This window comes from Nostoc sp. (assembly GCF_036917555.1).
In the GTDB taxonomy this organism is placed as follows: Bacteria; Cyanobacteriota; Cyanobacteriia; order Cyanobacteriales; family Nostocaceae; genus Nostoc.
Genome location: NZ_JBALDD010000022.1, coordinates 1 through 57671, shown reverse-complemented (window position 1 = coordinate 57671; position 57671 = coordinate 1). Strand labels below are relative to the sequence as shown.

Sequence of the window (57671 nt, the reverse complement as noted above, 5' to 3'; positions counted from 1 at the left end):
AAGTCAGCGGCGTAATAAGGTTCACTCAGCGGTTGCTTTGTGACAAGGTTGATAATCCCACCCGGTTCAGCTTGACCGAAAAGGACTGAAGCTGGTCCCTTGAGTACTTCAACCCGTTCCAAGTTTGCTATTTCTGATAATGTGAAGAAGTCGCTATCGCGGAATCCATTTCTAAAATTTCCATCCTGCTCAAAACCACGAATGACATAGCGAGCAGCTCCTGTACCCCCATAGTTGCCTGCTTGTGTCACGCCGCTGACGTTTTGCACTGCATCCTGTAGCCGCACTGCTTTTTGGTCTTGTAACACCTGTCGGGGCACTATTTGAATTGAGGCAGGAATGTCACGCAGGGGTGTATCGGTTTTGGTGGCAGTAGAGGCATTTGGTACACGGTATCCATCCTGTTCGCCCGTCACCACTAACTCAATCGGTTCATTACCACTAGCTGATGGTTGAGTTGGTTGTGTCTGCAACCCTGGCTGCTGTTCTGGCGTTGTTGTTGGCTGTTGAGCAGTGGAAGCACTAGGAGTCACCCCAAAAACTAAACCTTCTTTTGTACTATCAAACAACTCCACCGCAGGCGCAAAAGCTTCCCCAGTCACGGTTACTCGCAATGTGTTCGCATTTACATTTGCAACTGTAATTAATGCAATTCCAGCTACTGGCTTTGATTGTCTAAAATCCCCACTTCTTAGTTGCAACTTGGCGTTAGGGATATCTGCAATATAGGAATTACCCTCAGTTTTCGGGAAAACTTGTAATTTGAGAGAATTAGCTGTGACTAAAATTAACTCTATTCCTTTATTAGTAGAATTAACCTTCACATCCGTAACTAATACCACATCTGTAGTTGCTTGACTAACTTCGGGAAATTTATTTTGTCTAGGTACTCTCCACAAATATGAAGCATTAGTTTTAGGAAGCTGTAGCTGATTCAATGTTTGAATTTCTTGGAAAACTTCACCTGAGCGCACTAAAGTTTTTTTGACTAACGGTTGTTCAGAATATGCTGGATTGGCTAAAGTTAGATAAACAACAGATATTAACCAGCAAACAGCAGGATACGGTAGTTTAGTAAACATTTTTACACACACCCCTTAAGGAATACTAAGTATTTAAATTGAGATCAAGTATAATTTTCCTTACAGTCCATAGCTCTCAATTGCTACTAACTAAGTTGGTAAAAAAATATTTATACCAACCTAATTATTGTAAAAATATATAACTTTTCAGTGTTTGCGTCTTATTCGAGCCGGAATTTTTTTTATTCCATCCGGAATTTTTATCTTTGACAGGACTTAGGACTTACCCCAAACTTCTTACGAAAAGCATTACTAAATGAAGGTAAGCTAGCATAACCTACTGTTCTGGCTACTTCTGTGACATTCATATTTCTTTCAATAAGCAGCTTATAAGCTAGTTCCATTCGGCAGTGATGCAGATAGCCAAACACCGTAGTCCCAAAAACCTGCTTAAAGCCTTGCTTCATTGTGCAATCATTTAAACCTACTTGTCGTGCTAGTTCAATAAGAGATGGTGGGTTGTCTAAATGTTTTAACAGAATTTCTCTAACATTGTAGATGCAGTCAATATCTGATGGCTTGAGTTTATTAATTTGGAAGCAACCTTGGTTTATTTGTAGCTCTTGATCGACTAGCATTGCTACCAGTTCGCAAATCTTACCTTCAAGATAAATTTGTTTAATAAAACCTTGGTAGGGACATTGAAGAATTTGCTGCACTGCTATTTGCATTGCAGGAGTTTGAGTTCCATAGCGTTCATAAGTCGGTTGATCCCAACGTCTAATAAGATGTTCTAATTCTCTTGGAAGTTTACCAGATGTATTTTCTGTAAAGTAGCGAAATGCATTTGGATGTATGTGAACAGCTACTTCTACTATTCGCTGTGATTTAGGCTCAAATACATTACACTCAGATGCCATCCCACTACTACTCAAAAAGTATTCTCCGGTCTTGAACTCAAGGTTTTTAAATTCGCTCTCTACCAAAATAAAAAATCGAAATTCTAATGGATGTTTTCGCCCATGACATTTTAAAATTAATGATTTGGGCTGCTGATAGTTGGAAATGTCTAAAGATATGCTATCTCGTAGCTGAATCTGTCGCCAATACCCTTCTCCAAATTGATACTTTCTGGTGATGTCAAAATTATCTGAACTATCATTATTCTGAATTACTTCTGCTTGGTATAGTAGTTTTAAGTAATCTGCTTGCGAGAGTATTAATGTCATTGTAATGGTAAGCTACTATGAAGTATTTAAAGAGTCAAAATAAGAAAGACTTGGCTCATCGAGTAGATTCGGTTGTTTATAAAGATGTTATTTACGAATTTTCCGAGCAAGAATTGCTACCACACACTAGACATGAAGGATCGTGATAAGAATGTCGTTTAGCAAATTCCATTCGCATTAAGTCGATTGTCAGCAGTTGTGACAATAGGGGTTCACTAAACTTAGTAATCAGCTTTATTACCTCTAATGCACTAAGACAAGCTAGTGTCCCAGAAACAGCACCGAGAACCGAGAACCCACGCCGATTCCAATCCGGCTTTTCTGGGAATAAGCATGATAGACAAGGAGTAACACCAGGAATAATCGTCGTCAGGTAAGCTTCCATTCCGTCCATTGCAGCTTCCACCATTGGTTTTTGCCAGCGCACGCAAGCTTGGTTGAGTAAGTTCCGCTCTGTGAAATTGTGGGCGCAATCAACAGTTACATCAGCAGATTGCACTAAAGAATCTACATTCTCTTTTGTAACGTAATCATGAACTGCTTCCACCTGAATATCAGGATTAATAGCTTGCAGAGTTTCTTTGGCTTTAATTACTCTTGGCTTACCTACCCAATCATTTGTCATCAGAACCTGACGATTCATATCATCTAGCCGTAAGTCACCACCCCGAACTAGAATTAGCCGCCCAACACCTGCTACTGCTAAATAAAGTGCTGATGTACCGCCTAATCCTCCTACACCTGTAACCAAAACTGTTGCAGACTTCAAGCGCTTTTGTGCTGCCTCTCCAAAATTGGGAAGCATCATTTGGCGGTGATAGCGTTCTAACTCATTGGGTGTTAAGTTCATCGCTTTTTATCTCTTTATCAGTCGTAAAATTTACCACCTAGTTGGTAGCAAGTATTGTAGTTGTCTATACACTTTTCTAATTTTTTACCTGTAAAGTTGGTATTTATTCCAGGCACTATTAAGGGAGCTATGTGCCCAATGAAATAAACCCCACGGCTTTGCTGCGGGGTCTTTTAGGTATTATTGCTTTCTAATGGGATACACAGGAATGGCTGATGCAGGCTTTATAGTGCGCGATACGACTTGGTGATTCTCAAAGAATACTTGGAACAACCACCAGTACAGCAATTGATCAATATCTTGGGACATCAGAAGCGTGCGATCGCAATCTTATGCAGACATTTGGTGATATTGCTTTGTAAGCTGAAGCTTGCCATGCCAACTTCCATTCAAATAAAATGCGATCGTCTGCAAAAATGGTAATGATCAATTTAACCAAATTCTACGTTAACCTTTATGATGACGATAGCAACAAGCAAAAATCGTACCTGTTAAGTCAATGAAATGGATCTTAACAACTGCTCTGATTTTGAGCAGCACTACCCAATATTCAGCACAAGTAACAGATCAAACTAAACAACCAATTACTAATAAACAGCCTGCACAACCAGTTAAAACACCTGTTTTACCTCAACAACCTACTTCTCGACCAGTTTTTATTTTGCCAAAAGCACCTGCTCCATTAAGTCCTGTATCTGGGCGGAGAGCAGGAATGGGTAGTCGAGATAATTGCCCTGCAGTTTCAATCCCGCTCACTGCCTTAATACCATTTCAAGAGGAACAAAAGGTTGGCAAACAGACAAACAAATCAATTATCGGGACTGTAGAGGGACTAACCACTTTAGAACGGCCTACATTTTGGTTTTACATCCCCTACACTAAGGATTTGTCTAACTTAAGTGCTGAATTTAGCTTACAGGATAGCGCCGAAAATAATGTTTATAGAAATGCGATCGCCCTACCTTCAAAGCCAAGTATCATTGGTATTTCTCTTCCTAGTACTGCTTCATTAGAAGTAGATAAGGCATATCGCTGGTATTTAAAAGTACGTTGTAATCAAGAGACAGCAAGCATTCCTGTATATGTAGAAGGCGACATTAAAAGAATCAATTTAGATGAGCGTGTTATGCAACAATTAGAAGCCGTAAATGAGCCTCAACAAAAAATTATAATCTATGCTGAAAAAGGGATTTGGTTTGACGCTTTAAATATGCTTGCACAAATATGCATTTCTAATTCTAATGATGCATCTATTGAAAAAGATTGGCAAAGTTTATTGCAATCAATCAATTTGGATAATCTTGCGAGCATGCCTTTAATAAAATTACCAACCCGTTAATAATTTTATATCCAATAAAGTATCTATAAGCCCATCTTTCTACAACCAATTACCAACTATAACATAGGGTGCCCAGTACATCGGACGGTTATATTCAGGAGCTTCAAGTAATTTTAATTGAGCAAAGCGTAAAGCTTCTGCCGTAGTTTTACCAGTCACTAACTGGCGGTAAAATTCCTCAATAAATAAAACTGTAGAGTTATCGCCAATTTGCCATAGGGAGGCTAAAGTACTCCGCGCACCAGCACGCAGGGCAACTCCTGCTAATCCCAATGCAGCTCGGTTATCTCCTGCTGCTGTTTCGCAAGCACTTAAAACAAGTAATTCAACCGGTTGTGTTAGTTTTTGCTCTCTACTTTTAAGCAAACTATCTAATTCACTCACATTGATGCGTCCATCAGCTGCTAAGATAAAAGTGTCTTTTGCTTTAGAGCTAAATTGCCCGTGAGTTGCCAAGTGAACAACTCTAAAAGCTTGAGCGTTGATAGTTTTCGCTAAATTTGTACTGGTAAAATTTTTATCCAATAATGTAGTTGTCGATACGCCTGATTTCTGAATTAATTTCAGTTCAATCTTAACGTTGGGAAGTGGTGCAAACTTTTCATTTTTGGGTGGTTGTGATAGTCCTCCAACCAGGGCATTTAATTTTTTGTGTGCTAAAGGTTGGGGAGTAAATAGTTGCAGTCCGGGACTAATAGCTATAGAGTATTTTTGGACTAAATACTCTTTGCCATCATACAATGCAGACATCGATATATTTTGCAGCAACCCATCTGGAATAAAGACTAGAGTATTAACTTTACTATTTTTGAGGTCTGTTTCAACTGGTTTAATTAACCAGTTATAAAGCTGTAGAGAAACTGCTTGAAATTGCAGATTAGCATCAGGTTCGACTATTGTCTCTCGTATTTTTGTAATAACTTGCTCAATTTGCTGACGTTTGACTTTAGAAGTTTTATGCATCAATGTTTGATTGGGAAGTTTGATAATAATTTCTAAATAATTATCTAGAATAATCGGGTAAAAAATAGCAGTATTCGGGTTGTCGCGGTCTACTACTTTGTCCAATACTACAAATTGGTTACTCAAGCAAGCTTCTCGGAAAAAATTGTCGAGTTCTGCGACTTGCAAGGCTTCCATTCGCTGACGTGCTTTATCTAAATCTGGTTTTCCTTGCCCTTTCTCTTGTAAAATCAACTCTACAGACTGCCGATAAAGAGGTTCTATGCGATCGCGAAAATTGAACTGTACCTCTCGATTAACCGCAACTAAATCGCTGCGAAGAGACTGAAGAGTTGTTACAGCAACGTCATAAGCAGATATGGCTGCTGCGATATTTCCCTGTGCTTTGAGCAAACGTCCTAACTGCCACTCAAGGCGATAAGCTATATCTGAAGCATTAATTTTTTGAGCCGTAAACAACGCTTGCTGCGTCAAATCCTGTGCTTCTTGCCATTGAAAGTTATGTTCGTAAACTTCTCCCAAGCTGCCCAGTGCATAAGATTCGGCACGTTCATCACCGATTATTTTGGCTTGGTGAACGCTAGTTGCCAGAATCTCTGCAATGTCTTTTCTGTTACCAATTGTGGTTAAATTCTGAGCAAAATTGATCCGTGCATAAATACCGGCTTGATTGGTAGGCAGATTGGGGACTTGAGATTGGATTATGGGTATTAATGACTTTGCTTCAGTGATGCGTTTGTTTTCGACCAGCAAACTTAGCTGGTTAATCAGGGCTTGAACTTTGGCCAGAGGGTTTGGTGCAATTTTGGCAGCGTTTTCATAATGAGCGATCGCATCTTTAATATTACTTAACGACCTAGCAGTATTACCGAGACTAAATTCCGTCAAACTAATTTCTAGAGGTAGTTGCAGACGTTGAGCGATTTCTAAGCTTTGTTGTAAGTTTGTCTGGGATGACTCTAGTTCGCCTAATTGTTGTAAAACATTACCAAGCGATCGCAAAGCTATTACTTTTACAAGAGAATCAGGTTGAGCTTGTAACTGTTTGGATACTTCCTCTAATATATTCAAGCTCCGGCGGTAAAAACCAGCAACTCGTAGGGCTTGTGCTTGGTTAATCCGGCTGCGCGTTACTCCAGCAGTATTACCTAATTTCTTCCAGATTTGCTCTACTTGTTGTGATGTTTTTATAGATGCATTAGTTTGTCCTAGTGCTAGTTGCAATTCGCCCTGAATATTGAGAGTTTGTGCCAGAATTTCTAACAATTCAGATTTTGGATTCTTAACATTTAACTTTTGATTTATCTCATCCCAGCCAAGTAAATTTAAGCTATTGTCAATAGTTGCATAAGCTTCTTTCCACGAGCCGAGTTTCTGGTATACAAGAGAGAGGTTAGTCAGCGCTGCGGCTTGTGCGAGGTTATTGCTTTCTCGTTGATAGGTACGGACAGCTTGTTGTAAAATAATTACGGCTTCAGTAAAGCGCCCAGTCTGATAAAGTGCTTCTCCTTGTTCAAGAAGTTGCTGTGGTGTTGTGGCTGCGGGTTTATTGGTTTGGATGTGAAACCCGTTTGGTGAATTCGTCTTTTGTTGTTTAGCGAATGTGCTAGGGATAATAATCAGAAAAACAGCAAAGGTAAATAGGAGTACGGGAGTTACCGCAAATCTAACTACTCGCTTTGACACTTGAAGTTTTGCCATATTTGACATCTCCCTGAGATATAGGACAGGAAGCAGGTGTTTGCCAAGGGCTGTGGGGGTTGAGTTGAGGAACTTGTGCTACTAGTTCTATGTTTCCATTACGATTAATTACCCAGCCAGAAGCTTCCACAATTGGAATTGTAGCAGCAATGGGAGTAGTTGAAACTGCTGTTGATTTTGGCACAGGCGTTGTATTTGCCAAGTTTTCTGACTTTGGTCTTAATTTCACCCACGCAGACACAGTACTTGAATCTTGTAATAGTTCAGTGGGATTCATGGGTAGTCCGCCGCGTCCTGTTACGACAAATGTATTTTGGAATTGCCGAGTTCCAGGAGTGCAGGCGGTGGAAATTTGGTTAGAAGCATCAACTAGATTAATTGGGAGTTCGACTAAACCGTTACTAGGGTCTACATCAGGTGCGTTGATTTGCACATTGCCGCTTAAATCAGGAGTTGCACCTTTTGCACTAATATCACTTGTGTTTGACGAAGGCTCTTTTCTAGACTGGATGCCAAAGATACCAGCAGCATTTCTGATAGTGACATTCCCGCCACGGAACTGAGCAGAATCTGCTTTAATGTCGCTATTTTCTTGGGGGACGGCGACGATAAAGCCATTTTTGGCATCAATTTTGATGTTACCAGCAGTGATATCATTACCACTGGCGTTAGTGGTAATACTGCTACCACGACGCAGTAATAATAAAGGTGAATTGAGAAAGATATTTCCCCCACCTCCTTGAGTATCGGCGTTAATTTTGGCGCTGTTGTCCAGCAAAATAGAGTTAGCATCTACAGTTAGGTTGCCAGCTTTCCCGGAATTTGTGCTGTTGACTGTAACTTGTGCCCCATCCCGTGCTACTAACTTTCCTGTACTCAAAGTTAAGTCTCCGCCATTGCCAGCGCCTGTAGTTTCAGCAGATATAATTGAGCCATCGCCAGTGAGGGTAATAGATTCAGGGGCAGTTATTCTTAAGGTTCCACCTTGACCGCTACTACTGGTAGATGCTGATATCTGCGCTCCTTTTTGGAAATTTACTTTTAAGTTTTGCTCATTACCAAAAGGTTGCAAAATAAGTTTACCAGCATTACCTGTACCGCTTGTTTGGGCGAACAGACCGCTATTGGAGCCAGATAGTTGGATTTCTGGGACATTCACCGTGATGTCACCCGCTTGTCCACCGCTATTGGAAGCGGTAGATGTAAATAGTCCAGAGCTTCCGGAGACACCCACGAAATCAGAGGCGTTAATTTCAATCTTACCTGCATTCCCTTGTCCACTGGTATCGGTTTGAATTTTAGCGCCATTGGTTAAAGATAGAGAACCAGTTCTGATGTTGATATCACCACCTTTGCCGACTGCTTCTCTTGTGACTAGGCTGTCAATGAACCCATTGTTAAGCGAAACCGAATCCTTTGCAATTATGTTGACGCTGCCTGCATCTCCTCGATTTTCTGTGCGAGCAACCAATCTAGCACCATTTCTCACCGCGAGGGATTGACTATCGATTGTGATGTTACCCGCATTACCCACTCCCCTATCCGCAGCCACAAGGGTATATGCATCACTGCCTCTACCATCAAACTCGACGTTATTACCAGCTTTGATCGTTATACTGCCCGCATCCCCCTCTCCAAAAGTGGCGGACACCAGTTGACCGATCTGGTCTTTGGCAACACTTGAAGGGATACCCGTCACCCGGACAGACCCATCTGTGGTGATGCGAATATTACCTGCTCTACCACTACCTCCTTTTTCCAACCTGCTAAGTGCAAACCCACCATCAAATAAAACTAAATCGCGGGCTTTGATGTTAATATCGCCTGCCCGACCTCTTCCACCGGGAGTAATGCTAGAATTAAGTTCAGAATTATTAGCAACGGTGAGCGTCCCAGTGTCAATGCTAATGCCACCACTGTTGCCTGCATCCGCTTGTCCATAGATACTGGTAGAAAGTTGAGCGCCATTGGTTACAGATACAGAATCAGCGCTAATTTGAATATTTCCACCTTTTCCAACTCCAGTCTGTTGTACGTTGCTGAAAGCACCGCTGCGGAAGGGTATGAAAGCACCGTTGGGGGAGATAATAGCAACAGCCCCATCAAAGGAAACCTTCTCACGTGCATTAATTACCACATTCCCTGCATCCCCTTGTCCACTAGTGTTGGCAGAAAGTTGAGCGCCATTCCTCAAGAAGACCGATCCTGCTGTAGCTGTGATGTTGATATCACCACCGTTGCCTGTGGAGTTAGTCTCTGTGCTTGTAGATGCCGCACTAATATCATCAAATGAGACGGTATCGCGGGCAAATATATTTACACTGCCTGCATCCCCTTGTCCCCTAGTGCTGGCAGAAAGTTGAGCGCGATTCCTCAAGAAGACCGACCCTGCTGTAGCTGTGATGTTGATATCACCGCCCTTGAGTGTTCCATAGTTCTCGCTGTTAATCTCGCCGCCATTAACCAAAATTGTTCCTGTGTCACTGTTGATGGTGATATCCCCGCTTATGCCAAACTTACCACCATCTGACCTCATTCCTGTGGTAGTAATATCACCCTCCGCTTGAAGCGTAATCTTGCCGCCATTGCCAGAGTTGATTAGAAAAGTATTTGCGTTGAGTTTACCCGTAGTAATACTGCCGTTTTTAGCTTCAAGGCTGATGTTGCCTCCATTTCCCGCATTGCCAAAATCAGAATCTGAGGAAGAGTCTAAATTGCCAATGTCAATGTTACCGTTGTTGGTTTCAAAGTTAATTAGACCCCCATTACCCGCACTGCCAAAATCAGAATCTGAGGAAGAGTCCAAAACGCTGATGGTAATGCCGTTAGCAGCTTTTAGGCTAATCGCGCCCCCATTTCCTGTACTGCCAGATGTAGAGTACGAGTAAGAGTAAAAACCAGCACTGTTAATACTGCCGTTTTTAGCTTCAAGGCTGATGTTGCCTCCATTTCCCGCATTGCCAGAATTAGAACGCGAGTAAGAGAACAACTTATTAGTAGTAATGTTGCCGTTGGTGGCTTTTAAGCTAATGTCACCTCCATTATTCGCGCCATTAATTGTAACCAAGTCTTGTTCATTGGTTTTTATTGCCCCAGCACTGTTAATAGCGATCGCGCCCCCATTAGTTATAATTTCTTGAGTACTCACATCCCCGGATGCTGTCGTTAAGCTAACTATCCCCCCAGCCCCATTAAACTGCTCTAAGCGCAGATTTCCACCTAGCGTAATTCCCTCTGGCACAGTTCCACTACTAAACGCAGGTACTGAACCAGAATTGATACCTCCATAAACTAGAGTATTCTGCCCAGAACGCATAATTAACGCTGTACTCTTGCTTATGGAGGTATCTTGTCCAACAACTAAACCGTCAGTATCAGGTCTAGTAATATTTATATCACTCCCAAAGCGAATATTACCCTTGCTTTCAACTAACAAAGATGCTCCTGTATAGTTACCTGCAACATCCACATCGCCATTACTGCTGATTATTGGGTCATAAAGGCTCACAAAGTTTGCCAATCCACCCGATACACTCCTAAGCGAAAAATTCCCACCACTGGCAAAACGAGCATCACCAGAAATCATTCCATCACTGATTAAGCTGAAATCGCCCCCACTCATAAACGATGTCAGCGTTGGATGATTGAGAGCTAAAATGTCAATTCCTTGATTTCCCTCAATTGTGAGATTACTACCTGCTTGAGCTAAAAACGGAGTCGTCACACTGTCTCGCACTTGCACTGTATCAGTAGCTTGCAGTGTTAAATTTCTTCCTGCTTTTAGCTGTCCCTGCAAATCAAGTTTGTCAGCTACTAATGTCAAGTCTTGCGGAGGTGCTAAATTTCCGGTATTAATAATAGTCGCCCCTGACTGACTTGCTCCATATTGCAACCCTGGTGTAATATTTACCGTCAATAATGGCGGTGCTTGGGGATTAGTAGCACTGAAGGTACTGCCATTAGGAAACTTGAAACTGCTTGCTGTAGTTGCAGAAAAGGAGCCGCCAATATTTAATCGGGCATTTTTTCCAAAAATAATGCCATTGGGATTAAGTAGGAATAAGTTTGCTTTACCGTTAGCACGAATTAAGCCATCAATATTAGAAATTGATTTACCTGTTACTCGTGTCAGGATGTTCTGAATATCCAGTGCATTATTGAACAAAGCTGTTGAGCCATTGGGAATAGAGAACTCCTGAAAGCTGTGGAACAGATTGCCTCCTCTTGTGGTTCCACCTTCAATAACTCTGGTATTACCCTCTAATGTGACGTTGGAATTATTTGGCAGAGTGCCGTCTGGGGTGATTTGGGCAACTGAGATATTTGCATATAAGGCGATCGCACTCCCAATCGCAATTCCTAGACCTTGTAACCAGTCCAAACGCACAGTTTTAAAAGACATTGCAATCTCTTATAGAAAAGGAAATTTAGTTTGGAAGCCTTAATTGAGTATAGGTGTCAGGACAATCAACTTATGCATAAGAGAGGATATTACCAAATTGGCACTACTAAATCAAGTGAATAAAATCATGTGACTGCTACCAATTAAAAATTAGAAGGTCAAACTAGCCCAAAACGCCTGATTTCTAACAGTGAATAAAATTATGTCACTGCTACCTATTAAGAATCAGGAAGGTTAGCAAGCCGGAAATAACTCTGATTCCCAACAGTGAATAAAATCATGTCACTGCTACCTATTAAGAATCAGAAGGGTTAATAAACCAGCGATTACCTTCAGTTCAAGTTCCAATTTGAAATTCCGGAGAAAAACAATGTCTAACATCAACAACCACGGAGTAAGTATGAACAACATTGAACTTAGTCCACTTTTTCAAGATCTGACATCTGAGCAGGGTGCTGCTATTCAGGGTGGAGCAGCAATAGAATTTTATGAAGATATAAACTTTGGAAAAACTACCTCAGGTGTCGTTACTAATGATTTGCCTTACGTCGGTGATTTTTGGAACGATAAAATATCGTCAGTTAAAGTCTACTCCGGTCAATGGCAGTTTTGGACAGATGCCAACTATTCTGGTTACGTTTTGACATTAGACCCAGGTGAATATCCGTCATTCGCACCAAACACAAACGATGTCTTTTCGTCAATCAAAGCAACGATTCGATAATTCAGTTCTAGTCCTCTAGTCAGTGGGGCGAGGCATACTTCGCCCCTACTTTTTTTAGATATCAACTGGACTCAGATATGAAATACCAAATCGTGCTCCAACACAGTGAAGAAGACTGCGGTGCTGCCTGCCTTGCCACAGTTGCCAAACACTACGGACGCACCTTTGCCGTCAGCCGCGTGTGAGAAGCAGTGGGCACAGGTTCGCGGGGAACAACACTACTAGGTTTGAGACGAGACGGGGAGCAGAAACTCTGGGATTCCATGCTCGTCAAGTCCAAGCTACCGCACAACCTTATTTTTCTTTGCCTAGAGTAATAAAAGAGCGTTGGAGGGAGAATTTTTTGCACTAAATTTAAATCCATTAGCGAACGAATCTCATACTATTGGTAGATGTGGCAAAAAAAGAATCGATTAAAAATCAGATTGGGTTAAGAAATCAGCAATTACCTTCATTTAAAACCCCAATTTAGAATTCGAGAGAGAAAAATGTATAACATCAATAAGCATGGAGTAGATATGAAGAATGATGTACTTTTTCAAGAACTCATCTGTGAAAAGGCTGCTACTATTCAAGGTGGTTCCGCATTAGAACTTTATCAGGATATCGATTTTCAGGGCCCAATCATTCTTACAGATAGTAGTTCTCCTTATGTAGGTAACCTGAATAATGACCAAGTATCCTCAATTGTAGTTAACGAGGGAATTTGGACATTCTATGCAGATGCCAACTTCCAGGGCACGACAATTACTCTCGGTCGTGGAACATATTCTGATGCTAGAACCCTTAATATTGGTAACGACACAATCTCATCTTTCTCGCGTATAGCGTAGAGTGAGATTGACTGCAACTTTTATAGGTATTTTGTCTAGATAGCAAAACTGCCTCAAAGTATGATTTTTTGAAGCAGTCATGGCAGTATTCATTCTGGAAATTGCTTGCTTGTCACTGCTAACAATTAAAAATCACAAGGCAAAGCTAAAAAAACTCTGATTCTTAACAGTGCATAAACTTATGTCATTGCTACCAATTAACAATCAGAAGAAAGAAAACAACTTTACCTTCAGAGGATGTTTGAAAAGTCTTCTTATCGGGATCAAAAGTTCTAGATCCCCCCTAACCCACGCCACGTGCTTCTCCCTTGGCGCTAGCCTCTCCCTTTGGGAGAAGGGGAGACGCTGCGCGTAGCTTGCTTCCCCGCAGGGGTACAAGTCGGGAAACCGCAAGGGCGCAGTCTCAAAGTCTCCCCAAGTGGAGCAATTGGCGTGGGTTAGGGAGGATCTAAAAGTGTCTAAAGTGACAGCGAAACACTTTTCAAACAACCTCTCAGTTCAAAGCCCAATCTAAAACTCACGAGAAAACAATGTCTAACATCAACAACTACGGAGTAGATATGAGCAATAAATCTTTAGCAGAATTGAGCTTCAGCGCAGTGAAGGAACTTAGCGATGAGGTTGCTGCTACTTGTGGTGGAGGTAGTGCAAGTATATACCGGGATATTAACTATAAGGGAGGAGGCATAAAGTATTATAACGGTGATTCCAACCTCGTTGATAACAATTTCAACGACGAAACCTCATCTATTATTATTACAGGGAATGAAAGATGGAAGTTTTATAGAGACATAAACTTTACCGGTCCGTCTGTAACTTTGGGACCAGGACGATACTCGTTTGTTCCTAATGTTGGTATTCCAAACGACTGGATTAGTTCTCTCACACGCCTATAGTTCTCTCAGACGCCTAGCATAGATTTGACTTCTGTGCATCCGTTCTAGAAACTTTGCTTAGATAGTAAAATAGCCTCAGACTAGTCATCCATTTCTGAGGCATTTTACTATCTCAGACCTCTGTTAAAACTTCCCTCATCCCCTCTCTAACTTGCAACAGAGATGCCGCAGGTGGAGTATGAGTTTTTGCACCCATCATCCGAACTTTATATTACTTAATCGTCTATATTGCGTCAAAGGCATTGTCGTGTAAGTGTCAGGACAATGAACTTATGCACAAGTGAGGATATTAAAAAATTAGCGTTACTGAATCAAATGAATAAAATCATGTCACTGCTACCAATTAAGAATCAGAAGGTTTTGACTTCCCTATAACCTTATCTAGTGATTTTTGTCTAGAGTTCAAAGCTGCCTCAGAATATAGATTCCTGAGGCAGTTGAATAAGTGTATTGATCTGTGTTGCCCCTACGGCATCAAAAACTTCAGTAATTTAACTATGAAATACCAGGTTGTTCTCCAACACAGCGAAGAAGATTGCGGTGCTGCAAGCCTAGCCACAGTTTGCAAATTTTACGGACGCACCTTTGCCCTCAACCGCGTGCGAGAAGCAGTCGGCACAGGTTCGCGGGGAACCACCTTGTTAGGTTTGAGACGGGGAGCAGAAACTCTGGGATTCCATGCTCGTCAAGTCCAAGCCACCGCACAACTACTAGAGAAATTAAATGAAGTTCCCTTGCCCGCAATCATTCACTGGAAAGGCTACCACTGGGTAGTATTTTACGGGCTAAAAGGGAAAAAATGTATTATTTCTGACCCCGGAGTTGGTATCCGTTATCTTACCCTAAAAGAGTTAATGGCGGGTTGGAGTGATGGCGTAATGCTGCTGCTGATGCCAGATGACAGCCGCTTCTATCAGCAATCAGAAGATCAAATTGGCGGTTTTGGGCGCTTTATTGCCCGGATATTACCCTATCGTAACCTTTTGATTCAGGCGATCGCCATCAACTTTGCGATCGGGCTATTGTCCCTCGCCTCCCCTTTAATGATGCAACTCCTCACCGATGACGTGCTAGTACGAGGAGATACCCAACTGCTAACAACAGTAGCAATTGGCGTCATTGCTATGAACCTAATTCAAAGTGCCATAGGTTTAGTACAAGCTCACCTGATTGGTCATTTTGGTCAACGGTTGCAATACGGGCTAATTCTAGAATACGGCCGAAAACTGTTGCGCTTACCCCTATCATATTTTGAAGCACGTCGCAGTGGGGAAGTCGTTAGCCGGATTGCTGATGTTCATACCATCAATAATCTCGTTTCTCAAATTGTCCTTGGTTTACCCAGTCAATTTTTTGTGGCTATGGTTTCCTTGGGTTTCATGCTTTTCTATAGTTGGGAACTTACTCTAGCTTCCGTCACTTCTTTTATCATCGTCACTCTTGTCAACCTGCTTTTTCTTCCCGCCTTACGCCAGAAAACCCGCAGCCTCATCGTCAAAGGTACGGAAAATCAAGGCTTTTTAGTCGAAACCTTTCGCGGTGTTCAAGTCCTCAAAACTACCCAAGCAACTCCTCAAGCTTGGCAAGAGTATCAGACAAATTTTGGCCGCATTGCTAACTTAGGCTGGACTACGATGAAGTTGGGGCTTTACAGCAGCACAGTCACAAGTATTCTTTCCAAATTGACGAGTATTGGCATACTCTGGTTAGGTTCTAGTTTGGTGATTAATCAGACATTATCCATCGGTCAACTGCTGGCGTACAGTGGTATGAGTGGCAGCTTTCTGGGGTTTTTAACGTCAGTAGTCGGGCTAATCGATCAATTTATCACTGCTCAAATTGTCGTTCAACGCTTGACAGAAGTTATAGATGCTACCCCAGAAGATGAAAATGACTTTAAAAAACCTTGGGCAGAAATTTCTGGCAATGCAGATATTACTTGTTCTCAAGTTAACTTTCACCATGCTGGTAGAACTGACCTGTTAGAAAATTTTTCTTTAACTATCCCTGGTGGTAAAGTAATAGCCTTAATCGGTCAATCGGGCTGTGGCAAAAGCTCCCTTGGCAAATTAATTACTGGTTTATATGATGTCCAATCTGGTAATATCCGTTATGGTTTATACAATCAGCAAGACTTATCTTTAGAATGTTTGCGACAGCAAGTCGTGTTAGTTCCCCAAGAACCTCATTTTTGGAGTCGTTCAATTGTGGAAAATTTTCACTTCAGTTATCCCAACATTAATTTTGAGCAGATAGTCAAAGCTTGTCAAATTGCTGGTGCAGATGAATTTATTAGTAAATTACCTGATAAATATCAAACTGTTTTAGGCGAATTTGGTGCAAATCTTTCTGGAGGACAAAGGCAGAGATTAGCTATAGCTAGAGCAATTGTTACTGACCCACCTGTATTAATTTTAGATGAATCTACAGGCGCTCTTGACCCAGTAAGTGAAACTAAAGTTTTGGATAGATTACTTGCTCACCGTCAAGGCAAAACTACAATTATGATTAGCCACCGTCCTCAAGTTATCAAACGGGCTGATTGGATTGTATTGCTTGAAGATGGACGCTTAAAAATTCAAGGGACTCCAGATGAATTACGTCATATTCCTGGAGAGCATTTAAGCTTTCTTGATGAGATTTATCCTGATAAAAATGGTTTAAAATCTTCGTTAGTTATTCAAAATTAGTTAATAGTTATTAAATGTTTTGCATCTACTCATTATATAATCTTTTTACAGAACTAAATCTTCAGTAAAAAGACTATATTATCTTGCAAACTGAGTGAACTAAAGTGACGCCATTGTAGAGTATTAGAGGTTTTTAATTTTTGTAAATATTGAATTTTTTTTGTGCTTATTTAGTAATATGGAAACATAGCTCATGACAGTAGAACGAAAAGTTTTTTAAGTTGATGAAATAATGCGAGTTTTAACCGATGTTTCTGGGGCTGACCAGAGCGATCGCTAATAGCAAAAAAGCCCATCCACAACCCGATTGCTCAAAAAGCAGATTCTGGGAGGATTTCAACAAATGGTGTTTTTTAGCTCAAATAATCGGCTGGTAAGTCTTTTAAAAAACTTTTCAGTCTACTGCTGGAGTTATGCAATGCCAAAAAAAGAAGTATTCACACTTAATTAGGAGAAAAAAATGAAAGAGAACTGCTTTGAAGCAATTTCTAGCATCAAGGAACTTAATGATGAAGATGCTGCTACCTGTAGTGGTGGTGTGGCCTATACTGGGAGCAACAACCCAGATGTAATTTTGTATAGAGATATAGACTTCAACAACACTAATCTGAATGTTAATGCATCAGTAGGTGATGGTCTTCGCTTCGTTGGTGATAATTTCAACGATCTAACCTCATCTATTGCCATTATTCGGGGTACATGGGCGTTCTATAGAGACATCAACTTTACGACGTATCAGACCACTCTTGGACCAGGACTATACTCTAGTCCCCCAAGCGGTATTGCAAACGACAGTCTAAGTTCCCTCTTTCGTGTAGCATAGATTTAATATGATGTCCGGGTAATTAACCATAATACCCGGAATCCCACCCTGCAAAAGCTGCGCTTTAGCTCCCCTCCCCCCGCTTGCAGCTATCCATTAGTCACATCTTTCTTTACAATCTTGAAACGCCTGTTTTGTAAGCATCTTGAACAATGAGGTGTCAGACATACTTGACAAATTAGCTCTTAATATTCTCGCTAAAATTAGGTTTTTATTGAGAATAAACGAGGAACTAATCAGGGTTATAAAAAACGTGAGTTAATACTCTCGCAAATGTTAAGAAAGATCCCGGTAATGGATAGCCGCTTGTGGGGAGGGGTTGGCAAAGGAACTCCAGAAGAATTACGTCATATTCCTAGAGAGCATTTAAGCTTTATTCATGATATTTATCCTTCTAAGAATAGTTTGAAATCTTCTTTGGCTATTCAGAATTAGTTAATGGTTATTGATAATTTTTTATCTACTCAACACTGATGATTAGTAACTCTCAAAAAAATTTTTTACCCTTAGTTCAAGATAACGAGTTTCTCCCACCAATTAGCCGTTGGACTACATTTGGCGGACTATTTATCCTATTTGCCTTGTCGTTAGCTGTTCCTGTGGCTGCAGTTGTTAAATATAAAGTTACGGTCAAAGGGCAAGCGGTTGTCCGTCCTGCGGGTGAATTGCCAATTGTACAGGCGGCAACAGAAGGACAGGTAATGCATATTTACGTCAAAGAAAATCAAACGCTGCAAAAAGGAGATAGAATTGCTACTATTGATGACTCTCGATTGCAAACCAAAAAAAACCAGCTGCAAACCAATATTCAACAAGCTAGGTTACAACTAATTCAAACCGTTCCGCAAATTAATGCAATCGATAGTCAAATTCGAGCCGAAAGCGATCGCACTAATCGGACTATCGCCTCTGCTAAAGCTGAATTGCAGGGACGCGATCGCGATCATCAAGACAAAAAAATTACCAGTATCAGTGAACTTCAAGAAGCATCAGCCAATGTCAAAATGGCTCAAGAAGAATTATACGCAGGGCAAGCACAATTACAATCAGCGCAAGCTAATCTCTATGCGACTGAGGCTGCTTTAGGAGCCGCGAGATCAAAGCAGAACCGATATGACAGTGCCGCCAAACAAGGGGCATTATCGCGCGATCAACTTGAAGAAGTACAGTTGGCTGTGAAACAACAAGAACAAGCTGTACAGGCGCAAAAAGCAACTTATCAGGCCCAAGAAAAAACAAATGAACGGCTAAAACAAGCTGTTAATGGGGCTATTGCTAAACGCGATCGCACTCAAGTAGCCCTCAACCCAAGCAATGCAGAGGTAGCAATGGCGACTGAACGCATTGCTCAAGAAAAAGCTTCTGGGGAAGTAAGTAAAGCATCGTTAGAAAGAGAACTTCAAGAACTTCTCAAACAGAAAATTGAAACAGAAAAACAATTAGAGCGCGATACTAGCGAATTCAAGCAAGTCGAAATGGACCTGAAGCAAACTACTATTACCGCTACAGCAGACGGGATTATTTCCAAGCTCAATTTGAGAAACCCTGGTCAAACTCTCCGGGCTGGGGAGGAAGTTGTGCAAATTGTTCCTAGTCATGCACCTTTAGTTATTAAAGCAGCTGTCGGTTCTGAGGAAAAAGGTAAGATAAAAGTCGGTCAAAAAGTGCAAATGCGAGTTAGTGCTTGTGCTTATCCTGATTACGGTACTCTCAATGGCGTTGTCAAAGTGATTTCCCCTGATGCTGTTAGTTCGCAAAAAAACGATGCAGATACTGATACGAACTCTATCCCAAAAGCAACTGCTGTAGGTGCTTTTTACGAAGTCACAATTGAACCAGAGAAACTTGCTTTAGGTCGCAGTACAAAGAAATGTCAAATTCAATTGGGTATGGATGGCAGAGTTGATATTATTACCCGCGAAGAAACTGTACTGCAATTTGTACTTCGCAAGGCAAGGTTAATAACGGATTTGTGACATTGACATTAAGAGACAGATTTATGTTCATGTAAAACTTTAATATGCATGTTTTTTGGTGGATTTTGGTTTCTAGCATCAATATTTTACTTTTAGTTATTTTTTACGAAACAATATATATATTTGACTGACATTTCAACGGCAATTTTTAGTGTCAGCAATATACTAGTAGCTGTTTTAGTCCGTAATGAACTGATTTTGCATTTATTGTATCGTTTGGCAGTATGGACTTCGGTAAAGATTGTTTATGGTAAATACTATCTTAATAGTGGCGTTCATTACATCGGTGGCGTTCACGCCTCATGTGCTACTTGGGGTTTTCTCTGGCTCATTGTTGATGTATTGCAGCAGTTGGGAAACCCAAGCGATCCTCTATCAATGGCTACATCTAGCGATCCTATATCAATTGCTACATCCAGTATACTGTTAACACTTTTATTTATTATTATCCTCACTGCTATTCCCCCATTCCGCCATAAGTTCCATGACACGTTTGAAATCAGCCATCGCTATCTGGGATGGTCTTGTTTAAGTATTCTCATCTTGCATTAAATTAGATTTCAATTTATCATCGCTCTCAACCAAGCTTATCCTCTAGAAACTTTATTAACTAATCCAGTTTTACTGATGATCGCGCTGATGGTTTTCAGTATATTTTTACCTTGGATAAGTGTGCAGTGTTTTGATAATTTTAGGATGCACTGTCCATCTGAAGGGGTTTTAGTTATAACTCTTCCAGGAAGGGCTGATGTCGGGACATTTGCTCGAATTAGTCTAGATGGTATTGAATGGCATTCCTTTTCAGTTGCAGGAACGAGTTTCAGCAAACAAACGGACGAATCAGAAATTCATTTAATAATTGGTGCAATAGGCGACTGGACTAAAAATTTGATTCGGCAAGTTGAAAAAGGAAATTTGCCCAAACGACTATGGGTTCGTCGAGTTAAGCCTCCTGGTTTTATGTTCTCAATTGCTCTTTCAACAAAACGTCTTGGTTCTAACACCAACAACAGGCGTGATCTGGTCAATTGATTACCAGCCCCAGGAAATAGTCGAAGCTAATAAATCGATTATTCAGTTACTCAACTGTCAGAATCTTTGAATAAAAGCATTCATAAATGAGAATGATGCTAATAAACTTGTCATGGGACAAGAAGCCCAAATCAACCTTAATAACTCAAGTAATGTTCAATGGAAAGGATGAGTAGAGACAATCAGAGCAGGTACAGGTCGTGTTGAAGTTGGGCAATATGTTGTAGAACCACCGCCAGAAATTGCCCGCGGTCAACTATCAGTAAGGGTAGCGGCAGTGCGAATCAAAGTTGATTGGCAGAAAACCCCTAGATTTGACGATTTTTGTCTGGCAGGGAGGAGTGTAAATGTTCGCTTTACCGAGTCAAAGTCCTCCCCTTTTTAGCAATTTATGCCTTTAATTTTTACTAGTTTGACATTACTCAACTAATGATTGTGGAGTAGCAGAAAATTCCTGGCAACTTGGAATAAATATAACGAAAACACCACTTACAACTACGCCAAAGGCAGAAGGAATAAATGGTGTCCATAGCCCTTGTTTTAAAAGAGCGATCGCACAGACTCCATATAATATGACAACCGTCACAAAGATAGCGCATCCTTTATGTGAGAGCAAACGAACACGCCAAATAATCAAACTCCCAACTACAGACCAGCCGCATATCCAGAGAATATCGCCCCAGTAAGGCAAAACCCCAAGAATTGGACGTTGGTCTAAAACTGCACTCAAAACTTGGCTAACCATTTGTGCTTGTATAAATACCCCTGATATTTCTTGGTAATCTTGTTGTGCAGTACTGTAGGGAGTTGACCAAGTATCGCTGACTGTATTAGCTGTCACTCCAACGATAACTACCTTATCTTTAAATGATTTACGATCAAATTTATTACTCAATACATCATCAAGGGAAATTTTCTGATAATCTGTATTACGGTAATTAACAAGTATTTGATTTCCGCCTAAATCAACTCCTTGTTGATAGGCACCACTGCGACTAGGTTTTAAACGTTTAAATACTTTAGAGCCAAACTGTACATAATCCTCATTAAATTTAGGTTTAATATTTTCGTAAGATAAGTAACGAGCAACTAATTGCAATGAGAACGAATAAGGCGTTGTACAAGTTGAAGAAGGCTCTTGTGCCATCATCAAAATTTGCCGACGGACAATACCATCTGGGTCTTGAATTGCATCAGTAAAACCCTGACGTGCTACAGGTACGTCTTTTGGAGGTTTAACACCTAGGGGATCGTATTTACTATCGGTGCTTTTGCAGACAACAACAACGTTCTCTTTATTAAGTTCAGTCGGAAATTGTATTAGATTTGATTTGTTTGGGGGGTCAGCCAAGTCTCTATAAATATCCAATCCAATAACTCGCGGTTGATACTTTTGTAATTTGTTAAGCAATTTAGCTAACGTACTATCCGAAATGGATTTTAGTCCTTTGGTCATCTCTTGTCGTGATTGAATATCTTTTTCAGTAATTTCTACAATTATCAACCTTGGATCTGGATCTTCCTTGAGTCTCATCTGTAGCATTCGATCGAAAGTTTGCAGTTCGATTTTCTCAAAGACTCCCAAGTATCTCAAACCTACTGTTGAAACAGCCACAAGAAAAGTACTAAGTAGTACATTCCAAAATTTAGATTTTGATGTCGCAATTTTACCTTTTGTCGAAACTTTACCCACAAATTTAGTATTACCAAAATTGCCATGCAGTTCTTGCCACGTAGTAGGAACAGTTGTAGGATTTTGACAGATCACTGGCAACCAACTGGCACAAGGAAATTCATTTTCCAGTCCTTGAAGTCTTTCTCGTGCTTCTCGCACAGCCAAGTAAAATGGTTTGTTATCTGCAAAGGCAGTAAGAAAGTTTTTTAAAAATTCCTGTGCTATTAAATCTGGCACTCCTTCCCGCATTACAATCATTTGGGGAATATTTAAATCGGCTAAATTTCGTCCTAAACCAATTCCGTCACAAGAATTGAAAATTGCCAGTTTTAAACCGCGTCTAATTGCTGCCTTAAGTGCATGTTTCAATTGCGAAATTGCTAAACTTTCTGTTTGATTGATGTAAATTTCCCCAATCTCTCCGTCAACAAGACTAGTGCTATGTCCGGCAAAAAATAGAATATCCCAATCCTGATTCCATAGATACTCGTCAAGTATTTGCCGTGTTGGTTCTATAAGAAAGGTGGTTTTGGCATCTGTTAAACCTTGTAACAAAAAGGCGTCTTTATCAATATCAATACCAACTCTATTGCCTAGAATTGCCAAAATTTTGACTTTACCTGTAGGAGATTTTTGTAATAGCTGAGGAGATTCATATTCATGATTGCTCAAAGCTAATTCCGCTTTCGAGTAATCTTCAAAAAAATGCCATAGATGCCAAGGCAAACGATGCAATAGAACTATATTTGTTTCAATAATGACTCTAATTTCATCATTACGACTGAGTAGAGTTCTCAACTGCCGTTCAATATTCTGAAATGGCTCAAATTTCAACCAAGCATTGATACTTGCTTGTAGCTGTTGACACATTTCATCGAAGTCATTGACAGAAATATTGGTTATATCTTGCAAATGTACTTTTATACGGTGATTGCTACCCAGGCGTTGATGAACTGCTGCGTAGAGTAACTGCCATCTGCGGTAGAGTTCGCTTAGTTCTGGTGCTGGTGGTAGACTCCCTGTTAATTTCACAGGTACAAATTGGTTATGAGACCAAAGTTGAGCCGTGACAACAGGAAATCCTTGATTTAAATCTCCTCCCAAGAAGCTGAAGACAACTAGCTTACTCATAAGTTAAGTGGACTTTGCCATTCGTGATTAACTAATGACTAATCAACAGGGAGCATTCTACTTATGCAAAAATACCAAAGGAAAGTGTAGTATAAGGACTATACAACATAAATTTGGGCTAAACCGATGACCTTCGAGGAAAAACAACGTTTACAAGCCGCCACAAAAGAGATCACATCAATCTTGTATAAAAATACATCATCAGAGGCATTAAAAACTTTTGAAGGGATCGAAAAAATAGTGTGTAGTTTACCACCGTAGGCATCGCTCCTTGCTTAAGCATGTCAGCCCTCAAATCGCCTTTTTTTATCGAACAAACTACGGCTACAAGCAAAGGACAGACTACTTATATCTCCATACGCTTGGGTTAAGGAAATTTATCTTTTAAGGTAGGGGGAGTAGGGGAGGCACTAGCGATCGCTTCTTTCTCATCTAAATATAAATCAGTAAGAATTAAAACTTAGTACTAAGTCAATAAGCTATGCTTAATGCGATTATTTAACAATTTATTGATGATGATCTGCTCTTATTGACAAGATGCATTCGCCTTGCAGTGGCATCCATTTAATGTTCCCTCCATACTACAATTATGTTGTGCCTATCTCAATGGTCAACTGACTATTTGATGTTTTTACATAAGTAGGATGCTCCCAATCAACACCAATTTGACACTGCTGGCTCCTAATAACTAAATTATGAAATTTTCTGTTATTTGATAATTATTCAGGTCGATCTGAATGCTGAAACATTCTCCCACTTCACCATCAAAGAGTTTCAACTGCATATAGATATCTTGAATTCTTGCTTGTACTTGTTGAAGTATTTCCCCTTGATCTGAAAGTAAAGCTAGCTTGATAGTAGCAGGTAGGTAAGGTTGATTACAAGCTGGATGTAATTGCACACGAATCCTAACTTGTTGGTTAGCTTCTGGTATTAAAGCAATTAATAAAACAACTTTTTGAGCCTCTATTTCCATTCCCAAGTCAATCAGCTTGGCGCGTTTAATAGCGGTAGTATTTAACCCGGAAGAAGTGCGGAAATTAAAAGCTAGGCTACTAGAGTTTTGCTCAAAAAAAGTCTCTATAGCTTGCCAAGAAGCATCGTAAATCTGCTCCAGCCAACGACTAAGATTCACTTGTACTTGTGAAAACTGCGTAGGCGCAGCCTGTTGTAGATATCGCAGCCTTTCTTGGTACAAACGCTGCCGCCACTGCTCATTCTCTAGTAGCACTCCCCAAGTTGTAAATGGCACTGCTAGTCTAGGAAATGTTACAGAGGAATTACTTAACCGTTGCACAAGATTTTCTGCTTGAACAGTCGATAATTCTGGTAGTGGAGCGATCGCAGCTTTCATCTCCTCTGTTCCACAAAATTGGTAGGTGATCCAAAAAGCATTAAGGTCTTTAATTAAGTGCTGTGCATCTATACAATAAGTCCTATCTACTTGGTCATAGTCTGCTAGTGATTTAAGTTTTTGATGGGTTATGTAGCCCCAAATTCTTACCCACTCGCCATCTGATGTGACTTGCACTGCTAAATAATAGTCTGCTGCCCAACTGGGTATGTCTACCCATTCTTGAGGAACTTCTAACTCGCTATCATCAATTGCCTCGCTAGGAATTAAAACGACTCGCTTTTGGTTTAACAAAATTGCTGTACCATTGACAAATTCCCAAAAAGCAGGAATACCAGGGGAACTGTGCCAGATACTTGCTTCTGGAACATATTCAGCTTTTACCCAATTTAAAAACCCATGAAGGCAAATTTGATTCATGTAAGCACGCCAGCGACTGCTAGGTGTGGCGTACATTTGGCTATCTTGCCAAGAACTTGTCTGTAATGGTGGTGATATTTCTAACAATAGTTCCTGCGGTTCTGTAAAAGCGGAAGTCATTTTTACTACCTCATCCTTCATAATCTCAGCCAGATTCCCCATATTTAACTTTCAACCATTCTTCCAAAGCACTACTCATATCATTAACTAGGTTGGAAGTCACAGAAATATTAAGCGTATCTTGACTCCATTGAATCAATGCTTTCAGCATTAATTCTCTAGCTTTGAGCAGTCGGCGAGAAACAGTAGGCTGACTCATTTGTAGACGTTCTACAATCTGTGACTGAGTTAACCCCTGTTGGTAGTAAAGTTTAAGTATTTCCTGGGTTTTTGCCTCAAATGTTTGTAAATTTTTTAATAAAACAGCTTCAATCTGAGATTGTTGATTTTGTTGGTTTTGGGCATCCTCTTGGGCTATCATCTGAGCGATTAATGAGTCAGAGGATGGATCTGGCAAATCAAAAGTTGTTGTAAAGTTATCTTCTGATATGCCTAAATTTAGAGAACTAACAGGTGGATACAGATAACCACGCACGTACACAGCTGTCTGGGTTAACCACTGTTCAATTTTCTCTCTCGTGCATTGTGAAGTAGGTTGAGTTAACTGATTTTGGCGTTCACGGTTGTAGAGGTTGACAATAGCTTCCCAAAGTTGGGGTTCTGGTTCTGGTAGTGATTTTGTGCCACCTGGTTGGTTTTGAACATACAGTTCTTTGAAACAAGTCCAGGCGAGTCGATATTGGGCAATTAGAATCGTTGATAATCCAGCTTGAGCAAGAGCTTCTAATAACTGCTTTTTGCTTACTTTGCGTAACAATGCCCAATTTGTGCAGATATCAGCTTCTTTGCGTTGGCGTAAAATATCTTTTAGCCGACTGGGAACTGCTATAGTAGCATAGGCTTTTAAGCTAGAGCATTTTTCTAGATTAAAATTTTTGAGAATTGTTTCAATTTCAGCATTCGCCATTTGAAAATAATCTGCTAGGCTATGTTGACTATTTGTAAATTTGGCAATTGTTTTTTTAGCAGCCCAATAATTTGGTTCCTGTAAATAAGCAGATAAATGCATTCTAGCAAGGCTATTAGATTGCTCTCGCCAGCACTTGTGCCAATGTAACGCCCAAAAATTTTCTGAGTTAGGGACAAATGATGAAGACTCCAAGTAATTTTGAATATTTCGATGTAGTTTGATATCAATCAACCATTTGCTGAATCTGTCTCCTTCCAACTCAACGAAGGTTGAGAACATCTCGATAATTTTTTGACGAGGAAGCATAAGCAGTTAAAATAAAAACTTCAATTGATCCGAACTTAAGCAACTATTAAAGCTGCAGACACCTCTGTGGACAATTTCAAGATACTGATTTTTTAATTTGCAATTCAATAGCGCACAAATTTTATTACTTGATTTTTTTTGAAGATAACTCTACTCATATTCTGTGGAATCTAGATAATTTAGTTATTTTAAAGTTAAATTGGCGTAAAAAGCGATTTTAGGCGTTGCATAAATTCGGCATAAATCAAGTAAACACTGGTTGAGAAGGTCTAGCAAGATATTGTCTCTTAACTTTTTGAAAACTACCTTGCAAATTTCCGTGTGTCAGAAATATTTATCGATTAGCGGTTGTACGCCCATATGCTCTATTTGAGTTAGAAGTATAGGTATATCATCGACTCCTTCGTTTGTAATTATGGGTTCAGTAGCCATAGTTGCGAACATATACCTAATCGAGTCTTTTTGGGAATATGCCCTTTGATATACTTTTGACTATTTACTTTTCCTAACTCCCTAAAAAATGGGTGAACCGGGAGTAATTAAAGTTAATTGCTTATTTTCAGCTTAAAGTATTTTAATAAAGTCAACTAAATCAACTTTTTTGATCTAACTGCAAATGAGTTTAAAAGTGAGAAAAATTAAACTACCGGCTTTGATATTAATTAGTTTGGCAATGGTGTTGTGGTTTAATTTGCGTTTTTCAACACTAGACCTCTTGCATAAATCAAAAATAAGAACCCCACCCTGCCAAAGCTACGCTTTGTCTCCCCTCCCCTTAGCAAGGGGAGGGGTTGGGTGTGGGGTGTTAGGGACTTTTGCAAGAAGTCTACTGTCAATACCCACTATTGCGGCTTCACCAGCAAAAACTATCCGCTACTTCGATCGCACTTTGCCCCAAAGCATCGCTCACATTGTGCTGATTCCAGCTAATAGCAAATTTTTAGTGACTCCTGCACTATCACAGAAGGTAGCCACTGTAGAGGAATTTGCCCAAAAGCATCAAGCCGTGGCTATTTTGAATGCAGGCTTTTTTGACCCAGCCAACCAAAAAACTACATCTTATATTGTCCGACAAGGAAAGTTGATAGCTGATCCCAAGGAAAACGAGCGGTTGGTGAACAATCCCAACTTAAAATCTTATTTGGGTAAAATATTCAATCGCACAGAATTCCGTCGCTACTTATGCGGGCAAACTATCCGCTATTCCATTGCCCTACACAGTCAGTCACCACCAGCAGGTTGTCAGTTAGTTGATGCTATAGGTGCTGGCCCACGCCTATTACCAGAACTCACCTTAGAAAAAGAGGGCTTTGTAGATAATGCCAATAAACGAGATGCGCTTGGCAGCAACCAACCCAATGCCAGAACCGCCGTAGGTATCACCCGTGATGGCAGCGTTATTTTAGTTATGGTGGCTCAAAAACCCTTGGCTCCCGTGAACTCTGGAATATCTTTGCCAGCATTAGCTGATTTGATGAAAACTCTTGGTGCCGATCAAGCGATGAATCTGGATGGGGGGAGTTCGTCTTCGCTTTATTACAATGGGAAAACCTTTTACGGGAAGGTTAATTTGGAGGGAAATTCTATCAAGCGTCCTGTGAAATCGGTTTTGCTGGTTCAGGAAAAGTAGGGGCTGTGGGAATTGATCGGACAGAGCGATCGCAATTGCCATATAAAACGTAAGTACTAGTTGAGCTATACCTACCTACTGGTAGATTTTTGCCATATCACTAATTCCCGAATCCGAATTGAGTCACAATGATAATAGGCAATCATTGAAGGTGCTGTTATGCTTCGTCTAACTCAAATTATTCGGAACTTGTTCCTTCGTTTTGAAGGCTTGTTTGGGGTTTTATTCCAAAGTATTTCTAATTTTTTCGGAAATTTATTTGGTTTTTTTGCCAAGCTTTTCGGATTCTCTGAGTCTGATTATTTCTTGGAATCTGATCAGGTGCAGGGTGTAAAGCAAGCTTCAGCTAAACAGCCAATTGAAACGAATCGGGATAACACTGCTAAAATTCCTACCACTAACCGTCGTCGTTCTAATGCCAAACTTGACGACTACTACCTCAATATGGCTCGTGATGTGAAAAAGAACTGAAAAAAAGTCATCAAGTGGAAGGTAAGTTTAGTAATAAACTGTTCCACCTCTAACTTGCATAATTAGGGCGGGCAAGATGCCCACCCTACAAGATTTTGATTAGATTTTAAATATGCAAACTATATGTGGAAAATCTTACCAACAACTAAAGTGGCGCTTTGCATTTTCAGAAAAATCATCTAGCCATAATTAACAGATTGGTATGTGCGTAGGCGAGCATTTACCGCAGGCATTGCACCTTAAATAAAAATTTTGTCCAGTTTGAGGCTGGACAATAGTTAGAAATATTTTTGAGCTTGAATATTTACTTGGTTTTTAACTTACCAAATCAACTAAAGCGTTGCTTTGGAAGCGGACTATAGATGAAACTGAGCAACCGCGATAATTCTCAGAGGTGAATACTGATAGTGTAATATTAGCTTGACCTGGATCTAAAATGCGTTTTACCTTGCAGGTTTGCATTTTATTGTTGCAGTAAGCAATAATCCGATCGCCAGCCTTGACTTCCAACGCTTGAATTTTCAATTAATACCAACCTTGCCAGGAATTTGCTTTGTTAAAGGAAAAATATATTGCTATATCCCACTCGCTTGACAATAGCAATGTTCTTTTAGTGTAGCACAAAAATTAAGGATATCAATGCTATCAATTTAATCTTGGTAATGTCAAGTTTATTCATGCTGCAAATACTGGTACAGGAGGTTGGAGGCAGAAATTTATTTGCTGCTCTCAACCCTATCTAATTCCAAGCCACCAAATCGTTTGCCAGTTTCTCGGTTGGAGTATTTGTTGAAATTCAGATGAAGGGAAACCTTTACTCCAACGAAGTTAAAGCTAAATTTTTTTGATGACAAATTTCTCTCAATGTTTTTGTTACAATCATTGAAATTTTTACCTAAAAATACCACTATGGCTTTATATGCTGAATTACATAGACATCTAGGCGGCTCGGTCGTACCACGAGTTTTATGGCGATATTTCGAGCGACATTCTGTGGAGTTAATTTCCCGCTTTGCTGACTATTCAGATTTTGAAGATTTTTATACCCGCCCACGTAACACCTTAGATGAGTATCTAGAATTACACACCTTGGTAGAAAGCGTGCAAACGGTGGAGACTTTGCCTTACTTTATCTATCGCTTGGTGCGGGGTGCTTACATATTTGAAAATTTGGCTTATCTGGAACTGCGCTACACTCCTTATTTGCGGACACCTGAGCATCTGAGTCAATCGGAAAGAATTGACAAGATGGCAGAAATTGTGCGAGTAGTAGGACTTGCCAGCCACCAGCCAGAATATCCGATTGTTACTAGCCAAATTCTCTGTATGCACACACGCCTACCATATCAGGTGAACAAGGCGATTGTTGATTTGGCGGCGCAAAATCAACAGTATGTCTGTGCAGTGGATGTAGCCGGAGGTGATAGTTATTACGCCGATCGCTTAGAAGAATGGATTAGCTTATATGATTATGCGCGATCGCTGGGCGTTAACACCACGGGACATCTATATGAAACCACTGCTGGTTGTTACCCAGAACTATTACCATATTTGATGCGGATTGGTCACGGCATTCAAATTCCCCTACTATATCCAGAGCTACTTAATGATGTGGCTAAACGCGGACAATGTTTGGAGGTTTGTCCGACAACTTATCTAAAAACTGGAACTTTGCAGGATATACGTCAACTCAAATTAGTTTTTGACCGTTGTCTTGATGCTGGGGTTGATATCGCTATCTGTACTGATAATGCTGGATTGCACAATGTGCGTCTACCTTTTGAGTATGAGAATCTCTTGACTTACAATATTATTAGTTTTGAACAACTACAAGCTTGTCAAGATGCAGCTTTTCGTCATGCTTTTGCTTGGCCTTACAGTCAACGTCCTGCATCACTGTTGAACGGTTTGCTCAAACCTGAACCACCTAAAATTTTGTCCATGAGAGATACTAATTAATGAATTGCCTAAAGATATTCGTAAAGTAAGGTGATTTAATGTTAATTAATGTTGCAATTACTAATTTTTTCTGATGCCATAGAAAAAGTTGTAATGCATAATAGATATCTTGCAATAATTAATGTTTTAGAAATTAAACCACAGATGCACACAGATAATTTATCAGTGTTTATTTGTGGTTCTTTTTTGCTGAGAAAAAATTCTTGCTATAAGTCGTATATAGCATGCCCCCAGAAGCTATAAACTATAATTTATGGCATCTACTATTCAAGCTCTACCAACAGAAGTTGTATATCTCATTACAGCTGGAGAGGTAATCGACTCTTTAGCTTCTGTGGTGCGGGAATTGGTAGAAAATTCCCTAGACGCAGGTGCAACGCGAATTGTGGTTTCTCTGTGGCCGCAGCAATGGCGAATTCGTGTGGCAGATAATGGTTGTGGAATGAACCTAGATGATTTGCAACAAGCAGCCACAGCCCACAGCACTAGTAAAATTCGCTCTAGTGCCGATTTGTGGAAAATTAACAGTTTAGGGTTTCGTGGTGAGGCGTTGCACAGTTTAACGACTCTGGCAGAGTTGGAAATTTTGAGTCGTCCTCTGGGCGGAAAATTAGGATGGCGGATAATTTATGGCGATGGCGGGAAAGTTGTACAAGTTGAAGTAACTGCGATCGCACCTGGTACAGTGGTTACAGTTTCCCATCTTTTTGGTAATTGCTCGTCTCGTCGTCAGGGATTACCCACAACAGCACAGCAAATGAAAGCTGTGCAAGCTACAATTTACCAAATCGCTCTCTGTCATCCCTATGTCACCTGGCAGATTTGGCAAAATGACCGTCAATGGTTCACCATTTGTCCTGCTGCCACAACTGGACAACTACTACCGCAAATTTTACCGCAAGTGCGACAAGGTGACTTGCAAGAAGTGAAACTCGAAATACCCAACCCATTAAACTCAGAAGACAGAACTCAGAATTCAGCACTCCTAACTCCTAACTCCTCACTCCCCACTCAGCACTCTGCACTAAATTTAGTGGTAGGATTACCCGATCGCTGTCATCGTCATCGTCCAGATTGGGTACGTGTAGCCATTAACGGCAGGATGGTGAAAACACCGGAACTAGAGCAAGCAATATTATCTGCATTTCACAGAACATTACCACGCGATCGCTATCCAATTTGTTTCTTACATCTTGCCATTTCCCCCGATCAAATTAACTGGAATCGCAATCCAGCAAAAACAGAAATTTACCTCAACGAAATCATTTATTGGCAAGAGCAAATTACCCAAGCAATTAACCAAGCACTCAGCATCTCTTCTAACAATTTCAAAGAAGCTGTTCACACGACACGAGTTAGTAAATTACTCAAAGCCGCAGAAGCCAAAGGTGGTTACAATTTCAATCCTCAAAATCCCAACCCTTGTACAGACGCGATTAATCGCGTCTGTCCTAACTCCTTAAAAGCTGTCGCTCAAGTTAGTAACACTTATATTGTGGCGGAACATTCAGGTGGTATGTGGTTAGTAGAACAGCACATTGCCCATGAGCGAGTTTTGTATGAGCAATTATGCGATGATTGGCAACTTTTACCCGTTGAACCGCCAATAATTCTTTATCAATTATCGCCAGCGCAAGTATCGCAACTGCAACACATCGGTTTAGAAATAGAACCCTTTGGCGAACAACTTTGGGCAGCTCGTAATATCCCCGCTCCTTTGCAGCAGCGAGACGACTGTGCAGAAGCAATTTTAGAACTTAGTTGGGGAGGCGATTTACAAACAGCCCAAGTAGCTGTCGCCTGTCGCAGTGCCATTCGTAATGGTACACCGATGAATCAACAAGAAATGCAGACACTTTTAGATAATTGGCAACGTACTCGCAACCCCCGCACCTGTCCCCACGGACGCCCAATTTATCTATCTTTAGAAGAATCAGCTTTAGCTCGGTTTTTCCGGCGTAATTGGGTAATTGGTAAAAGTCATGGAATTTGAAAAATGCATGAATCAACCCGACATCAAACATGAATTTATACATTAACTAATTATTTGTCACTGTTAACAGATTAATGTCATTTTTAACAAATTAATGTCCATTAGACAGTCTGGATAAGGCATATCAAAAATGAACTACTGTGGTCACAATTCCAGTTTAACAATGCATGACTTATTAACTAAAGATGTCGGCGCAAATAAACTGTACTGTTGAACGAAAGTGCGTCTCCGACCAGAGAGGGCCGTCATTTGTCATTTCTCAATGGTAAGGGTTTGGAACATATTTACGTTTCGTAATATAGTTCTGTTTTTTCTCGCAAGCCAATTGAGTAAGCTTTTATTATAACCCTTCATGCACTATTGTGAGTCTACCTAATTTACCTGCAAGCTTCTCTATCCTATGGGCGGAAGAAGAAAATTGACAATATTTTTTTGTTACACGTATTTTCAGGTAAATAGACCATGTGGTGGGGGCGCAATACCTTACCATCCTACGAGGATTTGTGGTTCAAAGAAATGGAAATTGCTGTAAGTTGACAAGTTTTTGTCCCATTAGTCCAAAAATTCCATGACTTTTACCAATCTTTCAACCCACCTATTTTTAAGAGAAGTTTGTAAAACTCTCCTCAAAAAAATTGTCAATTTTCAGAGTTTTCTTTCAGCCCATCTCTAGCTAGGAATACTTTTGAAACATAAAAAAGTATTATCGTGCAAAGTCTCATTTTTCCTGATTTCAACCCACCTCTAACTGGGAGGGGTGTTGAAAAGTAAGCTTGTCGTCTTTAAATGTGAAGTTTAAAATTACTTTCAACCCACCTCTAGCCGGGAGGGGTGTTGAAACCCTATGGTGCGATCGCATTTATCAACCAGCCGTGAATCTTTCAACCCACCTCTAGCTGGGAGGGGTGTTGAAACCGCTGTTATTCCACTACTAAGGACAAACAATCTAATTTGCATCTTTCAACCCACCTCTAGCTGGGAGGGGTGTTGAAACTTGTATTGCAACGAATTACTGAAGACCAGCTACTTTCAACCCACCTCTAGCTGGGAGGGGTTTGAAACTAAATGATTGGACAGATGTTCTAATAAGTCTGATAACTTTCAACCCACCTCTAGCTGGGAGGGGTGTTGAAACCTTGCAAATTTCAAATATTTCTGGGTCTTTTTCAACTTTCAACCCACCTCTAGCTGGGAGGGGTGTTGAAACTCGCGAGTGTAAATTGGATGTGTCATTATGGTTTCTTTCAACCCACCTCTAGCTGGGAGGGGTGTTGAAACTGCTGCTCAATCCCCATATATCCAGGCGTGCCCAAAACAACAGCTTTCAACCCACCTCTAGCTGGGAGGGGTGTTGAAACTCTGCGCTTCAAACCCTTGATTTACCAATAGTTATGAAGGCATTTTTGTCACGTCTCCCGAAATAGCCCGTCAGTTAATACTGAAAAAAGTAAATCAACTAACACATTAAGGGCTATAAACCTTATTAAACAAGCGATTTAAAGTTTTGGCAGGAGTCCCAGGGAAATCGCCCCCGCTTTACCATGCCAAAAAATAATTAAGGTGGGTTCCTCCTTGGTCGGAGGTGATTCAGTAGCCACCGCTGCGGTAAACCCGCACCTCTATTACTGGGGGCGCACCTAATTCCTATCCACAAGGGACAGCAGCATCAAGGTGGGTAGCTACTAGGGTCAGAAAGCAAGACTGTTTAACAGCAGTCAAACTAACCCAAATTTACACAGCACAGAGGCTTGTAACAAGCATGAACTGCGGCGCTATTGAGTATTCTTATTCTATTGTCAAGGTTCGGTGTTTTGTCAATCAGTTTATTTTGCGGGAATGGTAAGCGGAGATCGCTAATTCTTTCGCTTTTTCTTGTGGACTACCTCGAATTGGCTGTTTTGACTCCTCTATCACAATTCCAGCTTTAACAGCTGACGAGTGAATATTTGCCATCAATCTGCCGTAACTCCATTGATGAACGTTAACTCGGTACTGTCTGGCATACTTTTGTTGAACTTCTATTAAGTCTGATTTTTGTTCAGCTTTGGCTTGAATCTCACTCTGAACTTGCTCTCGCATGTTATCCAATTTAGGTAGAACAATACTTCCAGCAGAGTATGTTTGGGCGATCGCAATAATCTCTTTCGCTAGCAATCTGTCAATATACTCCCCTAACTCCGATTCTCCAAACTGATTTGGTGCAGCAAGCGTTTGAGCTATTTGGCGTTGATGGGATAAAAAATGCTTTTGCTGTCGCTGTCGATTTAGCAGTTTGTAATTATCACCCAGTAGTTGTCTGATGCTGCGATAGGTAAGGACTTGACCTGTAGTGCCGTTTACTACTGCTAGCGTTGCAAGCTTTTCTAAGCCGAGGCTAACACCAACAAGAATATGAGATTGTCCTTTATATAAAGGTTTCGTGGGGCGAGGAAAAGGGTTAATAATTCTGTCTAAGGTGGAGTTTTTCCGTTTTATGTGATCTTGCTGTTTTTTATTAAGGTCGCCTTTGGCTTTTGTATTAGTAATACTTTTAGCGATTTCTTCAGCTTTCTCTTCCCTTACTTGATTGGTTCCTTCAGTCGTCCATAGGCGGGTATCTACAGAACAGTAGAGAGTTAAGCGATTAACATTCCAAGGATCGCCTTTGCCTTCCTCTTCTTGCCAAGCAATACGCCCAGTACGCAGGGTGAATAGGCTACTGGAGTGTTGATTTTTGCTATTTTTCTTAATTTGTTGATCTTCTAGGAAGCGTTGAAACCAGTGAAGTTGGCGAGAATCACAATACACTTGAAAACTATGCTCACTCAAACATTTGAATTTTACACAGATGCGCCCAAACTGGTTTTTAAACCAAGTCATGTCTTCGCTGGTTTCGTAAGCTACCGGGAAAGGTACTTTGCTAGATTGTCTTAAAAGGCTGTCTTGCCAAAATTTTGCCTCAGCTTCATTTGTTGGAACGTTATGAGTGGCAACAACAATAGTTTCTAACCATTTGGTATCGGTTAAATCTCGACCTTTGGGAATTCTTGTTTCTAGTTGTTCTCTGAGGCGTTCAATCTGAATTTCAAGTTTACGACGGCGTTGAGCAAATTTTTGAGCGTCTTCCTCTTTATTGTTTATTTTGCAACCATTTTTGAGCAAATAGCTGATGGCACAACGAGTCAAGTTATCTTCTGTCTTGCGATAGGACTCAAATAAGTTCTTTGATAGACTGTTGCTATCTGAATTTTGAGCTTTTTTGCGCTTTTTAGCTTTTTTTAGATTCGTTGATTGAGTTTCAGCAGTATTAAGGGGAGCAAATTCAGCCAAAACTTCAGTAGCTTTAGTGCGAAGACTATCTAAGCTGACACCACTACTTTCTACCAATTCAACATCACTTTTGAGCATTTCCAACCAGCGAATTTTGCCTTCTAGTTGGTACTGCGATCGCTTCATCAGTGCTAACCAAGATTTGTAGATGTAATTGACTGTGGTGATCGCACTCGCGTAAAACCGTCCAGGCTGACCAATAAAGCGAGGGTCAGTTTTCAAAGGTTCGCAGAGTTGTTTCACAACACTAGTGGGGTGTTTACCTTTTTGCCGCCAAGTTTCAAACTCTGGGTGTTGACTTACCTGACGTAGTAGTTCATTAATCAGTGGCGTATTTAACTCCGCCATCAACTTCCATAGTTGCTGGCGTGATGACTCTGAGGCTACAAGGCGACACTGAATAGTAATTTTACTCATCGTATTAAAACAATACTGTCTAATAATAACACATTTGTATTAAACAAGTTTTCTGTAAAATAAATTGTATGCAGGAGACATTTTTTACAAGCAAGGAAGCTGCTGAAATCACAGGCTGTACCCTCCGTCAGCTACAGTATTGGCGAGAAAGGGGGGTAATTGTTCCTGTCATCAGTGAGACTGGAACTGGACGTAGTATTTATTACTCAAAATCAAACTTGCTAGAATTGGCTGCAATGTCATATTGGTTATTTGTGGGGTTAAGTTTTGACATAGCCAGCACCACGCTGAAAAAGCTGAAAGACCAAGAGCCGGAGCTATTTATTTCAGGTAAAGGCAAGCGGTTTATGTTATTGCCGGAAGTACAGAAGCGATCGCTTGAGCTTGTGGAGTTTGACAGAAAAAAGGCGATCGCATCTTTAGATGAAGGTAAGCCTGTGATTCCCGTGTGGTTGGACGAGATTTATCAGAGGTTAGCGGTTAAATTGGACGAGTAAAGAATGAAGTCAAGAAAAATAAGAAATGAGCAATGAAGCGAATACTTGCCGTAAGTATGTGGAGCCAAAGTTAAAGAATGCAGGATGGGAAACAGAATCCCATGCTTACTATGAGCAGTATTACTTTACTGATGGCAAGATTCGCCCGAAAAATAAGCATCAATCTCGTGGCAAACGGAAATTTGCAGACTATTTACTGCTATATAACGGAGAATTTCCCTTAGCCGTGGTGGAAGCAAAGCGAAAACACAAAACACCAGATGAGGGACTGGAACAGGCGATAGACTACGCCAATCTTCTAGGGGTGAGGTTTGCTTACTCTACTAACGGACAAGGGATTGTAGAATTTGATTTCATCACGGGTAAACAATCTGATGTAATAGACTCTTTTCCCAGTCCTGATGAACTTTGGCGACGATTAACAGGGGAAGCTAAAGAGCAAATTAGAGAGGACATAGCAGAAAAACTGCTGACTCCGTTTTATCCAATTCCAGATAAACCACTGCGCTACTATCAACGAAATGCTATTAATGCTGCACTAGCCGCAATTTTCAAAAGTCAAGAGCGCCTACTGCTGACAATGGCAACGGGAACGGGTAAAACCACTGTTGCTTTCCAAATTGCTTGGAAACTGTCAAGTTTAGAGTGGAATGCTTCTGGAGAATCTCGTTCCCCTAGAATTCTGTTTTTGGCAGATCGGAATGTGCTGGTAGATGACCCGATGAATAAGGATTTTTCTGCCTTTAATCAGGAGAAAATTTACAAAATCCAGGGAGAAGCAAAAAAAGGACGTGACCTTTACTTTGCTATTTATCAAGCTATTGGTGATACACAATATAGCTTTGGACTTTACAGAGAATATAATCCTGATTATTTTGACTTGATTATTGTTGATGAGTGTCACCGAGGAAGCGCCAGGGATGAAAGTAACTGGCGACAAATTCTGGAACATTTTGAACCTGCCTATCAGTTAGGACTTACAGCGACACCGCTACGCGATGATAACGTTGATACCTATCGCTACTTTGGTAATCCCCTTTATACATATTCCCTTAAACAAGGGATTGATGATGGTTTCTTAGCTCCCTATCGAGTTTATCGGATTACTACCCGTTCTGATCGGGAAGGATGGCGACCAAATGCTGGACAAATTGACCGTTATGGCAGAACAATTCCTAATGAAGTTTATCTGACCCCAGACTTTGAGCGGAAATTGGTAAGAGAAGCGCGGACAAAGGCGATCGCCCAACACATTACTGATTTTTTGAGAAGTAGCGATCGTTATGCCAAAACCATTGTCTTTTGTGTCGATGAGGAACACGTTAAGGCAATGATTAAGGAATTACGCAACCTCAACAGCGATATCACCAGAACAAATCCTGACTACATAACTCGCATTACCTCTGATGCTGGTGATGTAGGTAAAGGACATCTCTATAAATTTAAAGATGTCTTAGATGAAACTCACATTATCGCTGTTACTGCTAAGTTGCTAACAACTGGCGTAGATATTCCCACCTGTAAAAATGTTGTGCTTGCTCGTGTTATTCGCTCAATGACAGACTTTAAGCAGATTATTGGGCGGGGAACTCGTGTACGAGAAGAACGGGATAAGCGATCCTTTAATATACTCGACTATACCAATAGTACGGTGTTGTTTGAAGATAGAGATTTTGATGGGGAACCCGCCCTTATTAATGAATCAGAGATAGATGATCGGGGGAAAATACTCTCTGAACATGAGGAGGAGTTGGAGTCAGCAGAGTTAGAAGAGGAAACAGAGGACTTGGAAGAGGATGAAAAGTCTGGATTTTGGGGAATCCCAGATGATGATGACGAACCACCTCGGAAATATTACGCTGACGGGGGAAGTGAAGAAATTATTGAAGAGAGAATTTATGATTTAAACCCAGACAATCAACTGCGGTTGTCTCAACTAATTGACTACACCAGAGAGCAAGTTAGGATTCTCTATCGTTCTACCATAGAAATACAGCAACGCTGGGCAGATCCAGAGCAGCGTTCAGAGATTATTGAGTTGTTGGCAGATCGGGGGATTGATTTTGATGAGTTAAAACAAGTTACTAAGCTTCCCGAAGCTGACCCTTTTGATTTACTATGTCATATTGCCTTTGATGCTCCAGTGCTGACTTGCAAGCAACGGGCTGAAAGGTTGCGTCGTCGTAAGGCTGATTTTTTTGAGGAGTATGGGGAAGATGCTAGGGCAATTTTAGAGATAGTTTTGGACAAGTATGCACAAAAAGGAGTTGAGGAGTTTAATATCCCAACCACATTTAAGGCTAACCGCGAGTTTGATAAATATGGAAATGTGGCTGAAATTACTCAACGGTTTGGGGGCGTTCAGGAATTAAAAGAAGCTATTAAGAAAATCCAAAAGTTGTTGTATTCTGCCTAAAATTACATTCCACAACATTATTGTAAACAAGCTGAGTATATTTTATGGCTCCAAATAATACAAATAAGAATATTGCTTTGAGAGAAAGGTCAATACGTTGGCTAATAATTAAACTTTTCTCTTTACTAGGAATAGTATATTTATTGTCAGTACTAGTATTATCTATTAAACCTGAAAATAGACTATCATTAACAGAAGTAGCAATATTTTTAATTATACTTATTTTTAATTCAGAATTAGCTGAAAAAATAGAAGAAATATCTTTTGGCGATCTGAAAGCCAAATTCACGGAAGTTAAACACGAACAAGAAAAACAGAGATCGGAGATTGATACACTTCAGTTTCTCGTTAATAGATTTGTTACCAAAGAAGAATTATCCCATCTAAAAAATTTAGTATCGGAAAATTCTGAAGATAAATATTTCATGAATGAAGAAGTGAGAAGAGAGTTAAGACATCTTAGAGGATTGGGATTGATAGAATCTTATCCGCAAAAATATATTAGTCAAATGCAAAAACAAGCTAATTTAAAAGAATATATTCGCATAACTCCTGAAGGAAAAGCCTATTTGAATATGAGAAAATCTGAATTAAATGATACTCCATTAAGAAACGAAACTGAAAAAATGAGTTGAAAGATCAGTGATATCAAAATAAGAAAAAAACTAATATTTAGATAAGTTTATAGTATTTAGTAATTTCATGCCCAAACGCACTACAAAACAAAACGATAAACCTGTCACCACCGCCCAAAAACTGGGAAGCGTGATTAAGTCAGCGCGTGACATCATGCGGACGGATAAGGGATTGAATGGAGAATTAGACCGTCTTCCCCAGTTGACTTGGATCATGTTTTTGAAACTTTTGGATGATTCCGAGAAACTGCATGAGGTGGAAGCAGAATTAGAGGGAATATCCTATAAACCAACTATTCAACCGCCTTATCGCTGGCGAGATTGGGCAGCTAATGAAAATTTTACGGGCGATCGCCTGAAAAGTTTCATCAACAATGATGAGGCAATTTTACCAGATGGCATCAAAGGTGCAGGCTTACTCGCCTATTTGCGGAATCTTAAAAGCAAAACCGGACGCGATCGCGCTGATGTCATCGCCAAGGTTTTCAAAGATGTCACTAACCGCATGATTAGTGGGACTTTGCTGTGGGATGTGCTGAATAAGGTAAATGACATTCACTTTGATAAATCAGAAGAGGTGAACCTCCTCAGCACCCTTTATGAGTCAATGCTTAAAGAAATGCGGGACGCGGCGGGAGATTCGGGAGAGTTTTACACCCCCCGTCCGGTAGTGCGGTTTATCGTGCAGGTGATGGAACCGAAACTGGGGGAAACGATTTTTGACCCGGCTTGCGGAACAGGTGGTTTTTTGGTCGAGGCGTATGAATACCTGAAAAAGAATTGTAGCGCCCAAGATTGGCAGATATTGCAAAAAAGCATTATTGGCGCTGAGGCAAAATCCTTGCCTTTGATGTTAGCGCACATGAGTTTGCTGTTACATGGGTTTGAATATCCCGATATTGATGATGGTAATAGTCTGCGGTTTACCCTTTCGGAGATGGGTGAAAAAGATTGGGTAGATGTAATTCTCACAAATCCGCCGTTTGGGGGTGAGGAGGAAGACAGAATTAAAAATAACTTTCCCCCAGATAGACAAACCAAAGAAACGGCGTTGTTATTCCTTCAGTTGATTATGCGTCGTCTCAGACAAAGACCAAAACCAGGACGCGCCGCAGTAGTATTTCCCAATGGGGTGCTATTTGGGGATAATACTTGTGCCAAGCTGAAGGAAGATTTACTCAAGGATTTTAATCTGCATACCATCGTCCGTTTACCTAACGGGGTGTTTGCACCTTATACTGGCATTCCCACAAATTTGTTATTTTTTGACCGTTTTGGACAAACGGATGAGATTTGGTACTATGAGTTACCTTTGCCAAAAGGACGGAAAACTTATACGAAAACTAAGCCGATACAGGATGAAGATTTTGCTGAATGTGTGGCATGGTGGAAAAACAGAGAGGAGAATGAACAAGCTTATAAATATAACTTTAGGGAAGCTTATAAGCAAGCAAGAAAAGAAGCAACGCCTCATTGGGATGCTGCTAAGAAAGCAGATGAAACAGCTAATAAGCTTGCAAAGACAGTTAAAGAATTAACTGAGAAAATCCAATATTTACAAAATTCAATTTTGGACTTTTTGCCACCGAAAGAAGTTGCACAGATTAAAAATCAGATTCAGGTAGTCAAGGATGAGGTGAAACAGGCTCAAACTGACGAGCCAATTCAGCGCGAGATTGCTAAAGATGAGAAAGCTAAAGGAGATGCTATTTACTGGGCGATTTATAATCTTGACCGAAAAAACCCAAATAGTCAGCAGGATTTTGAGCATTTAGCGCCTGAGCAATTAATAACAGATATTTTGGATAAGGATAGGCGGGTTGCTGAGATTATGGTAGAGATTAAGAGGATGTTGGAAGGTTAGATTCGCTTGGTGATATTAATACTTATCTATGTTAAAACTGACATTTCAGCAGACTTCAGCAGAATTAATGGTTCGGGCTGCTTCAACTATTATATTTAATACTTTAAATCAATTACATTACCCATCTCTAGCTCTTTCTGAACTTGCCGAAAATCCACAATACGGTTTTACCGCTAGTGCGTCAATTGAAGAAGTAGGAGCAAAATTTGTTCGGATTACTGATTTAAAAGATGGTGGAATCAATTGGGATACTGTACCCTATTGTAAATGTGATGAGCCAGAAAAGTATCTGATCTACCCTAATGACATTTTGTTTGCAAGAACTGGTGCAACAACTGGAAAAACACATCTTGTTAAAGAAGCTCCATACGCTGTTTTTGCTTCCTACTTGATACGAATTCGCCCAAAATCCCTAGTAGATCCTGAATATCTTTATTCATTTTTTCAATCGGATGCTTACTGGACACAGATTTTAGATGAAAAGGAAGGCTCCGCACAGCCTAACGTCAATGGTCAAAAATTGATGAAGATTTTAGTGCCAATGCTTGATAGTGAGATTCAGTCAGCTATCAGCAAGTTTTTGGAGGTTGTGAGAAAACGACAAGATGGTAGTTTTGAAGAACTGCCAGAACTCCCGCAACCACTGGAGCAACAACGGCGGATTATGATGCGGGTTGAGGAACTGGTGGGGAAGGTTGAGGAAGTGCGATCGCTACGTCAACAAATATTTGAAGAAACAGAAGCAATATTTGGAACTGGTGTTGAGCGTATTCTCAAAGATTTAATTCAGAAATATGAATCCAAAAGCCTTATTGACTTGGTTGATCCGAATCGAGGAATCTCATACGGTGTTGTTCTCACTGGGGAACCTTATGAGAATGGTGTTCCAACTTTAAGGGCTGGCGATCTTCGGAAATTTCGTGTACTTTTGACAAACGTCAAGTGTATAGATCCACAACTTGAAGCAAAGTATAGAAGAACTCGGCTGTGTGGCAATGAACTTTTATTGAGAATAAGAGGCGGACTTGGAGAGGTAGCTGTATGTCCTCATGAAATGATTGGCGGTAATGTTTCCAGAGAAATTGCTGTTATTCCTTTTACAGATAAAGTTCTGCCAGAATATGGGATGTACATTTTGGCAGCACCAAGCAATCAGACAGTAATGACACAAAAGTTGAGGGGAACTTCATACCTTGGCATCAATCTACAAGATGTGCGTATACTTGCAATTCCAGTTCCACCCCTCCCCGAATAACGTCGCATCGTCGTCTACCTCGATGAACTACAAACCAAAATAAACACAATGAAACGCCTAAGAGAAGAGGCAATGAAAGAACTTGATGCACTACTACCTTCTATCTTGGACAAAGCATTTAAAGGAGAATTGTAGATCAAACTCACCAATTACCCTTACAAGCCCTGCTAAGATCGATACTTAACGAAGCATTCAAAAGGGAATTGTGAGCCTTACTCTTCAAATTCCAACTGTCAACGATAACCTAGATGACTTTGATTGCTTGTTTCAACTTTGGCAACAAGTCAATGAAGACTGCTCCGAAGTAATTTTCGACTTTTCCAAATGTTGGTTTCTACGACCAAACGCAGTAGCTTTTCTGGGTGGATTAATTCGGTTAATTGAATCACAAGGTAGAAAAGTCACTTTTCAACAACATACTCTTCATAAAAAAGTCAAGAGAAATCTGCAACAAAATGGCTTTATGTATGCCTTTTGCCAGGATATGGCACCTTGGCAGGGAAACTCTATTCCGTATCGAGAAGATCCAAAGCAAAATAAAGATGAGTTGGTTCAATACCTAGCCGAACAATGGCTTGGTAGAGGCTGGGTTCATGTCAGCCAAAATTTGCAAAAGCTTATTGTTGCAACAGTGTTAGAAATTTATGCCAATGCTTTTGAACATGGACGGACAGATATAGGGGTCTTTAGCTGCGGACAACATTATCCTGATCTGAAACAACTTAAACTGACAGTGGTTGACTTTGGTGTAGGAATCCCTCAAAATGTGCGCGATTTCCAGAAAAATCCCAACTTACCAGCAGATCAAGCATTAAAATGGGCTTTTCAAAAGGGGACAACTACCAGGGGTGGACGAGTGACGGGTGGTATTGGTCTTGACTATTTAAAACAATTCGTTCATATAAATAAGGGAAAACTTCAAATTTTAAGCCATGATGGATGTGCGACAATAGATGAAAAACAGGAAGTTTACGAAAATAGACAAAGTTTTTTTGGAGGAACACTGGTAAATATTACACTCCTGTGCGACGAATCGTATTATGCTTTGGAGCTTGAACCAGATGATGAGCCGTTGTTCTAAGGGTCATGTGCGGACTATGAAACACGAAATCCTAACCCTTGTAGGCAAAAACTGTATTACACCTGGCGATGGTCAGAAAGTGTACGATTTGGTCATTGGTGAATTATTAGCTTTGAATGAAGTTGAGCTAGACTTTGCAGGAGTAGAAATTTTTGCTTCCCCGTTCTTTAACTTTGCTATTGGACAATTACTTCGGGATATTAAGCCAGAAACCCTAAACCGTCTGCTGAAATTCTCCAATCTAAATACGGTTGGTAAGCAAATACTCAAACTAGTAATCGAAAATTCAAAGCGATATTACTCCGATCCTGATTTCCGTAGTAGAGTAGACCAAGTTATTAGCGAACAAGCAAATACACAGTAATGCCAGTCAACTACACAGTTCAGGCTGAAGTGGTTGATATCCGGTCTGACGCTCCGAAAAATGATGATATTTTCTTAGTAGATACAAACGCCTGGTATTGGTATACCTATACTAATGCCAGTATTTCATCTCGTCCTTATCAGACTACAGAGTATCCTTCTTACATTGCCAAAGCCATTTCTGCTAACTCATTGCTTTTATACTGCGGTCTTTCATTGGCAGAATTAGCACACAACATTGAGCAAACAGAAAGAGAAATATTTTCTTCTACATTAAAATCTAAAGAATACCGTCATAACTTCCCAGCCGAGAGAGCAAAAGTTGTAGCTGAAGTTCAAGCTGCTTGGAGTCAGGTGATATCTAGTTCTGTATGCACAGATGTTTTGGTTAGCGAAGAAACAAGCAATGCAGCGCTTACCAGATTCCAAACCCAATTACTTGACGGTTACGACTTGCTGATACTGGACGCGATGGACAAAGCAGGAGTCACAAAGATAATTACTGATGATGGTGATTATGTGACTGTCCCAGGTATTAAAGTTTTTACTGCAAATAGTAGTGCGATCGCAGCAGCGAAAAGTAAAGGCAAACTTCTGGTGAGGTAGAAGGGTGTAGACGTGCATCAGCTTTTGACATTCTGCCATCTCTGCACCAGTTAAGACCATACACTACCTTAACTTTATTGGTGAAGCAGGTACTAGGAATACAAATTTATGAAGCGATCGCTTGAATTTGTAGAGTTTGGCTTGAACGCATCTTTAAATGAAGATAAACCTGTGATTTCATTGTGCTTAGAAGATATTGATCAACAATTGGTGCTGAAGTTGGAAAAACAAACCGTGAAGTAATTAGTATCATAAAACGGAAGTCGAAATCAATGAAAACATTACAGTGTAAGGTTTTCATTGATTTTGAATGGTAGGGTTATTTCCGTCGCGCTGTACTAGCCATCAATAATAAAGCAAATATCTGCCATAAGTTATGTATAACTAGACCTTTCAGCGTCAATAGATTGATATCCAAGGCTTTAATAAGAATAATTCTTTTTTTAAAAAGGGATTAGCACTATGATTAGCCGAAATTTATTGATCATTGCTTTTTGTTATTTTTTATAGTACACTTGTACCTATAATAAAAAGATAATAAAAATACACAGTTTGATATATCTATCTACTAAAGATGCTTTTTAAAGTTGTAAAATGAAATGTTCTACTTTATGAGAGCCTAAAAAACTTGTCAGATAAAATGCCTTATGTCAACAGCTCGCCACATTATTGCGCTCTTGAAGAGCTACCTAGAAGGTGAGGAGCAGCAATTTTTCTCTGTTGCTCTACAGATGGCTGCACATGAAGCAAGACAAGGACACACCAAAGTTGCTCAAGACATCCAAATTCTCATTGATAAGGCAAAAGAGCGCAAATCTGTTATTGAGCGTAAAGCTTACCCTGTACCGCTTGCCCAACCCAAGGGAGAACTAATAAATCTTGTATCGGTTCACTATTCAGATACAAGACTTATTGATATGGTTCTTCCTCCAGTTTTAGAAAAAAGATTACAACGTATTCTTATAGAACATATCAAGCAGCATCGTTTAGCTGAGTATAATCTCAAACCTCGTCGCAAAATACTTTTAGTTGGCCCACCAGGTTCAGGTAAGTCGATGACTGCTGCTGCTCTTGCTGGAGAACTACAACTTCCTCTTTTCACAGTTCTTTATACTGGTCTAATTACAAAATTTATGGGTGAGACAGCTAATCAGCTTAAACTCATATTTGATGCAATGCTGGTGACGAGAGGTGTTTATTTTTTTGACGAGTTTGATGCCATTGGCTCACAACGTGCTTCAGTTAATGACGTTGGAGAGATTCGCCGGGTTTTAAACTCCTGCTTGCAGTTTTTGGAGAATGATGACAGCCAAAGCCTAATCATTGCTGCGACTAATCATCCTGATTTATTAGATAAGGCTCTTTTTCGACGTTTCGATGACGTTATTGAATATGAGCTACCAAATCAAGAAGTTGTTCGCAAATTACTAAAAACACGTCTAGCTCCTTTTGATACTGAGTGGCAAAATTGGCAGCATATTATTGAGAGTGCTAATGGTCTAAGTCAAGCAGAATTAGTTCGAGCCGCAGATGAAGCGGCGAAAGTAGCTGTAATTTCCGATCAGGACTCAATATCTGAAGAAAATATGATTTCTGCGATTCTAGAGCGCAAAAACACCATCTTTAAGTGAGTGCGGTATTATTTTAATAAAGATGTGTTTAAATTAACCTCTTGATCCAATGCCTGATTACCAAAGGAATCTCCCTAATTTTTACATCGTGGAAAAGGGAGATAGCCAAAATTATACATATCGTGGAGGGGGAGGAAATAAAAAATCTTTCCCACCTCGCAATCGTATAGAACATGCCGAAACGTTGCAACAAGCTTTTGAGAAAGCTCTTGAAAATTATCAGCAACAAAAATTATTGTGCGAACCAGAACTTGCAGTTGGAGAAGCTGGTTTTTATTTAGAGTTACAGCTACAAAAAAGCGAACTGAAAGCGGTTGATCAGTTGGAGAACAAGCCTAAGAAAATCGAGTTGCTTGCTGTTCACTCATCTGATGAAGCAGACGAAACAGTATTAGCAACTGTATTTGTCCCAGAGAAAGCATCGGATTTTTTCGGCTCAAAAATCGAAGCTTACCGTGATGAAGAAACAAAAAAAGGCAAACCTAAAAACGAGCCTTTAATCGCACGGTTGGATGATATTAGCTTAGGTACAGTGCGTGCGCTATTCACAGACAATCTTGCATTATTTCCATGCGAATCTCAGGAAGTATGGTGGGAAGTTTGGTTACGTCATGGTTGTCGTGAATCTTTCCAGCAAATAGCTCAAATACTCGATATTAGAACAACAGCAAACTCAATTACCTTCCCTGAAAGAGAAGTAATTTTAGCCTTGACATCTGTAATAACCTTATCACGAATTATTAATAATAATGGTTTAATTGCTGAACTTCGTCTTGCTAAAGATTCACCATCTATGTTCTTTGAGATGGATATGCAAGAACAGGTTAGTTGGATCACAGAACTTGCAAATCGCACTACCGTAGCATCGAATAATAATTTAGCTGTTTGTTTATTAGATAGTGGTGTTACACGCTCTCATCCTTTAATTAAGCCAGCTCTTGCTCCTGAAGATTGTTTAACTTGCGATCCAAACTGGGGAGTGGCAGACAGTAAACATTGGCGCGGGCATGGTACTGACATGGCTGGACTAGTCCTCTATGGCAACCTTTACAATGCACTAGCAACATCAAGCAAAGTATATCTTACCCATCGATTAGAATCCGTAAAAATACTTTCAGACCAAGGACAAAACGACCCTAAGCTTTATGGAGCAATTACCCAGGAAGCTGTTTCTCGTGTAGAAATTAGCAACCCTAAGCGCCAGCGTGTCATTTGTATGCCTGTCACGAGTGAAATCGACAATAATAAAGGAGTTCCTTCTTCTTGGTCAGCAGCAGTAGATCAAATATCCTTTGAATTTCAGCGACTCATGGTTATTCCGGTTGGCAATATCGGTGGGGATATCATATTTAGTGAGTATCCTAATCGAAATGATGTAAGCCAAGCACAAAATCCCTCCCAAGCGTGGAATGCACTTGTTGTTGGTGCTTATACCGATAAAGTCAATATAGATAATCCAAAGTATGCTCAATGGCAAACTATTGCTCCTGCTGGCGACCTCTCACCTCGAAGTAGAACTTCTCTTTTATGGACTGATAAGTGGCCTATCCGACCGGATGTGACTTTTGAGGGGGGCAACCTAGCAACTGATGATCCTCATTCTTCTTGCATGGATATTGATGATTTACGACTTCTGACAACTTATTATCAACCAAATGTACGGCAATTTAACCTTTCTGGAGATACTAGCGCGGCAACAGCTTTGTGTAGCTATATGGCAGCACGTATTTGGGCTAAACACCCTGAATACTGGTCAGAAACAGTTCGTGCTTTAATAGTCCACTCCGCAGAATGGACTCCGGCAATGCTTAGACATTTACCTAAAAACCCTTCACAGAGGGAAAAAGTATCTACATTATTGCGTCGATATGGTTATGGTGTTCCTAATCTGGAGAGGGCACTTCTTAGTAGCAAAAATGACTTGACAATCATTTGTGAAGACCAGTTGCAGCCTTTTCACAAAGATGATGGTAAGGTAAAAACAAAAGAAATGAACCTTCACATACTACCCTGGCCAACACAAGAGCTAGAAAAGTTGCGTGAAGCAAAAGTAGAAATGCGGGTAACACTGTCATATTTGATTGAACCCAACCCTGGAGAGCGAGGATGGCAGAGTAAACATTCATACGCCTCTTATGGTTTGAGGCTTGCTGTTAAGCGTTCTACAGAGACCTTGGCTGCTTTTAGAAAACGGATTAACAAGGAAGCGCTAGAAACTGAAGAGAATGTTACATCTACTGGAAATAGCGACAGTGGATGGTTCTTAGGCCCCAAAACATGGAATCGCGGTTCAATTCATTCTGATATTTGGCAAGGTACTGCGGCTGAATTGGCTCAGAAAGATTCTATTGGTATATATCCTGTTAGCGGTTGGTGGAAATATAATCCGAGGTGGGAAGGATGGAATAAAACAGCTAGATACGCTTTGATTGTTTCGATCCGAGTTGTAGATGAAGTCGAAGTTGATATTGATCTTTATACTCCTATTTCTATTTCCCCCAAAATTAAACAGACTGTGCCTATTAATTTGTAGATTTTAAGTAGGCTTTTGTAACTCCGCTATCTTCCCAAACGTTATCTAAGACCGCTGACATTAACCATCCAACCTTAACGCCAGAACCTTAAATCTAGCGCTACTGTTTGTACATTCTGACAGCAAGGTTAACTTGTGGCGATCGCTTTTTAGGTAAACATTAATTTATAGTCCCCAGCCGCTTCATCAAAGGGACAGCCTATCTTCTGCAAACACAATAAGCAATCACCTCACTTTCCTTTTCCTTGATTCGGCGAAATCGTTCCTTCTACCTGCGCTTGTTTAACCGCCCGTTTCAGAATTAACACTGCCATTTGAGACAAAGAACGCTCCTCTGCATCCGCCAGTTGTTGCAGAGCTTCCTTGTCTTCTTCTTCCATGTAAATACTGACTACAACTTTCCCCATGTGACTATCATCAACTTATCTATGTGTTTCTATATTAAATCAATAAAAACACATAAATAAAAATAAAACAACCTTAAAGTTATGTATAATTACTGATAAGTCAAAAGCCAGCGCTTAACTTTTGCAGGGAAGACGCTGACTTTTGGCCCCCTCTATACAGGAGACATATTCCATGTTAAAGCCTGTTTGCTACAAAACAGATGAACACAGAAGTTATCTACAAGCTTTAGATGACTTCGGTATTGCTGAACTATTGGCGAAACTCAGCGATTACTGTGAACAGCAAGAACAAGAAACTTTAGCGGTGGTACTAATTGCTCAACTAACCCAGAGTATTGACGCTGAACTGATTGCTGATTATTTGAGTGCGTTGGCTTTGAGCGATGCCAAAGGCATCGCTCAAAATCACCAAGATTTATTTCCAGAGTTCATTAACCAGAAACTTTCTGTTGATTTACCCGACGATTTTCCTGATACAGCGAAAACACCCCGCTTTTTGTACGGCGATAGATTACGCTGGCTTGGTTCTAACACCGACTGGGGAATAGTGATCGGCAGATTTTACAGTTTTGCTCCCCATCTTTGCTGCTGGAGTTGGTGCTACCTAATTTGGTTAAGCAAAGACAGCTTCAGTGCCGCTTGGACATCTGCCGATATTGCTTGGGAGAAGGATTTAGAACCACTGGAAGGAGAGCCAGTATATGACTAATCCCCGCCCTCTAGAAGAACGTGAGCAAAACCTGATTGACCTTTATAGCCATTGTCAACTAGGAATGACACCCAAGAATTTTTATGCCAAATGGGATGTTAATCATGAGGCGATCGCTCGAATTTGCTCTCGTTCACTTTCAACTGTCCGACGCTGGTTCTCTAAAGGGCGCAACTACCGCCGTCCTATGCTTTCCGATTTACGCCATCTTGCCCTGATGGATTTGTTGCTAGAAGGCTTTGAGGAGATTCCTGAAGAACTCTTAAAAAAGGTCTGTTTCTCTGATCGGCATAAGTAGGAGTTGAAAAGTTAGCAAATTTCAATATCAACCTGACATTTCTTTACCAGCCACCCTCACACTAGGGTGGCTTTTGTCTAGGAAATTTTTGAACCAGAATTTGAGTCTTATTCAACCCAAATTAGCCAGCTAAATCACAAGTATTGTCAGGAGAATATTATGACCTACGTCGAAAAGTTAAATCCTTGGTGTGTAGTCCGCCATTTTCCGACTATGCAACACCAAATTGTTGCCCGTTTTCGTCGCCGGAGCTACGCTGAGGCTCATTTACAAGCTCTGCGCCGACTCGTACCAAGCGTGACTTTCACAATTATTTTCAATCTGGAAGTGGAGCAGTCAGACCAAGTTGCCCCATAGATATATCACATTCAGGAAGTAAACTAAATTTGTGACGAGTCTATTGCAGGGTAGCTGACGCTCCTAACGTCGCTACTGCTAACGCATTTTAATCAAATATTCTTTTGGAGTCCAACGTCGTTTCATAATATTAGGATTGTCATTCAATAATGCTTCTGACACTTTGCCATATCGACAAACGTCATAAAACACCGTTGACACCATCCATCCAGCCACAACGCTGGAACCTTAAACCTTGCCCCACAGTTTGGACATTCTGAAAGTAAACTTAACTTGTGGCGATCGCACCCCTGAGTCACTTTAAACTGCCAGTCAATTTTGTGACAAGGCGACTCAACATAACAAACAGCACATAATCGAATAGGCTCCATTTTCATCCCCACACCAGGAGGTGGTAACATCTGCTCTAACTTATCAGCATCAACCCCTACAACCTTAGCTAATGCCTCCAAATGTTGCTGAGAAGGAGGCGGATTCAACCGAAACTTTTCCCATCTTGCGATCGCACCACCAAGTCCTGCTGCTTTACCTAATCCAGTAGGGGTTAAATCATTTGCCCGTCGAAAACGTCCCAAAAAATGACTCAGGCTTTCTCCTTCATAGGGTTGAACTCTAAACAGCCAAGGCTTAATATTTTCCGCTTCCATCACTTGTATTCAGCAGCTACTTCCTTCAAAGTTTTCAAGTCAATTTTTTGCAATCCCTTTTTTAAAGCCCGGATTGCAGTCTCTCGCAGAATCATATCCATCAAACCGATATAACCTCCAGTTGCGTCCCCCAACGTCTTCAACATCGTCTTACTCGAAAGGTTGGAAGCAACTGGCAATCTGAGTATTTGCTTCTCCCAAATATCCACAGTTCGCTTAAAGTCTTCCCCTGACATCTTCCCAAAACGGTGACAAGACCGAAAACGGTTGTAAACCTGCTCATCGCGCTTAATCACTGCATCTAAGCGGTCAGTTCCTACCAGAATCACTGCTATTTCCAACCTGTCAAAAATATCACGCACTTCGGCAAAAGTTTTCGGCTTAAAGCGGTCAGCTTCATCAATAATCAACATCTCCACCCCGCAACCTTTAAGAACCCGCAGTGTTCTATCTCGAATTTCTGCCACTGTTCCTTTAGTTACCTGATATTTCAAATGTTCCATAATTACCCCAAAGAATTCCTTAGCACCGCACTCCTGGGGAATTTGGATATAAGCCACAGGTACAGTTGGGGGCTTTCCTGCTTCTTGAAGAGGTTTATTCCTAAGCCTATAGGCATCACAACCCATAGTTTTACCTGTTCTCGATTCACCTACTACACGCCCCGATTGCCTTGATTGGCGCTTTCCTTCCAACCAATTATGGAGAATTTGTACTTGTTCGAGTGGGATATAATCTTTACGATTTAATCGTTGAATCTCCGCCTGTAATTTTTCACTATTAACGGGAATATCACCCAATTGTTGAGCGACTGCTTGAGCTTCTTGTAAAGTCATTTTTACCACCCGTAATCTTCACGCATTTGTTCGTAATCAAAAACTTCCGGCATCTCTTGCTCAAGTTCGCTGTCAATAGATACTGCCTCTACTGATTCCTCTGGCTCAACAGGTATAAGTTGTTTAGCTTTTTTGACCTTAGCCTGTTCTACTTTCTGACGCTCTTTTTTAGTTTTCTTTTGAGTTTGGAATGTTTCGCGTTCTCTAACTTCAGCCAAAATTGAGCGATTGCTTACAGCCTTACCTGCTTCTCTGACCTTACGACTGATAGCTTTTGCCTCATCTAGAGATAGTTCCTCTGTCTCCAAATCTTGAGCATAAGCACGAGCAATAAATACTTCTTTATCCCCTTCTATGCAATAAACCAAAATCGTTGTGATGTCTCTAGGGTCATATCGCAACACAACACTTTCCCCTGCATAACCCGCTAAGAGTTCACCTCGATACATCAAGTTTTCAAATTGCAGATATCCCCCGCGTTGAATTTGTCGCCGTGTTTGCTTCATTAGGCAAATATCCAAATCTCTCTCGGAAAGTAAATCAGGGGAAGTAATTAAACCAGATTCCCATCGTTGAAATCTTGTCTGGTCGCCCATTCGAGCATCAAGTCGCTGGTTATAGTTATCAACGATGTAACGCACCAACATTTGCTCTAACTGCCGCAACGTTAAGCAAGCTTCTTTCTCCGCTTCCTCTGGTCGTTCTTGAACGTTTGAACCTGTATATCCTTGTAAAGTCGAGAATAATTCTGTGTTTAGAGTTTTAAACGGACGTTCGACACTACCACCTTCAGATGGCCGATCGCGCAAATGACAAACAAACCCTAACTGCACCCCTATTTGCTGTAAATGGTTGGAACGAAAATCTTTACCCCCATCCGTATAAAAGTGTTGTGGCAAACCAGAAGTACCCCATTCTTCGTGAAGTCCATATTCTGAACCATATTGCTTGGGCAAAATTGCATGACGTAGCGCCAAAGCTACAACCTGAGAACTTGGTGCATCGTAGCCTAAGTTAATTCCCATGATGCAGCGCGAATAACTATCAATAACTGTTGTTAACCAAGGACGACTAAGAATTTTGCCATGCTGATCTACTAATAAAACATCAACACGGGTATGGTCGCATTGCCAAACTTGGTTACTATGTTCTATCTGTAAATCTTTTCCATCACGGGTTTTAACTGATAAGCGCGAACCACGCCAACCCGGACTGCGAATACTTTTAGCTTGTTCAATTTTATCTATTAACGGTTGTAAAATTCGGTAAACCGTCATGTGGGAAGGAGGCTTAACTCCCAGTTCATCAGCCTTTGCCTTAGCTTTGATAAATACCTGTTGGCGAGTCATCCTTTTACTTCCCTTATTACCCTCCTTATAGGTATTCAATACAAACTCTTGCCAGTTTTCATCAACTCGATGCTTCCCTTTATCCACCCGTTGATTTTGCGCTAGTCCAGCCAAACCCTCCTGTTCCCATTTCTCTACTAGCCGTCGCACTGTACGTACTGACTTACCAAGTTTTTCTGCCGCTTCCTTGAGCTTTTGAGTATATGTAATGCGATCGCTATTTTCTAAAAGACTTTGAATCACCTCCATTTTCAACAAAGCTTCATCCGAAAGTTTAGAAACAATAACGTTTGCTTCAGAAAGATCGTTATTAATATCTGCGGAGCTTGCCCAAGTTATAGAGGTTGTAGAGAATTCTGCATCTTGCATACTATGTTTTATCAAAACATAGTTGTATTATACTACTCAGGTGACAAATAATTTGTTAATTTATGAAAATCATGATTTTTCAGTTTTCTGGAGATTGACAATTAAATTGTGAAATATCTGGCATTTGACATCTAATTTGTGAATTCAGGCTTAAAGCAGTGTGATTGACGTAAATAGCAAAAAACCTGCCATAATCCTTTCCATGACAGGTTTTTAAGTATTTAAGGTATTTGTGACAATATTCTGTTAAATTGACAAATAATTAGTTAATGTACAATTTTTGGAATATCTACGGTATAATTCCGAATTAGATTGGTATGAAAGCCAAGTTGTATTCTATGAAACACAACTTACTATTGGTATTTCAACAGACGATAATAATAAGGTCGAATCAGCATTGTACAGAGCTAATAGTGTTGTACGAGAGTTGAAACATTATGCTAAAAGTGCAAAATAATATGCTGTTAAACAATTGCTAAAGCTTAAGAATGAGACATGGCTTGATGAAGATGAGACATTAACATCTGAGGAGTTCAAAAACCGAATGACGCTTGAAGGATTGATCTTTTTTCCAGATGGTGAGGTAGAGTTATACTATAACGATGGAAACCTATTTTTTGGACACTGTATCATTATTAAAATGGATAAACATGATTGCTTTGTAGATGCTAGTATCCGTGGTTAATTGAAGAGGCAAGTTTTTAGTAACTAACACTTTCAGATTTTACGCCAGAAAAAACCCCACTAACTTATAGCAAGTGGAGTAATTAAAGTTACAAATTTAGGAGTTAATCATCTATAAAATCGCTATTTACACTAGACAAGCGAAATTATTCTAAAGCCTTCTTCAGTTCATCTTTAATATTTTCTACGGTGTGATCGACTTGGGCTTCAGCTTGCTTTGCTTGTCCTTCGGTTTTATCTTGTGGATTACCTGTGATTTCACCCACAACCTCTTGAATTTTCCCTTCAATATTTTTTGCAGTCGCTTCTATTCTCTTTTCGGCACTCATGGTTTTTATCTCCAGCTTGTAGTTGATTCAGGGAACTCTAAAAATAGATTACTACTGCTTGCAAAGTGGGTTGAAAAGCCCGCCCATTTCATAGGATGGGTAAGACACTCATCCTACAGGTAATAAAAAATTTGAGTTATTTTATTACTTGGAAATTCCTAAGCTATTAAATAATCTAACAGTTGTGTATTGTTTTTTACTTCCATCAACCGAGAGAATATTTTGGTAAATTATATTAACTTAAGATAGATGCCGCTCAGAATTGTAGCAAATAATGCAAAATATGAAAATCTGATAAATAAAATTTATATATATTAAAAAAATAACTTTTTCCCAAATAAATGAACTATAAGTTAAAGCAAAATTTAAATCAAAGGAAAAGAGAGGAGTGCCAACAAAAAGTCAAAAAAATATCTGGAAGAATGAGATTAATGACATCATTCGAGGTGCTTGTGGAGGTTTTTTGTTTGGCATACCCTTGCTGTACACAATGGAGGTTTGGTGGATTGGATCGCTGGCAAAACCACAACTAATAATGATGGCGATCGCATTAATGTTTATTGTGGTTTACTTGCTCAATTACACAGAAGGCTTTCGCAAACGCAGATATACAGGTCTCGCTCATCAAGCTGTAATGGATACCGTCAAAGCGATCGCGATCGGACTAGCTTGTTCTACCTTTGTGCTATTACTATTGCGAGAATTGATACTAGAAACCTCCTTAAGGGAGTCTTTAGGTAAAATCATCTTTGAAAGTGTGCCCTTCGCTCTCGGTGTAGCATTAGCGAATCAGTTGTTGGGAGATATTGAAAACAGTAATGGAAAAGGACAAGCAAGCGATCGGGAAAATAGCACAACCAAGAACAAAGGGGATGAGTTACACGCCACCTTTGCTGATGTGGGTGGAACCCTGATTGGTGCAACCATAGTTGCATTTAACATCGCTCCCACTGATGAAATTCCCATGCTAGCAGCCGCAACCTCTCCACCTTGGGAGTTGGCAATGATCGCCGCATCGTTGCTGATTTCTTATGGCATTGTATTTCAGGCAGGTTTTTCTAACCAACAAAAACGTAAAGAGCAAAAGGGAATTTTTCAACGGCCATCAAGCGAAACCATTATGTCTTACCTAGTATCATTGCTAGCAGGTGCTTTTATGCTGTGGTTTTTTCAAAAGTTAACTCTTAGCGACCCTTGGACAATGTGGTTAGATCATACATTGATACTGGGTTTACCTGCAACTATTGGTGGTGCAGCCGGAAGGTTAGCAATATGACTAAAACAGAACAACAACCAAAGCGCTCAATAGCTGAGTGGATAACATTCAGCATCGCCTCATTCATCCTAGCAATCATTGTGAGTCTAGTAGGCTACACTTGGCTGAACGAAAAAAATCAACCTCCGATCCTTTCTCTTATTAAAAAACAAACAATTCGAGAAGTTAATGGTCAGTTTTATGTTCCTTTTGAAGTTGTCAATAGTGGAGGAGACACAGCTGAGTCAGTTCAGATTATGGCTGAGTTACTGATTAACGGCAAAGTTACAGAAACAGGAGAGCAACAGATCGATTTTTTATCTAGTGGGGAAAGCGAAGAAGGCGCATTTATATTCAGCCATAACCCGCGCCAAGGTCAGTTAAATCTACGTGTTGGTAGCTATAAATTGCCATAGGTGACTGACAAATAAAAAAAATATCCCACAATATTGCATAATCTATTTGTTGGAAGTATACCCGAATTCAACCCTCACCCCACTTGCTTTCATAGTGGGAACGCTAAGAGCGAACAAGTTGGGCATTGCCTGCCTAACGCAGTGCGCTAAGAGTTGAGTTCGGGTGCGCACGATGAGCGCGCGGGTGGGGTATTTCTTTACCTGACGTTGACGTGGCCTCAGTCTCCGACACGCTGTTCACGTTCGTAGAGAAGTTGAAATCTCCTGTATAAGTCCTATATTTTATTGCTTCCCCATATTTCCAACACAATAGCCCTCGCCTTTTTGAAAGCCTTAAAGAAATTAAATAATTTTAGTAAATAGATTATTGTATTTTTCTCTCGTCAGAAATATAAAATATAATTAACTGTTTTGAGGCATATTTCATCAGAAATTTATAACTTTGATATTTGTAGTATTTCAGTATTACAAATACAAAAATATTTGATATACAAAACTATCAAGGAATATTTTATATATATTATTGGTATTCCTAATGATGGTTTATTGGTGTGTAATAGTCATAACTATTGGATTTTTGCTTATGAAGGCAATGACAATATCTCTGCTAGTCTTGGAGATAACTTAATTGATGCTGGAGAGAACAATGACAAGTTGGCTGGTAATGGAAGCAATGAAACATTTAAACTCAGTCGGCGCGATCGCAGCAGTTGCTTTAACTCTCTCGAACGAACAACGCATTGCCTCATCCTGAGTATTTAATTGTTGCATTTTGATGATATTATCTTGAAAAATTAAGGAACAAACCTTGTGGAAGTTACGATAAATCAATTGTTTAAGTTATCTGTAAAATATTTTCAGCAATCATATCATGTTCGGTAAATTACTTATGATTAAGCCTCGATTTGAATCCACCAATGAAAACCAGTTAAGCCTTGAATCAAATCTTGCTGTTGAAG

At 40.2% G+C, this 57671-nt stretch carries 48 protein-coding genes and 2 pseudogenes (1 of these 50 running past the window's edge); 33 read left to right on the top strand and 17 right to left on the bottom strand.

All coding sequences use genetic code 11. The features are described 5' to 3' along the window. From V7K60_RS08230 to V7K60_RS08215, 4 genes are all read right to left on the bottom strand, one after another. Positions 1–1082, bottom strand: the 5' end (the start) of a protein-coding gene (locus V7K60_RS08230; RefSeq protein ID WP_334924494.1) for a TonB-dependent receptor. The gene continues 1555 nt to the left of window position 1, outside the view; the window shows 1082 of its 2637 coding nt (coding positions 1–1082); its start codon is at positions 1080–1082; its stop codon lies beyond the left edge, outside the window. Between the two features lie 200 nt (positions 1083–1282). Continuing rightward, positions 1283–2251, bottom strand: a complete 969-nt coding sequence (locus tag V7K60_RS08225) for a helix-turn-helix transcriptional regulator (RefSeq protein WP_334924492.1) — start codon at positions 2249–2251, stop codon at positions 1283–1285. 91 nt (positions 2252–2342) lie between these two features. Next, positions 2343–3101 (bottom strand): HesA/MoeB/ThiF family protein, encoded by a 759-nt coding sequence (locus V7K60_RS08220; RefSeq protein WP_334924490.1) that lies wholly within the window; start codon positions 3099–3101, stop codon positions 2343–2345. Between the two features lie 292 nt (positions 3102–3393). Further along, the gene (locus tag V7K60_RS08215) at positions 3394–3540 is read right to left on the bottom strand and encodes a hypothetical protein (RefSeq protein ID WP_334924488.1); all 147 of its coding nucleotides are present in this window, start codon (positions 3538–3540) and stop codon (positions 3394–3396) included. Between the two features lie 60 nt (positions 3541–3600). Between V7K60_RS08215 and V7K60_RS08210 the strand changes: the two genes are divergently transcribed. Next, positions 3601–4440, top strand: coding sequence for a DUF928 domain-containing protein (locus V7K60_RS08210; RefSeq protein ID WP_334924486.1), 840 nt, complete (start codon positions 3601–3603; stop codon positions 4438–4440). Between the two features lie 39 nt (positions 4441–4479). Here the strand turns inward: V7K60_RS08210 and V7K60_RS08205 are convergent, their stop codons facing one another. Next, positions 4480–7104, bottom strand: a complete 2625-nt coding sequence (locus V7K60_RS08205; protein ID WP_334924485.1) for a CHAT domain-containing protein — start codon at positions 7102–7104, stop codon at positions 4480–4482. Further along, complete coding sequence (locus V7K60_RS08200) at positions 7070–11506, bottom strand: two-partner secretion domain-containing protein (RefSeq protein ID WP_334924483.1); 4437 nt, start codon at positions 11504–11506, stop codon at positions 7070–7072. The genes V7K60_RS08205 and V7K60_RS08200 overlap by 35 nt, the downstream gene beginning before the upstream one ends. A 370-nt stretch (positions 11507–11876) precedes the next feature. On the opposite strand from V7K60_RS08200, the gene V7K60_RS08195 reads away from it, so the two are divergent. The 10 genes and pseudogenes from V7K60_RS08195 to V7K60_RS08150 all read left to right on the top strand — a co-directional run bounded on the left by V7K60_RS08195 (position 11877) and on the right by V7K60_RS08150 (position 20480). Next, positions 11877–12230 carry a beta/gamma crystallin-related protein gene (locus tag V7K60_RS08195; protein WP_334924481.1) on the top strand — a complete coding sequence of 118 codons (354 nt, stop codon included), beginning with the start codon at positions 11877–11879 and terminating at the stop codon, positions 12228–12230. Between the two features lie 77 nt (positions 12231–12307). Beyond that, positions 12308–12522: pseudogene (locus tag V7K60_RS35165) on the top strand (cysteine peptidase family C39 domain-containing protein); the annotation flags it as partial. A 196-nt stretch (positions 12523–12718) separates the two neighbouring features. Next, complete coding sequence (locus tag V7K60_RS08185; RefSeq protein WP_334924479.1) at positions 12719–13063, top strand: beta/gamma crystallin-related protein; 345 nt, start codon at positions 12719–12721, stop codon at positions 13061–13063. A gap of 530 nt (positions 13064–13593) precedes the next feature. Next, the gene (locus V7K60_RS08180) at positions 13594–13959 is read left to right on the top strand and encodes a beta/gamma crystallin-related protein (protein WP_334924477.1); all 366 of its coding nucleotides are present in this window, start codon (positions 13594–13596) and stop codon (positions 13957–13959) included. Positions 13960–14456: 497 nt separating this feature from the next. Continuing rightward, a complete protein-coding gene (locus V7K60_RS08175; RefSeq protein ID WP_334924476.1) occupies positions 14457–16649 on the top strand; it encodes a peptidase domain-containing ABC transporter in 2193 nt (730 codons plus the stop codon). Between the two features lie 460 nt (positions 16650–17109). Beyond that, the gene (locus V7K60_RS08170) at positions 17110–17472 is read left to right on the top strand and encodes a beta/gamma crystallin-related protein (RefSeq protein ID WP_334924474.1); all 363 of its coding nucleotides are present in this window, start codon (positions 17110–17112) and stop codon (positions 17470–17472) included. A gap of 273 nt (positions 17473–17745) precedes the next feature. After that, complete coding sequence (locus V7K60_RS08165) at positions 17746–17907, top strand: hypothetical protein (protein ID WP_334924472.1); 162 nt, start codon at positions 17746–17748, stop codon at positions 17905–17907. Positions 17908–17945: 38 nt separating this feature from the next. Beyond that, positions 17946–19448 (top strand): HlyD family efflux transporter periplasmic adaptor subunit, encoded by a 1503-nt coding sequence (locus tag V7K60_RS08160; RefSeq protein ID WP_334924470.1) that lies wholly within the window; start codon positions 17946–17948, stop codon positions 19446–19448. A 123-nt stretch (positions 19449–19571) separates the two neighbouring features. Next, positions 19572–20000 carry a hypothetical protein gene (locus V7K60_RS08155; RefSeq protein WP_334924468.1) on the top strand — a complete coding sequence of 143 codons (429 nt, stop codon included), beginning with the start codon at positions 19572–19574 and terminating at the stop codon, positions 19998–20000. Positions 20001–20144: 144 nt separating this feature from the next. Beyond that, positions 20145–20480, top strand: coding sequence for a hypothetical protein (locus V7K60_RS08150; protein WP_334924466.1), 336 nt, complete (start codon positions 20145–20147; stop codon positions 20478–20480). Between the two features lie 418 nt (positions 20481–20898). On the opposite strand, the gene V7K60_RS08145 is transcribed toward V7K60_RS08150, so the two are convergent. The 3 genes from V7K60_RS08145 to V7K60_RS08135 form a co-directional block, all read right to left on the bottom strand. Beyond that, a complete protein-coding gene (locus V7K60_RS08145; protein ID WP_334924464.1) occupies positions 20899–23286 on the bottom strand; it encodes a CHASE2 domain-containing protein in 2388 nt (795 codons plus the stop codon). Positions 23287–23974: 688 nt separating this feature from the next. Then, a complete protein-coding gene (locus V7K60_RS08140; protein ID WP_334924462.1) occupies positions 23975–25180 on the bottom strand; it encodes a DUF1822 family protein in 1206 nt (401 codons plus the stop codon). A gap of 25 nt (positions 25181–25205) precedes the next feature. Next, positions 25206–26396, bottom strand: a complete 1191-nt coding sequence (locus V7K60_RS08135; RefSeq protein WP_334924460.1) for a sigma-70 family RNA polymerase sigma factor — start codon at positions 26394–26396, stop codon at positions 25206–25208. Between the two features lie 802 nt (positions 26397–27198). On the opposite strand from V7K60_RS08135, the gene V7K60_RS08130 reads away from it, so the two are divergent. Next, on the top strand, positions 27199–28026 hold the full coding sequence (locus tag V7K60_RS08130; RefSeq protein ID WP_334924458.1) for a phosphodiester glycosidase family protein: 828 nt from the start codon (positions 27199–27201) through the stop codon (positions 28024–28026). Positions 28027–28185: 159 nt separating this feature from the next. Continuing rightward, positions 28186–28497: a threonine dehydratase gene (locus tag V7K60_RS08125; RefSeq protein WP_334924456.1), complete on the top strand. Its 312-nt coding sequence runs from the start codon at positions 28186–28188 to the stop codon at positions 28495–28497. A gap of 315 nt (positions 28498–28812) precedes the next feature. Here the strand turns inward: V7K60_RS08125 and V7K60_RS08120 are convergent, their stop codons facing one another. Then, positions 28813–29022, bottom strand: a complete 210-nt coding sequence (locus tag V7K60_RS08120; RefSeq protein ID WP_094352741.1) for a hypothetical protein — start codon at positions 29020–29022, stop codon at positions 28813–28815. 384 nt (positions 29023–29406) lie between these two features. Between V7K60_RS08120 and V7K60_RS08115 the strand changes: the two genes are divergently transcribed. Beyond that, positions 29407–30456, top strand: a complete 1050-nt coding sequence (locus V7K60_RS08115) for an adenosine deaminase (protein WP_334924454.1) — start codon at positions 29407–29409, stop codon at positions 30454–30456. A gap of 253 nt (positions 30457–30709) precedes the next feature. After that, positions 30710–32449, top strand: a complete 1740-nt coding sequence (gene mutL / locus V7K60_RS08110) for a DNA mismatch repair endonuclease MutL (protein ID WP_334924452.1) — start codon at positions 30710–30712, stop codon at positions 32447–32449. An 807-nt stretch (positions 32450–33256) separates the two neighbouring features. Here the strand turns inward: mutL and V7K60_RS35160 are convergent. After that, a complete protein-coding gene (locus V7K60_RS35160) occupies positions 33257–33406 on the bottom strand; it encodes a hypothetical protein (RefSeq protein WP_442944353.1) in 150 nt (49 codons plus the stop codon). 861 nt (positions 33407–34267) lie between these two features. Then, positions 34268–36175: a type V CRISPR-associated protein Cas12k gene (cas12k, locus tag V7K60_RS08105; protein WP_334924451.1), complete on the bottom strand. Its 1908-nt coding sequence runs from the start codon at positions 36173–36175 to the stop codon at positions 34268–34270. 68 nt (positions 36176–36243) lie between these two features. On the opposite strand from cas12k, the gene V7K60_RS08100 reads away from it, so the two are divergent. From V7K60_RS08100 to V7K60_RS08050, 11 genes are all read left to right on the top strand, one after another. Continuing rightward, positions 36244–36672, top strand: a complete 429-nt coding sequence (locus tag V7K60_RS08100; protein ID WP_334924449.1) for a MerR family transcriptional regulator — start codon at positions 36244–36246, stop codon at positions 36670–36672. Between the two features lie 25 nt (positions 36673–36697). Beyond that, complete coding sequence (hsdR, locus tag V7K60_RS08095; protein WP_334924447.1) at positions 36698–39088, top strand: EcoAI/FtnUII family type I restriction enzme subunit R; 2391 nt, start codon at positions 36698–36700, stop codon at positions 39086–39088. Positions 39089–39132: 44 nt separating this feature from the next. Continuing rightward, complete coding sequence (locus tag V7K60_RS08090; protein ID WP_334924445.1) at positions 39133–39723, top strand: hypothetical protein; 591 nt, start codon at positions 39133–39135, stop codon at positions 39721–39723. 67 nt (positions 39724–39790) lie between these two features. Then, positions 39791–41587: a class I SAM-dependent DNA methyltransferase gene (locus V7K60_RS08085; RefSeq protein ID WP_334924443.1), complete on the top strand. Its 1797-nt coding sequence runs from the start codon at positions 39791–39793 to the stop codon at positions 41585–41587. 28 nt (positions 41588–41615) lie between these two features. Further along, positions 41616–42842 (top strand): restriction endonuclease subunit S, encoded by a 1227-nt coding sequence (locus tag V7K60_RS08080; RefSeq protein ID WP_334924441.1) that lies wholly within the window; start codon positions 41616–41618, stop codon positions 42840–42842. A gap of 205 nt (positions 42843–43047) precedes the next feature. Next, entirely contained in the window at positions 43048–43923 is an 876-nt protein-coding gene (locus V7K60_RS08075) for an ATP-binding protein (protein ID WP_334924439.1), read from the top strand. Then, complete coding sequence (locus V7K60_RS08070) at positions 43904–44287, top strand: STAS-like domain-containing protein (protein ID WP_334924437.1); 384 nt, start codon at positions 43904–43906, stop codon at positions 44285–44287. The genes V7K60_RS08075 and V7K60_RS08070 overlap by 20 nt, the downstream gene beginning before the upstream one ends. Further along, complete coding sequence (locus V7K60_RS08065) at positions 44287–44892, top strand: hypothetical protein (protein WP_334924435.1); 606 nt, start codon at positions 44287–44289, stop codon at positions 44890–44892. The genes V7K60_RS08070 and V7K60_RS08065 overlap by 1 nt, the downstream gene beginning before the upstream one ends. A 108-nt stretch (positions 44893–45000) precedes the next feature. Beyond that, positions 45001–45135 carry a hypothetical protein gene (locus V7K60_RS08060; RefSeq protein ID WP_334924433.1) on the top strand — a complete coding sequence of 45 codons (135 nt, stop codon included), beginning with the start codon at positions 45001–45003 and terminating at the stop codon, positions 45133–45135. A 404-nt stretch (positions 45136–45539) separates the two neighbouring features. Then, positions 45540–46523 (top strand): AAA family ATPase, encoded by a 984-nt coding sequence (locus V7K60_RS08055; RefSeq protein WP_334924431.1) that lies wholly within the window; start codon positions 45540–45542, stop codon positions 46521–46523. Between the two features lie 49 nt (positions 46524–46572). After that, on the top strand, positions 46573–49056 hold the full coding sequence (locus tag V7K60_RS08050; RefSeq protein WP_334924429.1) for a S8 family peptidase: 2484 nt from the start codon (positions 46573–46575) through the stop codon (positions 49054–49056). Positions 49057–49286: 230 nt separating this feature from the next. Here the strand turns inward: V7K60_RS08050 and V7K60_RS08045 are convergent, their stop codons facing one another. Further along, positions 49287–49463, bottom strand: a complete 177-nt coding sequence (locus V7K60_RS08045) for a ribbon-helix-helix domain-containing protein (RefSeq protein WP_334924427.1) — start codon at positions 49461–49463, stop codon at positions 49287–49289. A 172-nt stretch (positions 49464–49635) separates the two neighbouring features. On the opposite strand from V7K60_RS08045, the gene V7K60_RS08040 reads away from it, so the two are divergent. The 3 genes from V7K60_RS08040 (at position 49636) to V7K60_RS08030 (ending at position 50827) form a co-directional block, all read left to right on the top strand. Then, entirely contained in the window at positions 49636–50172 is a 537-nt protein-coding gene (locus tag V7K60_RS08040) for a hypothetical protein (RefSeq protein ID WP_334924425.1), read from the top strand. After that, a complete protein-coding gene (locus tag V7K60_RS08035) occupies positions 50165–50470 on the top strand; it encodes a helix-turn-helix domain-containing protein (RefSeq protein ID WP_334924423.1) in 306 nt (101 codons plus the stop codon). Before V7K60_RS08040 ends, V7K60_RS08035 begins: the two co-directional genes overlap by 8 nt. A gap of 159 nt (positions 50471–50629) precedes the next feature. After that, complete coding sequence (locus V7K60_RS08030) at positions 50630–50827, top strand: hypothetical protein (RefSeq protein ID WP_334924422.1); 198 nt, start codon at positions 50630–50632, stop codon at positions 50825–50827. Between the two features lie 143 nt (positions 50828–50970). On the opposite strand, the gene V7K60_RS08025 is transcribed toward V7K60_RS08030, so the two are convergent. Genes V7K60_RS08025 through V7K60_RS08015 form a run of 3 tightly spaced genes read right to left on the bottom strand, consistent with a single transcriptional unit; the run spans position 50971 to position 54028 of the window. Continuing rightward, on the bottom strand, positions 50971–51474 hold the full coding sequence (locus tag V7K60_RS08025; RefSeq protein ID WP_334924420.1) for a TniQ family protein: 504 nt from the start codon (positions 51472–51474) through the stop codon (positions 50971–50973). Beyond that, complete coding sequence (locus V7K60_RS08020; RefSeq protein WP_334924418.1) at positions 51474–52310, bottom strand: TniB family NTP-binding protein; 837 nt, start codon at positions 52308–52310, stop codon at positions 51474–51476. The genes V7K60_RS08025 and V7K60_RS08020 overlap by 1 nt, the downstream gene beginning before the upstream one ends. A 2-nt stretch (positions 52311–52312) precedes the next feature. Next, positions 52313–54028, bottom strand: coding sequence for a Mu transposase C-terminal domain-containing protein (locus V7K60_RS08015; protein ID WP_334924417.1), 1716 nt, complete (start codon positions 54026–54028; stop codon positions 52313–52315). A 280-nt stretch (positions 54029–54308) separates the two neighbouring features. Between V7K60_RS08015 and V7K60_RS35155 the strand changes: the two are divergent. Further along, positions 54309–54713, top strand: a pseudogene (locus V7K60_RS35155) (DUF2262 domain-containing protein). A gap of 145 nt (positions 54714–54858) precedes the next feature. Here the strand turns inward: V7K60_RS35155 and V7K60_RS08010 are convergent. Continuing rightward, a complete protein-coding gene (locus V7K60_RS08010) occupies positions 54859–55041 on the bottom strand; it encodes a CsbD family protein (RefSeq protein ID WP_334924416.1) in 183 nt (60 codons plus the stop codon). A gap of 388 nt (positions 55042–55429) precedes the next feature. Here V7K60_RS08010 and V7K60_RS08005 point away from each other — a divergent pair, with 388 nt between their 5' ends. The 3 genes from V7K60_RS08005 (at position 55430) to V7K60_RS07995 (ending at position 57474) form a co-directional block, all read left to right on the top strand. Then, positions 55430–56317 (top strand): TIGR02587 family membrane protein, encoded by an 888-nt coding sequence (locus tag V7K60_RS08005; protein ID WP_334924414.1) that lies wholly within the window; start codon positions 55430–55432, stop codon positions 56315–56317. Beyond that, positions 56314–56712: a TIGR02588 family protein gene (locus V7K60_RS08000; RefSeq protein ID WP_334924412.1), complete on the top strand. Its 399-nt coding sequence runs from the start codon at positions 56314–56316 to the stop codon at positions 56710–56712. Before V7K60_RS08005 ends, V7K60_RS08000 begins: the two co-directional genes overlap by 4 nt. Positions 56713–57195: 483 nt before the next feature. Beyond that, positions 57196–57474 carry a hypothetical protein gene (locus tag V7K60_RS07995; RefSeq protein WP_334924410.1) on the top strand — a complete coding sequence of 93 codons (279 nt, stop codon included), beginning with the start codon at positions 57196–57198 and terminating at the stop codon, positions 57472–57474. Positions 57475–57671 lie beyond the last annotated feature (197 nt).

Excerpts from the sequence above, each read along its gene's own strand:
- V7K60_RS08010 (WP_334924416.1), bottom strand. The coding sequence starts at position 55,041 with ATGAGTGCCGAAAAGAGAATAGAAGCGACTGCAAAAAATATTGAAGGG.
- V7K60_RS08210 (WP_334924486.1), top strand. The coding sequence starts at position 3,601 with ATGAAATGGATCTTAACAACTGCTCTGATTTTGAGCAGCACTACCCAA.
- hsdR (WP_334924447.1), top strand. The coding sequence starts at position 36,698 with ATGAGCAATGAAGCGAATACTTGCCGTAAGTATGTGGAGCCAAAGTTA.
- V7K60_RS08180 (WP_334924477.1), top strand. The coding sequence starts at position 13,594 with ATGTCTAACATCAACAACTACGGAGTAGATATGAGCAATAAATCTTTA.
- V7K60_RS08220 (WP_334924490.1), bottom strand. The coding sequence starts at position 3,101 with ATGAACTTAACACCCAATGAGTTAGAACGCTATCACCGCCAAATGATG.
- V7K60_RS08205 (WP_334924485.1), bottom strand. The coding sequence starts at position 7,104 with ATGGCAAAACTTCAAGTGTCAAAGCGAGTAGTTAGATTTGCGGTAACT.
- V7K60_RS08200 (WP_334924483.1), bottom strand. The coding sequence starts at position 11,506 with ATGTCTTTTAAAACTGTGCGTTTGGACTGGTTACAAGGTCTAGGAATT.
- V7K60_RS08060 (WP_334924433.1), top strand. The coding sequence starts at position 45,001 with ATGAAGCGATCGCTTGAATTTGTAGAGTTTGGCTTGAACGCATCTTTA.
- V7K60_RS08080 (WP_334924441.1), top strand. The coding sequence starts at position 41,616 with ATGTTAAAACTGACATTTCAGCAGACTTCAGCAGAATTAATGGTTCGG.
- V7K60_RS08135 (WP_334924460.1), bottom strand. The coding sequence starts at position 26,396 with ATGCTTCCTCGTCAAAAAATTATCGAGATGTTCTCAACCTTCGTTGAG.
- V7K60_RS08145 (WP_334924464.1), bottom strand. The coding sequence starts at position 23,286 with ATGAGTAAGCTAGTTGTCTTCAGCTTCTTGGGAGGAGATTTAAATCAA.
- V7K60_RS08175 (WP_334924476.1), top strand. The coding sequence starts at position 14,457 with ATGAAATACCAGGTTGTTCTCCAACACAGCGAAGAAGATTGCGGTGCT.
- V7K60_RS08090 (WP_334924445.1), top strand. The coding sequence starts at position 39,133 with ATGGCTCCAAATAATACAAATAAGAATATTGCTTTGAGAGAAAGGTCA.
- V7K60_RS08150 (WP_334924466.1), top strand. The coding sequence starts at position 20,145 with ATGCACTGTCCATCTGAAGGGGTTTTAGTTATAACTCTTCCAGGAAGG.
- V7K60_RS08015 (WP_334924417.1), bottom strand. The coding sequence starts at position 54,028 with ATGCAAGATGCAGAATTCTCTACAACCTCTATAACTTGGGCAAGCTCC.
- V7K60_RS08030 (WP_334924422.1), top strand. The coding sequence starts at position 50,630 with ATGACCTACGTCGAAAAGTTAAATCCTTGGTGTGTAGTCCGCCATTTT.
- V7K60_RS08125 (WP_334924456.1), top strand. The coding sequence starts at position 28,186 with ATGCTTCGTCTAACTCAAATTATTCGGAACTTGTTCCTTCGTTTTGAA.
- V7K60_RS08185 (WP_334924479.1), top strand. The coding sequence starts at position 12,719 with ATGTATAACATCAATAAGCATGGAGTAGATATGAAGAATGATGTACTT.
- V7K60_RS08020 (WP_334924418.1), bottom strand. The coding sequence starts at position 52,310 with ATGACTTTACAAGAAGCTCAAGCAGTCGCTCAACAATTGGGTGATATT.
- V7K60_RS08050 (WP_334924429.1), top strand. The coding sequence starts at position 46,573 with ATGCCTGATTACCAAAGGAATCTCCCTAATTTTTACATCGTGGAAAAG.
- mutL (WP_334924452.1), top strand. The coding sequence starts at position 30,710 with ATGGCATCTACTATTCAAGCTCTACCAACAGAAGTTGTATATCTCATT.
- V7K60_RS08195 (WP_334924481.1), top strand. The coding sequence starts at position 11,877 with ATGTCTAACATCAACAACCACGGAGTAAGTATGAACAACATTGAACTT.
- V7K60_RS08025 (WP_334924420.1), bottom strand. The coding sequence starts at position 51,474 with ATGGAAGCGGAAAATATTAAGCCTTGGCTGTTTAGAGTTCAACCCTAT.
- V7K60_RS08085 (WP_334924443.1), top strand. The coding sequence starts at position 39,791 with ATGCCCAAACGCACTACAAAACAAAACGATAAACCTGTCACCACCGCC.
- V7K60_RS08045 (WP_334924427.1), bottom strand. The coding sequence starts at position 49,463 with ATGGGGAAAGTTGTAGTCAGTATTTACATGGAAGAAGAAGACAAGGAA.
- V7K60_RS08165 (WP_334924472.1), top strand. The coding sequence starts at position 17,746 with ATGTTAAGAAAGATCCCGGTAATGGATAGCCGCTTGTGGGGAGGGGTT.
- V7K60_RS08065 (WP_334924435.1), top strand. The coding sequence starts at position 44,287 with ATGCCAGTCAACTACACAGTTCAGGCTGAAGTGGTTGATATCCGGTCT.
- V7K60_RS08055 (WP_334924431.1), top strand. The coding sequence starts at position 45,540 with ATGTCAACAGCTCGCCACATTATTGCGCTCTTGAAGAGCTACCTAGAA.
- V7K60_RS08000 (WP_334924412.1), top strand. The coding sequence starts at position 56,314 with ATGACTAAAACAGAACAACAACCAAAGCGCTCAATAGCTGAGTGGATA.
- V7K60_RS08070 (WP_334924437.1), top strand. The coding sequence starts at position 43,904 with ATGATGAGCCGTTGTTCTAAGGGTCATGTGCGGACTATGAAACACGAA.
- V7K60_RS08100 (WP_334924449.1), top strand. The coding sequence starts at position 36,244 with ATGCAGGAGACATTTTTTACAAGCAAGGAAGCTGCTGAAATCACAGGC.
- V7K60_RS08040 (WP_334924425.1), top strand. The coding sequence starts at position 49,636 with ATGTTAAAGCCTGTTTGCTACAAAACAGATGAACACAGAAGTTATCTA.
- V7K60_RS35160 (WP_442944353.1), bottom strand. The coding sequence starts at position 33,406 with ATGCAAATTAGATTGTTTGTCCTTAGTAGTGGAATAACAGCGGTTTCA.
- cas12k (WP_334924451.1), bottom strand. The coding sequence starts at position 36,175 with ATGAGTAAAATTACTATTCAGTGTCGCCTTGTAGCCTCAGAGTCATCA.
- V7K60_RS08160 (WP_334924470.1), top strand. The coding sequence starts at position 17,946 with ATGATTAGTAACTCTCAAAAAAATTTTTTACCCTTAGTTCAAGATAAC.
- V7K60_RS08225 (WP_334924492.1), bottom strand. The coding sequence starts at position 2,251 with ATGACATTAATACTCTCGCAAGCAGATTACTTAAAACTACTATACCAA.
- V7K60_RS08170 (WP_334924474.1), top strand. The coding sequence starts at position 17,110 with ATGAAAGAGAACTGCTTTGAAGCAATTTCTAGCATCAAGGAACTTAAT.
- V7K60_RS08115 (WP_334924454.1), top strand. The coding sequence starts at position 29,407 with ATGGCTTTATATGCTGAATTACATAGACATCTAGGCGGCTCGGTCGTA.
- V7K60_RS08035 (WP_334924423.1), top strand. The coding sequence starts at position 50,165 with ATGACTAATCCCCGCCCTCTAGAAGAACGTGAGCAAAACCTGATTGAC.
- V7K60_RS08140 (WP_334924462.1), bottom strand. The coding sequence starts at position 25,180 with ATGACTTCCGCTTTTACAGAACCGCAGGAACTATTGTTAGAAATATCA.